At 35.2% G+C, this 57,372-nt stretch carries 66 protein-coding genes and 2 pseudogenes (1 of these 68 only partly in view); 45 read left to right on the plus strand and 23 right to left on the minus strand.

What is annotated here, in order from left to right:
* Positions 1-950 precede the first annotated feature (950 nt).
* Positions 951-1,526 (plus strand): hypothetical protein, encoded by a 576-nt coding sequence (locus V7108_RS10140; protein WP_335512823.1) that lies wholly within the window; start codon positions 951-953, stop codon positions 1,524-1,526.
* 463 nt (positions 1,527-1,989) lie between these two features.
* On the opposite strand, the gene V7108_RS10145 is transcribed toward V7108_RS10140, so the two are convergent.
* Positions 1,990-2,223 (minus strand): hypothetical protein, encoded by a 234-nt coding sequence (locus tag V7108_RS10145; protein WP_335512821.1) that lies wholly within the window; start codon positions 2,221-2,223, stop codon positions 1,990-1,992.
* Between the two features lie 279 nt (positions 2,224-2,502).
* Between V7108_RS10145 and V7108_RS10150 the strand changes: the two genes are divergently transcribed.
* From V7108_RS10150 to V7108_RS10160, 4 genes and pseudogenes are all read left to right on the plus strand, one after another.
* On the plus strand, positions 2,503-2,919 hold the full coding sequence (locus V7108_RS10150) for a hypothetical protein (protein WP_335568144.1): 417 nt from the start codon (positions 2,503-2,505) through the stop codon (positions 2,917-2,919).
* A 12-nt stretch (positions 2,920-2,931) separates the two neighbouring features.
* Positions 2,932-3,261, plus strand: a pseudogene (locus V7108_RS26905) (fused MFS/spermidine synthase); the annotation flags it as partial.
* Positions 3,262-3,564: 303 nt separating this feature from the next.
* A complete protein-coding gene (locus V7108_RS10155) occupies positions 3,565-3,720 on the plus strand; it encodes a hypothetical protein (RefSeq protein WP_335512817.1) in 156 nt (51 codons plus the stop codon).
* Positions 3,721-4,126: 406 nt separating this feature from the next.
* Positions 4,127-4,327: a cold-shock protein gene (locus V7108_RS10160; protein ID WP_251572413.1), complete on the plus strand. Its 201-nt coding sequence runs from the start codon at positions 4,127-4,129 to the stop codon at positions 4,325-4,327.
* 256 nt (positions 4,328-4,583) lie between these two features.
* Here the strand turns inward: V7108_RS10160 and V7108_RS10165 are convergent, their stop codons facing one another.
* Positions 4,584-5,666, minus strand: a complete 1,083-nt coding sequence (locus V7108_RS10165) for a branched-chain amino acid aminotransferase (protein ID WP_335512814.1) — start codon at positions 5,664-5,666, stop codon at positions 4,584-4,586.
* A 282-nt stretch (positions 5,667-5,948) separates the two neighbouring features.
* On the opposite strand from V7108_RS10165, the gene V7108_RS10170 reads away from it, so the two are divergent.
* Positions 5,949-6,491, plus strand: coding sequence for a YhcN/YlaJ family sporulation lipoprotein (locus V7108_RS10170; protein WP_335512812.1), 543 nt, complete (start codon positions 5,949-5,951; stop codon positions 6,489-6,491).
* 191 nt (positions 6,492-6,682) lie between these two features.
* Here V7108_RS10170 and V7108_RS10175 read toward each other — a convergent pair whose 3' ends face one another.
* Positions 6,683-7,189 carry a pyridoxamine 5'-phosphate oxidase family protein gene (locus tag V7108_RS10175; RefSeq protein ID WP_420489184.1) on the minus strand — a complete coding sequence of 169 codons (507 nt, stop codon included), beginning with the start codon at positions 7,187-7,189 and terminating at the stop codon, positions 6,683-6,685.
* A gap of 175 nt (positions 7,190-7,364) precedes the next feature.
* Here V7108_RS10175 and V7108_RS10180 point away from each other — a divergent pair, with 175 nt between their 5' ends.
* From V7108_RS10180 to V7108_RS10190, 3 genes are all read left to right on the plus strand, one after another.
* Positions 7,365-8,225, plus strand: a complete 861-nt coding sequence (locus V7108_RS10180) for an EamA family transporter (RefSeq protein ID WP_335512809.1) — start codon at positions 7,365-7,367, stop codon at positions 8,223-8,225.
* A gap of 154 nt (positions 8,226-8,379) precedes the next feature.
* Positions 8,380-8,604, plus strand: coding sequence for a hypothetical protein (locus V7108_RS10185; RefSeq protein WP_335512807.1), 225 nt, complete (start codon positions 8,380-8,382; stop codon positions 8,602-8,604).
* Between the two features lie 401 nt (positions 8,605-9,005).
* The gene (locus V7108_RS10190; RefSeq protein ID WP_335568146.1) at positions 9,006-10,121 is read left to right on the plus strand and encodes a M20 metallopeptidase family protein; all 1,116 of its coding nucleotides are present in this window, start codon (positions 9,006-9,008) and stop codon (positions 10,119-10,121) included.
* A 163-nt stretch (positions 10,122-10,284) separates the two neighbouring features.
* On the opposite strand, the gene V7108_RS10195 is transcribed toward V7108_RS10190, so the two are convergent.
* Complete coding sequence (locus V7108_RS10195; protein ID WP_335568147.1) at positions 10,285-10,752, minus strand: phage tail protein; 468 nt, start codon at positions 10,750-10,752, stop codon at positions 10,285-10,287.
* A 23-nt stretch (positions 10,753-10,775) separates the two neighbouring features.
* On the minus strand, positions 10,776-11,255 hold the full coding sequence (locus V7108_RS10200) for a GyrI-like domain-containing protein (RefSeq protein ID WP_335568148.1): 480 nt from the start codon (positions 11,253-11,255) through the stop codon (positions 10,776-10,778).
* A gap of 116 nt (positions 11,256-11,371) precedes the next feature.
* On the opposite strand from V7108_RS10200, the gene V7108_RS10205 reads away from it, so the two are divergent.
* Positions 11,372-12,334: a helix-turn-helix transcriptional regulator gene (locus V7108_RS10205; RefSeq protein ID WP_335568149.1), complete on the plus strand. Its 963-nt coding sequence runs from the start codon at positions 11,372-11,374 to the stop codon at positions 12,332-12,334.
* Between the two features lie 317 nt (positions 12,335-12,651).
* On the opposite strand, the gene V7108_RS10210 is transcribed toward V7108_RS10205, so the two are convergent.
* The 3 genes from V7108_RS10210 to V7108_RS10220 form a co-directional block, all read right to left on the minus strand.
* On the minus strand, positions 12,652-12,849 hold the full coding sequence (locus V7108_RS10210; protein ID WP_335568150.1) for a hypothetical protein: 198 nt from the start codon (positions 12,847-12,849) through the stop codon (positions 12,652-12,654).
* Position 12,850: 1 nt separating this feature from the next.
* On the minus strand, positions 12,851-13,852 hold the full coding sequence (locus V7108_RS10215; RefSeq protein WP_335568151.1) for a DUF4085 family protein: 1,002 nt from the start codon (positions 13,850-13,852) through the stop codon (positions 12,851-12,853).
* A gap of 145 nt (positions 13,853-13,997) precedes the next feature.
* Positions 13,998-15,188, minus strand: a complete 1,191-nt coding sequence (locus V7108_RS10220) for a coenzyme F420-0:L-glutamate ligase (protein WP_335568152.1) — start codon at positions 15,186-15,188, stop codon at positions 13,998-14,000.
* Positions 15,189-15,306: 118 nt separating this feature from the next.
* Between V7108_RS10220 and V7108_RS10225 the strand changes: the two genes are divergently transcribed.
* The 3 genes from V7108_RS10225 to V7108_RS10235 all read left to right on the plus strand — a co-directional run bounded on the left by V7108_RS10225 (position 15,307) and on the right by V7108_RS10235 (position 18,282).
* On the plus strand, positions 15,307-16,197 hold the full coding sequence (locus V7108_RS10225) for a LysR family transcriptional regulator (RefSeq protein WP_335568153.1): 891 nt from the start codon (positions 15,307-15,309) through the stop codon (positions 16,195-16,197).
* Between the two features lie 266 nt (positions 16,198-16,463).
* Positions 16,464-17,003 carry a sigma-70 family RNA polymerase sigma factor gene (locus tag V7108_RS10230; RefSeq protein ID WP_335517036.1) on the plus strand — a complete coding sequence of 180 codons (540 nt, stop codon included), beginning with the start codon at positions 16,464-16,466 and terminating at the stop codon, positions 17,001-17,003.
* Entirely contained in the window at positions 16,996-18,282 is a 1,287-nt protein-coding gene (locus V7108_RS10235; protein ID WP_335517039.1) for a DUF4179 domain-containing protein, read from the plus strand. The genes V7108_RS10230 and V7108_RS10235 overlap by 8 nt, the downstream gene beginning before the upstream one ends.
* Positions 18,283-18,387: 105 nt before the next feature.
* Here the strand turns inward: V7108_RS10235 and V7108_RS10240 are convergent, their stop codons facing one another.
* Both V7108_RS10240 and V7108_RS26910 read right to left on the minus strand, forming a co-directional pair.
* Entirely contained in the window at positions 18,388-18,726 is a 339-nt protein-coding gene (locus tag V7108_RS10240) for a DsrE family protein (RefSeq protein ID WP_335517041.1), read from the minus strand.
* 5 nt (positions 18,727-18,731) lie between these two features.
* On the minus strand, positions 18,732-19,049 hold the full coding sequence (locus tag V7108_RS26910) for a TIGR04104 family putative zinc finger protein (RefSeq protein WP_420489091.1): 318 nt from the start codon (positions 19,047-19,049) through the stop codon (positions 18,732-18,734).
* 279 nt (positions 19,050-19,328) lie between these two features.
* Between V7108_RS26910 and V7108_RS10245 the strand changes: the two genes are divergently transcribed.
* From V7108_RS10245 to V7108_RS10255, 3 genes are all read left to right on the plus strand, one after another.
* On the plus strand, positions 19,329-19,922 hold the full coding sequence (locus tag V7108_RS10245; RefSeq protein ID WP_335517044.1) for a lysozyme inhibitor LprI family protein: 594 nt from the start codon (positions 19,329-19,331) through the stop codon (positions 19,920-19,922).
* A 538-nt stretch (positions 19,923-20,460) separates the two neighbouring features.
* Complete coding sequence (locus V7108_RS10250; RefSeq protein WP_335568154.1) at positions 20,461-21,345, plus strand: DMT family transporter; 885 nt, start codon at positions 20,461-20,463, stop codon at positions 21,343-21,345.
* Positions 21,346-21,717: 372 nt separating this feature from the next.
* Positions 21,718-22,905 (plus strand): M20 family metallopeptidase, encoded by a 1,188-nt coding sequence (locus V7108_RS10255; RefSeq protein WP_335568155.1) that lies wholly within the window; start codon positions 21,718-21,720, stop codon positions 22,903-22,905.
* 330 nt (positions 22,906-23,235) lie between these two features.
* On the opposite strand, the gene V7108_RS10260 is transcribed toward V7108_RS10255, so the two are convergent.
* Both V7108_RS10260 and V7108_RS10265 read right to left on the minus strand, forming a co-directional pair.
* On the minus strand, positions 23,236-24,813 hold the full coding sequence (locus tag V7108_RS10260) for an ATP-binding protein (protein ID WP_335568156.1): 1,578 nt from the start codon (positions 24,811-24,813) through the stop codon (positions 23,236-23,238).
* Positions 24,814-25,630: 817 nt separating this feature from the next.
* A complete protein-coding gene (locus tag V7108_RS10265) occupies positions 25,631-26,128 on the minus strand; it encodes an AAA family ATPase (RefSeq protein WP_027323047.1) in 498 nt (165 codons plus the stop codon).
* 588 nt (positions 26,129-26,716) lie between these two features.
* Here V7108_RS10265 and V7108_RS10270 point away from each other — a divergent pair.
* The 5 genes from V7108_RS10270 to V7108_RS10290 are packed head-to-tail and all read left to right on the plus strand — an operon-like array spanning position 26,717 to position 29,032.
* A complete protein-coding gene (locus V7108_RS10270; RefSeq protein WP_066255762.1) occupies positions 26,717-26,962 on the plus strand; it encodes a spore gernimation protein GerQ in 246 nt (81 codons plus the stop codon).
* A gap of 16 nt (positions 26,963-26,978) precedes the next feature.
* The gene (locus V7108_RS10275) at positions 26,979-27,347 is read left to right on the plus strand and encodes a spore coat protein (protein WP_101648872.1); all 369 of its coding nucleotides are present in this window, start codon (positions 26,979-26,981) and stop codon (positions 27,345-27,347) included.
* An 18-nt stretch (positions 27,348-27,365) separates the two neighbouring features.
* Positions 27,366-28,502, plus strand: a complete 1,137-nt coding sequence (locus V7108_RS10280) for a zinc-dependent alcohol dehydrogenase (protein WP_335568157.1) — start codon at positions 27,366-27,368, stop codon at positions 28,500-28,502.
* A 17-nt stretch (positions 28,503-28,519) separates the two neighbouring features.
* The gene (locus tag V7108_RS10285; protein WP_328028978.1) at positions 28,520-28,714 is read left to right on the plus strand and encodes a hypothetical protein; all 195 of its coding nucleotides are present in this window, start codon (positions 28,520-28,522) and stop codon (positions 28,712-28,714) included.
* Between the two features lie 18 nt (positions 28,715-28,732).
* Positions 28,733-29,032, plus strand: coding sequence for a spore coat protein (locus tag V7108_RS10290; protein WP_335517065.1), 300 nt, complete (start codon positions 28,733-28,735; stop codon positions 29,030-29,032).
* A 148-nt stretch (positions 29,033-29,180) separates the two neighbouring features.
* Here V7108_RS10290 and V7108_RS10295 read toward each other — a convergent pair whose 3' ends face one another.
* From V7108_RS10295 to V7108_RS10305, 3 genes are all read right to left on the minus strand, one after another.
* Positions 29,181-30,278, minus strand: a complete 1,098-nt coding sequence (locus V7108_RS10295) for an L-dopachrome tautomerase-related protein (protein ID WP_335517068.1) — start codon at positions 30,276-30,278, stop codon at positions 29,181-29,183.
* 370 nt (positions 30,279-30,648) lie between these two features.
* A complete protein-coding gene (locus V7108_RS10300) occupies positions 30,649-30,987 on the minus strand; it encodes a DUF5655 domain-containing protein (protein WP_335517071.1) in 339 nt (112 codons plus the stop codon).
* 143 nt (positions 30,988-31,130) lie between these two features.
* Positions 31,131-31,532: a CDI toxin immunity protein gene (locus V7108_RS10305; RefSeq protein ID WP_335517073.1), complete on the minus strand. Its 402-nt coding sequence runs from the start codon at positions 31,530-31,532 to the stop codon at positions 31,131-31,133.
* Positions 31,533-31,901: 369 nt separating this feature from the next.
* Between V7108_RS10305 and V7108_RS10310 the strand changes: the two genes are divergently transcribed.
* Positions 31,902-32,051 carry an aspartyl-phosphate phosphatase Spo0E family protein gene (locus tag V7108_RS10310; RefSeq protein ID WP_335517074.1) on the plus strand — a complete coding sequence of 50 codons (150 nt, stop codon included), beginning with the start codon at positions 31,902-31,904 and terminating at the stop codon, positions 32,049-32,051.
* 227 nt (positions 32,052-32,278) lie between these two features.
* Here V7108_RS10310 and V7108_RS10315 read toward each other — a convergent pair whose 3' ends face one another.
* On the minus strand, positions 32,279-32,788 hold the full coding sequence (locus V7108_RS10315; protein WP_335517076.1) for a MepB family protein: 510 nt from the start codon (positions 32,786-32,788) through the stop codon (positions 32,279-32,281).
* A 236-nt stretch (positions 32,789-33,024) separates the two neighbouring features.
* Between V7108_RS10315 and V7108_RS10320 the strand changes: the two genes are divergently transcribed.
* The 3 genes from V7108_RS10320 (at position 33,025) to V7108_RS10330 (ending at position 36,707) form a co-directional block, all read left to right on the plus strand.
* A complete protein-coding gene (locus V7108_RS10320) occupies positions 33,025-33,489 on the plus strand; it encodes a hypothetical protein (protein WP_335517082.1) in 465 nt (154 codons plus the stop codon).
* A 1,002-nt stretch (positions 33,490-34,491) separates the two neighbouring features.
* A complete protein-coding gene (locus V7108_RS10325) occupies positions 34,492-35,361 on the plus strand; it encodes an AraC family transcriptional regulator (protein WP_335568158.1) in 870 nt (289 codons plus the stop codon).
* A 386-nt stretch (positions 35,362-35,747) separates the two neighbouring features.
* Positions 35,748-36,707 carry a LacI family DNA-binding transcriptional regulator gene (locus V7108_RS10330; protein WP_335568159.1) on the plus strand — a complete coding sequence of 320 codons (960 nt, stop codon included), beginning with the start codon at positions 35,748-35,750 and terminating at the stop codon, positions 36,705-36,707.
* Between the two features lie 68 nt (positions 36,708-36,775).
* On the opposite strand, the gene V7108_RS10335 is transcribed toward V7108_RS10330, so the two are convergent.
* Positions 36,776-37,153 carry a recombinase family protein gene (locus V7108_RS10335; RefSeq protein WP_335517094.1) on the minus strand — a complete coding sequence of 126 codons (378 nt, stop codon included), beginning with the start codon at positions 37,151-37,153 and terminating at the stop codon, positions 36,776-36,778.
* A 99-nt stretch (positions 37,154-37,252) separates the two neighbouring features.
* Between V7108_RS10335 and V7108_RS10340 the strand changes: the two genes are divergently transcribed.
* From V7108_RS10340 to V7108_RS10365, 6 genes are all read left to right on the plus strand, one after another.
* Entirely contained in the window at positions 37,253-38,746 is a 1,494-nt protein-coding gene (locus V7108_RS10340; RefSeq protein ID WP_335568160.1) for a spore germination protein, read from the plus strand.
* Complete coding sequence (locus tag V7108_RS10345) at positions 38,700-39,827, plus strand: GerAB/ArcD/ProY family transporter (RefSeq protein ID WP_335568161.1); 1,128 nt, start codon at positions 38,700-38,702, stop codon at positions 39,825-39,827. The genes V7108_RS10340 and V7108_RS10345 overlap by 47 nt, the downstream gene beginning before the upstream one ends.
* On the plus strand, positions 39,824-40,948 hold the full coding sequence (locus tag V7108_RS10350) for a Ger(x)C family spore germination protein (protein ID WP_335519026.1): 1,125 nt from the start codon (positions 39,824-39,826) through the stop codon (positions 40,946-40,948). The genes V7108_RS10345 and V7108_RS10350 overlap by 4 nt, the downstream gene beginning before the upstream one ends.
* Before the next feature lie 60 nt (positions 40,949-41,008).
* Entirely contained in the window at positions 41,009-41,275 is a 267-nt protein-coding gene (locus V7108_RS10355; RefSeq protein ID WP_335519030.1) for a hypothetical protein, read from the plus strand.
* A 299-nt stretch (positions 41,276-41,574) separates the two neighbouring features.
* Positions 41,575-42,249 (plus strand): uracil-DNA glycosylase, encoded by a 675-nt coding sequence (locus V7108_RS10360; protein WP_335568162.1) that lies wholly within the window; start codon positions 41,575-41,577, stop codon positions 42,247-42,249.
* 160 nt (positions 42,250-42,409) lie between these two features.
* Positions 42,410-45,223 carry a DEAD/DEAH box helicase gene (locus tag V7108_RS10365; RefSeq protein WP_335568163.1) on the plus strand — a complete coding sequence of 938 codons (2,814 nt, stop codon included), beginning with the start codon at positions 42,410-42,412 and terminating at the stop codon, positions 45,221-45,223.
* Positions 45,224-45,241: 18 nt separating this feature from the next.
* Here the strand turns inward: V7108_RS10365 and V7108_RS10370 are convergent, their stop codons facing one another.
* Positions 45,242-45,640, minus strand: a complete 399-nt coding sequence (locus V7108_RS10370) for a (deoxy)nucleoside triphosphate pyrophosphohydrolase (protein WP_335568164.1) — start codon at positions 45,638-45,640, stop codon at positions 45,242-45,244.
* Positions 45,641-45,880: 240 nt separating this feature from the next.
* Between V7108_RS10370 and V7108_RS10375 the strand changes: the two genes are divergently transcribed.
* From V7108_RS10375 to fabZ, 11 genes and pseudogenes are all read left to right on the plus strand, one after another.
* Complete coding sequence (locus V7108_RS10375) at positions 45,881-46,003, plus strand: hypothetical protein (protein WP_335568165.1); 123 nt, start codon at positions 45,881-45,883, stop codon at positions 46,001-46,003.
* Between the two features lie 52 nt (positions 46,004-46,055).
* Entirely contained in the window at positions 46,056-46,217 is a 162-nt protein-coding gene (locus V7108_RS10380; RefSeq protein WP_335568166.1) for a hypothetical protein, read from the plus strand.
* A gap of 36 nt (positions 46,218-46,253) precedes the next feature.
* Positions 46,254-46,910 carry a hypothetical protein gene (locus tag V7108_RS10385; RefSeq protein ID WP_335568167.1) on the plus strand — a complete coding sequence of 219 codons (657 nt, stop codon included), beginning with the start codon at positions 46,254-46,256 and terminating at the stop codon, positions 46,908-46,910.
* An 11-nt stretch (positions 46,911-46,921) separates the two neighbouring features.
* Complete coding sequence (locus V7108_RS10390) at positions 46,922-47,299, plus strand: hypothetical protein (RefSeq protein WP_335568168.1); 378 nt, start codon at positions 46,922-46,924, stop codon at positions 47,297-47,299.
* A gap of 13 nt (positions 47,300-47,312) precedes the next feature.
* Complete coding sequence (locus tag V7108_RS10395; protein WP_335568169.1) at positions 47,313-47,519, plus strand: hypothetical protein; 207 nt, start codon at positions 47,313-47,315, stop codon at positions 47,517-47,519.
* A 142-nt stretch (positions 47,520-47,661) separates the two neighbouring features.
* On the plus strand, positions 47,662-48,183 hold the full coding sequence (locus V7108_RS10400) for a YcxB family protein (protein ID WP_335568170.1): 522 nt from the start codon (positions 47,662-47,664) through the stop codon (positions 48,181-48,183).
* A gap of 121 nt (positions 48,184-48,304) precedes the next feature.
* Positions 48,305-48,607 carry a hypothetical protein gene (locus tag V7108_RS10405; protein WP_335568171.1) on the plus strand — a complete coding sequence of 101 codons (303 nt, stop codon included), beginning with the start codon at positions 48,305-48,307 and terminating at the stop codon, positions 48,605-48,607.
* Positions 48,608-48,721: 114 nt separating this feature from the next.
* Complete coding sequence (locus V7108_RS10410; RefSeq protein WP_335520629.1) at positions 48,722-49,105, plus strand: MazG nucleotide pyrophosphohydrolase domain-containing protein; 384 nt, start codon at positions 48,722-48,724, stop codon at positions 49,103-49,105.
* 226 nt (positions 49,106-49,331) lie between these two features.
* A complete protein-coding gene (locus V7108_RS10415) occupies positions 49,332-49,943 on the plus strand; it encodes a LysE/ArgO family amino acid transporter (RefSeq protein WP_335520626.1) in 612 nt (203 codons plus the stop codon).
* A gap of 153 nt (positions 49,944-50,096) precedes the next feature.
* Positions 50,097-50,297 carry a hypothetical protein gene (locus tag V7108_RS10420; protein ID WP_335520623.1) on the plus strand — a complete coding sequence of 67 codons (201 nt, stop codon included), beginning with the start codon at positions 50,097-50,099 and terminating at the stop codon, positions 50,295-50,297.
* Between the two features lie 262 nt (positions 50,298-50,559).
* Positions 50,560-50,985 (plus strand): annotated as a pseudogene (gene fabZ / locus V7108_RS10425) (3-hydroxyacyl-ACP dehydratase FabZ).
* Between the two features lie 702 nt (positions 50,986-51,687).
* Here fabZ and V7108_RS10430 read toward each other — a convergent pair.
* The 3 genes from V7108_RS10430 to V7108_RS10440 all read right to left on the minus strand — a co-directional run bounded on the left by V7108_RS10430 (position 51,688) and on the right by V7108_RS10440 (position 53,702).
* Positions 51,688-52,266: a DUF6241 domain-containing protein gene (locus V7108_RS10430; protein WP_335568172.1), complete on the minus strand. Its 579-nt coding sequence runs from the start codon at positions 52,264-52,266 to the stop codon at positions 51,688-51,690.
* A 200-nt stretch (positions 52,267-52,466) separates the two neighbouring features.
* Positions 52,467-52,763: a hypothetical protein gene (locus V7108_RS10435; protein WP_335568173.1), complete on the minus strand. Its 297-nt coding sequence runs from the start codon at positions 52,761-52,763 to the stop codon at positions 52,467-52,469.
* Positions 52,764-53,072: 309 nt separating this feature from the next.
* Positions 53,073-53,702, minus strand: coding sequence for an isochorismatase family cysteine hydrolase (locus V7108_RS10440; RefSeq protein ID WP_179602073.1), 630 nt, complete (start codon positions 53,700-53,702; stop codon positions 53,073-53,075).
* A 270-nt stretch (positions 53,703-53,972) separates the two neighbouring features.
* Here V7108_RS10440 and V7108_RS10445 point away from each other — a divergent pair, with 270 nt between their 5' ends.
* A complete protein-coding gene (locus tag V7108_RS10445; protein WP_335568174.1) occupies positions 53,973-54,311 on the plus strand; it encodes a hypothetical protein in 339 nt (112 codons plus the stop codon).
* A gap of 305 nt (positions 54,312-54,616) precedes the next feature.
* Positions 54,617-55,636 carry a DUF3231 family protein gene (locus V7108_RS10450; RefSeq protein ID WP_335568175.1) on the plus strand — a complete coding sequence of 340 codons (1,020 nt, stop codon included), beginning with the start codon at positions 54,617-54,619 and terminating at the stop codon, positions 55,634-55,636.
* Between the two features lie 232 nt (positions 55,637-55,868).
* Here V7108_RS10450 and V7108_RS10455 read toward each other — a convergent pair whose 3' ends face one another.
* Both V7108_RS10455 and V7108_RS10460 read right to left on the minus strand, forming a co-directional pair.
* Positions 55,869-56,093, minus strand: a complete 225-nt coding sequence (locus V7108_RS10455; protein WP_420489185.1) for a hypothetical protein — start codon at positions 56,091-56,093, stop codon at positions 55,869-55,871.
* A gap of 16 nt (positions 56,094-56,109) precedes the next feature.
* Positions 56,110-56,826: a conserved phage C-terminal domain-containing protein gene (locus tag V7108_RS10460; protein WP_335568176.1), complete on the minus strand. Its 717-nt coding sequence runs from the start codon at positions 56,824-56,826 to the stop codon at positions 56,110-56,112.
* Between the two features lie 479 nt (positions 56,827-57,305).
* On the opposite strand from V7108_RS10460, the gene V7108_RS10465 reads away from it, so the two are divergent.
* Positions 57,306-57,372, plus strand: the beginning of a protein-coding gene (locus tag V7108_RS10465; protein WP_335519462.1) for a hypothetical protein. It continues 128 nt past the right edge of the window; 67 of the gene's 195 nt are visible here — the first part of the coding sequence; its start codon is at positions 57,306-57,308; its stop codon lies beyond the right edge, outside the window.

Raw genomic sequence — 57,372 nt, forward strand, 5'->3', positions numbered from 1 at the left:
CTAATCTTAGTATGTTTTTTTTGTTAAATCTGCTCGATAGTCCAAGAAGGTTTATCGCTCTTTTCATTGAAGTTATTGTACTAAAGGGCAGGTTAGCATTCCTGTAGATTGTTAAATATCAGGTTTTAAAAAAATAGAGCCCCTTAGTAAGATACGAGTATAGAGTCCAATCTAACTCAAATTCTTAAGGAGGAAGCCCTACCATGAATTTATAAATGCAAAATAAACAAAATCAACTAATAGAAAGAATTTCCGACACACATCTAATTGTAGGTGTGGATATGGCCCAGCAATTACACGTTGCTTGTCTGTTAGCTTTCGTGGAATTGTAGTCGGAGGTAGCAACCGCAGAGGAAAATACTCACGCCCCTATTATTTATCCATTAGGTGTGATTAAGAAAAGTGCCTATCCTAAAGCAAACGCCATATCCCAAACAATAAGTAAATATGTTGCTATTTTTAGTCCAATAATAGGTAGTTAATTAGGATGCCTACGTATGCTTTTATGGGCATTATTGTTTGAGTTTGCTTTGTGAAAACAAACGCCTTTCCACTACGGGAATCAACAGTAGAACCTATTCTTATAAGAAAATGTTATCTATAATTGGGTGGTTTCACTGGACAGCCGTCCAATTCCGAGCGATCACATCTACATATTTATATAATAAGGTCCTATATCTTAATAATATTTATAATTCTCAAACTTACGGAATGTGGGGTGAACCACGAATTTGTATTAAAAATGAATAATGAATAAAAAAAGATAGAGTACAGGAAGTCATCTTGAAAAGAATAAAGAAAAAATTCATCCATCCTATTTCTGTACTTAGATTGCCTGATATGATTGCCGTTCGACACTCGGGGGAAGTTTATAATTTCTCATAAGTTATTCTGCAAAAAAATTGGACAAGAAAAGATAGGAAAGAATCGAGGGAGGATTACAAATTACAATGAAAGAAAAAAAGAAGCGGCATAAGGAAAAACCCGTAAGTGAAAAAATTAGAGAACCTAAAAAACATAAACACCGAAGACCGACCATTCCTCCCAAAACAAGAGAGAACGGTCCGAAAATCATAAAAATGCCAAAACACCATGTGGGAAAACAAGAGGAAGGGGAAATGGAATTGTCGAATGTGCCTTTACAGATACAGATGACTACCAGTATAAGTCATCAGATGCTCGTCCACGCAAAGTCGCCAATTCTAGTTTACAACCCATCTCAGGCTGAGAAAGACTCGGTTGTAGAGAGAACATTTGAATGTGAAGAAATACCCAAAACTGATCCTAATTTACCCACTGATACTCCTTCAGACTTCTTGGATCAGGATGCGCCCGTCACTGAGAATTTAATCATAAATGAAACTAAGGAGATCTTTTCCCTCTCTACTTACTCACCCATTACCATAGTTTTTAACGGAATCACGATTGAAGTAGACTTTCGTCGTCTTAAAATATCCACCAATGAACTGCCTGCTGATGAAGTACTCCATTTATTGAAAAGATGTTTAAACAATTTGTTGAATTAGTTATGCTTCATGGAAAGTTCTAAGACGGAGGAATTCCCTTCTCATAATTAGATAGTAAGGGGTGATTAAACCCCCGTTTTCCTATACCAACGTCCGTGCGATTATGTATTCGGTGATTCTCTAAACCTAAAAGTAGACTTCGAAGTCCTAGGGATAATCGGTATTTCCTAGGACTTTATATAGTGAGGTGATGACAGTGAAGGCTCTGTTCTAGTATTGGCTAGGCAGGGTACATCCTTAAGGATATTTCGATTGGATTAGCCTCAAATTAGTTTTGCATTTCTGCTCAAGCATTGCCTCAGGCTTCCTTAAAGATTCCATATTAGATAGCTACCCTTGCTTTTGCTACGGTTGGCTACACTGCCCCTGTTCGAATCTTTAGCCTATTGACAGTGTTTAACTGAGTGTACATAAAAAAGAAGGAAGGGAGACCCCCTTCCTTCTTCCTTCTCTACTTAATTAATTAGGCACGTGGTAAAAGGTTTCCTAACAAGTTACCAACTGCACCTGCAACTTGCTCGACATTAGCTTGTTGTGCGGCTGTTAGAGTGCCAGTACCAGGATTGGAAATTCGAAGGCAAACAGCTTCAAGGTCGATGTGAATTCCTAACAAGACAATATGAATTCCTCCAGGAATACTCACACAAAGAATGTCCGTATTTTCACAGCAACTTTCACATTGTTGAGGTTGTCCCATATAATCAACTCCTCTCTTTATGAAGTTAATATATTTGTATGTAAAAGCTTGTCCACTTGTTATAGATGTTTTCATTATTTTATTAAAATAATTCTTTAAACCTTTTTTATGGGACCACAATTCAAAAATTACCGATATCCGTTAGAATCTAAAAGACAGTAGGCAACACCTTAGGTTTTTTTTGAACAACACGTTCTCTCATGTTACTTGTTTATACAAATAATAAACCCTATGAATACTCTATATAGTACATATTCAATCAATCAAGGAGTGTCATCGATGAATCAAATAGTTTATAAGGGATCAAGCCCTTTCCAAAACATTACGGTTCTAGATAGAAGCAGGTTTGGCGGGATGCACGGCAGATTTCGCTTACTTAAATTTACTGACGATATTGTTCAGGGAGTGATGGATTTGGAGAATCCATCCCGTTTGGTACTGTCGTACTCTCGTACTGTAGTGGATCTTATTGATCACTACGTACCTGATTTCAAAGAAGGTTTCATAATCGGACATGGAATTGGTGTAATAAGCTCATATTATTCAAGTAGAAATTTGGTAACTGCAGAGATCGATCCCTTAGTTGTCGAAATATCCAAAAAGTATTTTGGTTATTTGGGCAATAAAATCGATATTGGAGACGGACGTGAGCTTTTGAAAAAACAGGTGGACAAATCTCAGGATATCATTTTCTAAGATGCCTACAATGGAAATAGTATCCCATTTCACCTAACCACCCAAGAATTTTTCTTTCTAACGAGTCAAAAATTGACCAATGATGGAATCCTATTTGTCAATTATATTGGAAGGGTCAGGGATGATGAGATAATGCAAAAAATGTTTGCTACCATTTCCAGCGTTTATCCTTATGTGAAGGTGTTTGCCCCCGAGCCACAGAGTAGAATTTTACAAAATATTTTTTTGTTGCAAGCCAACAAATTCTGGAAAACTATTCACCGCATGAGGCGAGTCCTATACAAGTTATTGGCGGAGAAGTACTTAGTGACTAGGAGAGGTTTTAAGGGAATTAAAAAATAATTGGATTGCTATATAATTTGTCCCAATCAAGAAATCGTCCTTTTGCATTTAATATAATGTGAAGAGAATCTCACTTTTGTCTGGTGTATTTTTTCCAACAATTGTACAACCCTTTTTGTATCCTCTATCGGTCAGACAAAAAATATTCGAATACCTCTAATCTTATACCCGACCAACACAAGTGGCTATGTTCAGTCTGTTTTAATGGGAATTGGTTCTCCTTTCTACTATTCAATAAAACGAAGATGGGAAGGATTTTGGAACCTCTAGTAGTTTTAAATTAATATGAAGGAGGTGAACTTTATGGGATGTGGTTGTGGTGGCAAGAAAAATAATACCAATGCAAGCAAAAATCAAACCTATAAAAAATACCTACAAAATGGTAAGAAGTATAAAAGTCAAGGAAAAAGCAGTATAACCAATATAAATAGTGATAAAGAGGAAAATGATAAAAATTAAAAATCAATGGAATGCGTTACGAAATGAAATGAGTTGTATAGAAAGTGAAGAAAGAAAGGCAGAATGATCTGCCTTATTTTATTTTTTACGTTCATTAAATAGCTTTAAAGCTATATGGTCGACAAAATAACGATCTCATCTATTTACATAGGCACTCATTATAAAAAAGGGTAACTAACGGGTGCCCTTTACATGCATAAGAATCGAAAATCAGATATGTAAATTCAGGTGGCAAAAATGATTATGTTAAGTCTTCTTGCAAATACCTTTGAAAGATGTTATGCTTTAGAAGAATTATTTTTGTTCGGTGTAAAAGATAGTCTAAGATTAACTTTTCGTCTTGATGATCACTGAGTGCAAGGATAGTAATACATTGTGTGCAAAGCACACAGCAGGAGGAAACAAAATGGAACAAGGTAAAGTAAAATGGTTTAACGCAGAAAAAGGTTTCGGATTTATCGAGCGTGACGGTGGAGAAGACGTATTCGTTCATTTCTCAGCTATCCAAGGCGAAGGTTTCAAATCTTTAGACGAAGGTCAAGCAGTTACTTTTGACGTTGAGCAAGGCCAACGTGGAGCTCAAGCAGCTAACGTGCGTAAAGCTTAATTATAAAGTCAAACTCGAGCAGGCTCTTTATAGAGTCTGTTTTTTATTTATCTTAAAAGCAAGCAAGGAACCCTACTCACGAATGAGTAGGGCAAATGTAAACAGTAAATCAAATGGTAAACAAAGTGTATCACAAAATCACGAATTCTCCTAAATAACATTTTAGAGTGACTTAAATTGATATCTTTTTTGTGGAATTCAATTTATAGACAGCTTGAATTTAAGAGGATTGGCTGCAGCAGCAGCCTAATGGTTATTAAACCTCAACCTGTGCAACCTTCACTGTCCAGTTAAATGGATCTTCTTTTCTACCAAGCTGGATTCCGGTCATCTCATCATAAATATCCTGAGAGAGGTGTCCAATTTGATTATCGTTAATCACGATTGTTTTGTCTTTCCATGTTAATTCGCCAACAGGTGAAATAACAGCAGCGGTTCCCGCTCCGAAGACTTCCTCTAGTTCGCCGCGTTCATGTGCATCAAATACCTCTTCAATCGAGATTCTTTCTTCACGAACAGTGATATTCCAATGCTTTAATAATTGAATAACCGAGTCACGGGTAACACCTGGCAGAATGCTTCCAGTTAATTTTGGTGTAACGACTTCGCCCTTAATCTTGAAGAAGATATTCATACTGCCAACTTCTTCAACGTATTTATTCTCTTTCGCATCCAGCCATAGAATTTGTGCATAACCAAGTCTATCAGCCTTTTCTTGTGCTTTCAGACTAGCAGCATAATTGCCTGCGTTCTTCACATGGCCCACTCCGCCAATGACTGCCCGGACATACTGCTCTTCTACATAGATTTTAACAGGATTTAATTGGCTGCCATAATAAGCTCCTGAAGGGGAGAGGATGATGAGCAATTTATATTCTGCAGCAGGACGTACACCGAGATAGGCTTCCGTTGCAATAATAAACGGGCGAATATAAAGTGATGTACCTTCACCTTGAGGAATCCAATCCTTTTCTGTGAAAATTAATTGTTTGATCGCATGTAATACAAAGTCCTCATCAATTTGAGGAATACACATTCTGTCACAGGTATCATTTAAACGCTGCATGTTTTTCTCTGGACGGAAGAGCTGAGCCGTTCCATCTGCGGTCCTATAAGCCTTCATTCCTTCAAAAATAGCCTGTCCATAATGAAAAACCATCGATGAAGGTTCGAGTGTTAAGGGCTCGTATGGGGTAATTCTTGGATTATTCCAGCCGTTTTCTCTGTTATAATCCATCACAAACATGTAATCCGTAAAATACTTACCAAAGCCTAATGAATCTGCTGCAGGCTTTTCTTTTAAAACCTCTCTTTGAACAAACGAAATTTCCTGATTCATAATAGCACCTCATTCTTATAAATAGGTTCAGTTTTAAAACAATGAATCGTTCCAAACTGACACATATCAAAATATATAAAAATTATATTTTTGAAATAGTAAAAATACTTTCCTATACTATACCACTTTTTTTATTAAAACAGGATATTTTTGTTTTAGTTATGCCCAAGTTGTGACCACGTTTTTCCTAGTCCTAAAATCAATTAAAATTCTTCTCATCTCTACATAAAAAAGTGGGATAAAGGTAATTGTAAGTGTGAACTCATTTTAGGAGGAAAATAGATGAAAGCTATTAAACAAATATTGTTCTGCTTATTGATTGTTATTTTAGTGACCGGGTGCAATATGAAAGACGAGGGCAGAGAAAATGATCAGCATGGAGAGATAAACAACCGAAATTCAGGTGGATTAAATATAGGAAATAGCTTAGGAAATCCCAACCTTACACTTACGAACACTTCTACAAATACCGCCAATAACACTCATGAGGGATTACACGTAGAGAATGGAGCTCAGGAAAAAGTCGAGAACCTGCCTGAGGTAAAAGAAGCCACTATTATTGTTTCGAATCGAAATGCGTATGCAGCGGTGGAGATGGATGATGACTTTCATGGTGAAATGAGCTCATTTGTTGAAGATCAAATCGCCCAGCATATAAGAGAAGCAGACCCAAACGTTCAAAATGTATATATTTCAGGCAATCGTGACTTTATCAAACAGATGAGCCATTATAGGGATGAAATCCAAAATGGCAGATCAACAGCTGTAATAAATGATGGGTTTCAAACAATGGTTCATAAATTCTTTTTAAACCATCAGAGGTAAATAGAATTCGAAAGGTATCGTTACCTATCACAAATACTAAAAATGAGTGCCAAATTGTATGCTGATTTGTCACTCGTTTTTTATGGATGTAAAGCCCCAATTGTCAAGGGACAATATCTGTTGTTTCCGACAGTTCGGGACGCCAAATAGCAAAATGGATTGTCCTATAACCAGACAACCCATTTAGTGTGTTATTTATTCAATTCAACCGTTTCATTAACATCTGAGCTTTTAGAACTTTGCCCTGTCATACGGTTATAAAGAAAGGCAACTTTCTTTGTAAAATTACCGGTTTCCCAATATTCAGCTGCTTCTGCTCTAACCTTTATCAAGACAACATCAGGATCATCATAAGAAGTTTGCATAATCTTCTCATATGCTTTGCTCCACAATTCCTTTTTCTTGTCTAAATCCTCAACGATTTCCGCTCTTCCACGGACGGAAACATAGGATTTACCTGCATAAGCGACATTAATTTCTTGATCATGTAAAATTTCTTCATATTTATTCGTCTCTTTTTTAGTGAAAAACCATAAGTCACCATCAAACTCTACTTCTTGTGTTTTCATAGGACGAGATACAAGCCCTTCTTCCGATACCGTAGTCAGCATGGCCGTGTCTATATCTTTGATTAACTCTCTTAATGTTTCTATGTCTTCTTGATTCACCTTATTAGACAATGCTATCACCTCATTCATGTATACAGAGGTATAATACCCTTTACACCAACTTTTATTCAGATTTGGCGGATTACTGTAATCGAAAAAACGGAACGAATAGATGAAGTAAACAAAGTGAATTTTAAAAGGAGTTTTTGATACAATAAATGGTGCGTATAAAACTCAAATATTTATAGTTCAAAGCAGGTGCAGGATGAGTATTATTTTGGCATTATTGGCAGCTTTATTTGCTTCCTTCACAGCGATTTTGGCAAAAGTCGGGATTGAAAATGTAAATTCCAACCTGGCAACCGCCGTTCGGTCCATTGTAGTATTAATCATGGCTTTTATCATGGTCATGATCACTGGCAAGCTGGAGACGATTTCTCAGATTTCAACTACCGCTTTATGGTTTATTCTGTTATCTGGGTTTGCAACAGGCTTTTCATGGTTATTTTTCTTTAAAGCCCTTGCAATTGGGGATGTCTCCAAAGTGGTACCGATCGATAAATCAAGTGTGGTCCTTACCATTATTATCTCGATCCTTTTTCTAAAAGAGCCAGCAGAACCTCTCGTAATGGCTGGCGGAGCGATTATAGCCATTGGTACGTTTATATTGATTGGAAAAAATGAAGAAAAGAAGCGATTTTTCGGTTCCCAACAATATATTGCCTATGCTATTTTAGCAGCAGTATTTGCTGCCTTCACATCGATATTAGCAAAAGTCGGAATGGAAGATGTCGATTCCAATGTGGCTACTTTTCTCCGAACAATTGTGATTCTTCTATTTTCTTGGGCGATTGTATTTTTCCAAGGCACCCATATGAAATTGAGAGAGATTTCGAGAAAAGGGTATCTCTTTTTAGTCTTATCTGGTGTGGCTACGGGCTTATCGTGGTTATGTTACTTTGCAGCATTGGCAATGGGGAAAGTTTCCGTTGTTGCACCAATTGATAAATTTAGTGTCGTCCTCACGATGGTATTGAGTTTTACTATTTTAAAGGAAAAAGCGGCCAAACATACCATTATCGGCGGAATTGTTATAACGGCAGGAACGATATTGCTAATAATATAATCAAAAAGGCTACCAATACTTCAATAGAATGATACACTCCTAAAAAAACCACCGGCATAGACCAGATAGTTGAATTCAACAGAAAGTAATTTTTTTCAGCGTTAGCTGCCTTAATGGAAAGCTCTGGCATATAAGTAGATAAAAGCATTTTTAGGTGGTGTTCATCATAACCAGTATCCAGGAAGTGAATGATGTTCTCGCTAGTCTACCTCATCACTTAGCACAAAAGTGGCTGGGCAATGACTTCATAAAAAAAACAATTGCAACTAGTTATGACTATTGGGTAGAAGATACAAATTTCCCCATGACTTTAGAAGAATTTGTGCTGCAGTATCTCGACCATTCTGAATATCTGGGAGAAATGTTTGCTGATGATTAGTAAACATTAAATTAATAAATGCTAAAAAATGCGGACAGTGCCTGGCACCGTTCGCATTTTTACTGTCGTTACAAATGTGATTGGTTTTTAATCGTTGTTCAAAATTAGTGGGAAATTAAGAACTCTTATTTACTTTCATTATCTTTAGAGAGAGACTATTTATTTTTTATAAGACCTTGTTCTTTGGGCGATGTATATATTGTTATCCTTATTAATGAGAATGAGTATTTTCAAAATTAATCCTATATTATATAATCAATAAGTTTTTGAATTTGAAAAATAAGAGGTTAAAAAAGTCCATAGTTAGTTTACTATTATTATAGAAACGATAGGGAAATCTAATTTTAAGTTTAGGATTGTAGATACATTTAGATGAACACCAGGAAGGGGTTAAAGATACAGTGGATGTAAAGAATTTAGAGTTAGCTAAACAACTGCGCCATGAATTGCACCAGCATCCTGAACTTTCGAATGAAGAGGTTTGGACAAAACAGCATTTAATAGATTTCCTTAAAAAGCATACACGATTGGAAATCATAGATAGAGGCCGTTGGTTTTATGCGATTTACCGGGCGGGAGGGGATAAAAAGAACATTGCTTTTCGTGCAGATTTTGATGCACTTCCCATGCCGGAGGTGATCGATCTTCCATATGACTCTAAGAATCCAGGGGTATCCCACAAATGTGGACATGATGGTCATGCGGCAAGCTTAGCTGGCTTTGCACTCGAAGTTGACCAGAAGGGTGGAGAAAAAAATATCTTTTTCCTTTTCCAGCACGCGGAGGAAACGGGAGATGGCGCGATCCAATGTACACCATTTATAAAAGAACATAACATTGAAGAAATTTTCGCCTTTCATAATATGAGCGGAATGGCTTTTAATTCTATCAATGTCATCGACGGAACCGCTCATTGTGCATCGAAGGGCATGACTATCCACATGGAAGGTTCTCCTGCTCATGCCAGCCAGCCTGAGAATGGAGTCAATCCTTCCTTTGCGATTGCAAAGATTATTGATGCCATCCCTGAGCTTACCTCCCCTGAAAGCAATGAAGGTTTGGTACTTTGTACGGTTGTTCACGTAAACATAGGTGAAAAAGCGTTTGGTTTAGCAGCGAGCAAAGGTGAGCTGCTCATAACCATCCGTGCTCTCTACGAAGCAGAATTGGATACGCTTCAGAAAAACCTTGAGGAACTTGCATGTGAACAAGCGGAAAAGTACGGACTGAAGGTGAACTTCTCTTTCAATGATGAATTTCCGGAAACAGTCAACCACAAAGAAAGTTCTGACAAGATCCGTAAGGTTAGTAAAGAAAAAGGATTTCAGCTGGTTGAAATGAAGGAAGCCTATCGTGCCTCAGAAGATTTCGGCCACTATACGAAGTTAACAAAGGGTGCGATGTTCTACATCGGAAACGGCGAAAATTATCCTCATATTCATACCTATGAGTATGACTTCCGAGATGAAATCATTGAAACCGCAGTGGAACTATTCAAGGGACTTGCGGAAATATAAGATCTCCGTAGCGAACTGTGCCAGGCACTGTTCGCATTAGGCGTTTAGCCAGACCAAATGTAAATAAGGTTTTACATAAATACAAACCAGCACTTCCTCAATTTGATAGAGAAGTGATGGTTTGTTATTTGAATCCTTAGATGAACATGAGCCTTTGCTTACTTTAATATTCGCCTTTTATGACAAAAAACGAGCCCCGAATGGTACCAGCAAGTTTAGACTTCTGCCTAGCAAACTTAAACTTCCCTTCTAACTCCTTTGGTACCTCCATTCCCTCAGAAAGCTTAAAACCAACAGCCCGCTTCGGCTTAGGGCCATCAACCGTATACAGGACGTTGACCGAAAGACCATCCTCATAAAAAACGTAGGTCCATTTGATATTTTCCACTTGAAAGCGAGCTGTTTCTAAAGGTTTGGCCGCAAACTCAATATTCCGTTCATTCTTCAAAATTCGATTCACATAATCAAGGGTCTCGCTGGACTCGCTAGCTGGCACAACCGTAAATTCATGTTTGTATTTGTTCATAAAATAACGGGCTTCATTGGCACGTAAACCAGCAAGTGCCTCAGCTACAGGTGAAGACTCTAGACCAACCGCAGACACATTTTTAAAATCGACAATATAGGACATTTTCCATCAATCCTTTTTTCTCTTTATTTCCTAACAACTGGAATCCACATTTCACCAAAAACTAAGCCATCTCGCTGCCCCATCTCAACCGACGCATTTGGCCCGCCAACATAGGCAACTTCCTTTACTTCTGGCAAGACTTGACCGAAGGCAATGCCAGTAAGCATATTACTTAACTCTTCAGACGTTTTTGCTTCCCCTTTCACAACGATGTATTCCCCTTTTGGAAATTGGATCACTCTTGTTGCTTCTGGTAACGATTTCTCTGTCATGACGCCAGCATAATGCATCATCTTGTTATTCACTGCTTCGTTCACGACAAAAATATAGTCGTTTTTGGCAACAGATTTCAAAGTGTCAAGCGTTCCATCTTGTTTGACGGCCTGCCAAAAGTCTGCCTTTTCCTTCGTTATGCCAGTATAGTCGGTGTAATCACTCTTAAGCTCGGTTCCAAAACCTAAAACGTTAAAGCTATCTTTTTCTTCTAAAGTATAATCTGCCATATTCAATACCTTCCTTTTTTTAAATTGAATCAAATGATTTGTCTTTTCACTTGATGAGTTTATAATAACCTTAAATCGTGTCAAAAAATGATACTGTTTAGGAGGTGCGCAGCTGAATGAAAAAGGTTGAACGGATTAACATCATCATGCGGTATATCAACAACCGTTCCCACTTTACCATTTCTGAAATCATGCAGGAATTTAACATCTCTCGTTCGACAGCTATTAGAGATATCAGAGAAATTGAAGCTATGGGTATGCCTCTTGTTGCTGAAGTTGGAAGGGATGGGGGGTATTTTGTCATGCACAACTCTGTCCTGCCCAATGTTAGATTTACCGATAATGAGGTCAAAGCTCTTTTTATTGCCTTTATGGCCACAAGAAACCAACAGCTCCCTTATCTAAAGAGCCGCCAGTCTTTAGCTGAAAAGTTACTAGGTCTTATATCAGAAAACCAACAAGATGACCTTGTTCTTTTAAATCAAATCTTGCTGTTTGAAGGGACTAACCCGAATAATCCTGACCTGCTTGATCTGTCAGACCTCCCCCATCCGATGTTAGAAAAACTCATCCAAATCCTTCTTTTGAATCGGTATTTACTGGTTACCGTAAAGGAAGAGAAGCTCATAAAGTCTTATCCAATTTATCTTTTGCATCTTTATCGAGAAAAAAGCCTGTGGCTGATTGAGGGCTTTGACTTTAAGGAAGAAAAGAAAAAGATCTTTCATGTCGACAATCTCACCGACGTCAAAAACTGCCCAACGAACAAAAGATGGAGTAGGAAAAAAATTATAGAAAAACTCAGTAAGCAGGAAGAAGTAATCAATCTTTACCTTGAGCTTGGTCCTAAAGCGATTGCCCAGTTTAAAAAATACCACCCTTTAAAATTATCAATTTCCTATACGAATCCTTACCAAGCCACAGCCATTCTAAAGACTTTTATCAATGTAAATATTCCCGAAGAATTGGCTGAAATAACAAATTGGCTGCTTTTCCTAGGTGAAGATATCAAAGTTAAGGAAATGCCAGTAGAAGTTTACGAAGGTTTACATAAGAGATTAGGCTTATTCTGCCCATAAGCAATCACAGTTACACTATATTTGTTAATGAAAGTAAAGGTGAACAGTGATAGGCACTGTTCACCTTTCGCTTTTTGTTTTTTGTTTAATTTTTCACTCTACGAAGCAAAGAGTGTTTTTAACCAAAAGCCTCGTAAATTTAATTAAACAATCCACGGGTGCAAGTTTTGTAAAAGAAGGAAATAAATTGAAGGAAATACCTCGGTGTATCTAACGATAATAATTCCACCAAATGGAAAGGATCAGAAATATAATCTTTATATAAATCCTCTCGATTTCAACTGAAGTATCACCAAAATCTTCAGACTGAGCATCATTTAATAAAATAAATTACGATACTTTTCTATGACCGCTTCTCCCAAAATCTCACTTTTATTAAAACGGCTGACATAAATGCTCACCATCATTTCATTTTCTTCTGTCATCTTCATTTTTAATAAGACCCTGTTTATAAACGCTGCCAGTTCTTTCGGATTTGCATACATTGTATTCCATGCATGTACTTGTAATTCCAAATCATTCCCTAAGGCAGGCAGCTGCTTCGATTTGTTCGGTTGGAACAGGTTCGTTAAAATGTGCATACGGATCTTCATAGACGTCGGTGTAGATGAGCTGAATTGGATTGTACTCTTTTAAATCATAAATAAAACGTTGATTGTCAACAGAAACCACCATCTCATTTTGTCGCAATTCGAATTTTCCGTTATCTAAAATAAGATTATCTGTAAATGCTTTAATACTGCATTTCAAATGAGGTGTAATCAACCAATAGCGATTATCGGGATTTAACAGGGAAACATATTCTGCAAGTACGGTTTCTTCCAGCTTTTCTTCATCTCTCAACCTTGTATAAACCTTCGGACGATAATAATATTGGGCATCCATCCCATTCATGGTAATTGTCCACTCTGCATCAGGACAATCAAACAACACACGGAATGCAAAACCTTCATCCGTTTTCTGCAGCTCATAGTAAATTAACCATTGCCCAACTTGTAAAGGTTCATCCGATTTTTCCGTTATGACATCATGAAAAATTAGTTGAATATGGGATTTCGTTGAAAATCCGCTGTCTGTATTGATGTAAAGATGAAGCGTATTCCCTTCACGTTCTATTCTCTCAATGATGGCATCATGTAAACTTTCCTCAAAGACATCCTGAACCGCAATTGGTAAATAGGCAGCGGCTTGTTGTGTTTGTCCATAGGCAGCATCTAAAATTTGTTCAAATTCTTTGGCTGATTCCTGGACCCATTGCAAGTAATCTTCTCTCACTTTTTTTGGTAATGTCGATTGATTTAATGTACCATTCTCCAAATACGGAATGAAACGTTCAGGTAAGACGTGTAACAATTCCTCTTTGACTTCCTCAAGTTCTTCCTTCAAACGTGTAATGAGGTCTTCCCCTTCCGCTTTTGCTTCTGCTATAGCCATTTTCCAGTCATCATCAGATTCATGAATGGGAAGAAGATGACATTTTGAAAATTTTACTTTCACTTCTTTTGTTAAATTCCACATAAACTCACCTCAAAGTAATTGGTAAAAATAGTATACTATACTTTTTACCTTTACCCCGAAACGAACTCCATTCTGTATGAAAAGGAAAAAGTTTAACAAAAAAATTAGATGCCCTATATGGAGGCATCTAGTTTTTTTGAATATCCTATTTTGTATAATTATCAAAATAACCTTGGATAAAGATAATAGGTGTACCCTTATCTCCACTTCCTGAAGTTAAATCTGATAGAGAACCGATTAGGTCGGTAAGTTTTCTAGGTGTAGTCCCTTGTGATTCCATCGATCCTACAAGGTCAGATTCTTTATTATTAATAAATTGAGAAATCGCTTGTTTAAGTTCCTCACCCTTTAAATTAGCAAAGTTATTATCAGCGAGATATTTTAATTTTACTTCATTAGGTGTGCCATCAAGACCTGATGTGTAAGCCGGTGATACTACTGGATCCGCTAGTTCCCATATTTTACCTACAGGATCCTTGAACGCTCCATCTCCGTAAATCATCACCTCAACATTTTTTCCAGTCTTTTCTTTAAGCATATGCTGTATGTTATCAACTATAGGCTGGCAATTACGCGGGAAAAGTTTAACACTATCCTCTGTAGCTTTATTTGATCCTAGCAGACCATAAGCTTCATTACATCCGCTGCCATCAACAGACTCTGATAAGATGTTATCAAGGCTGTAAATCTTTTCTCCACCATTTGCTTTTAATATTCTCTTTGTTCTAAATCGTGTATGTATATCGCAAGTTAGAACATTTTTTGTGTAATCCAAAATGGTTTTTGGATTGTTTGAGAAGATAACCTCACATTCAACACCGTATTCTTCAACTAACGATTTATAATAATCAATATAATCAACACCAGTAAAAGTATGTTTATTATATCCAAAATAATCACGGAATTGTTTTTCTGTTAATACATCTGTCCAAGGATTAACTCCCTTTTCATCAAGCATGTCAATATCCACTAAGTGATTACCAACTTCATCAGCTGGATAGCTAAGCATTAAAACAATTTTTTTAGCTCCTTTTGCAATACCACGGAGACAGTTTGCGAAACGATTACGACTTAAAATAGGGAAAATAACTCCAATCGTATCTTCTCCGAATTTTGTATGAATATCTTTCGCAATATGATCGATTGTCGCATAATTACCTTGTGCACGAGCAACGATTGATTCTGTTATCGTAACAATATCTTTATCATTAATCGTGAAGCTTTCAACTTCTGAAGCCTTTAACACACTATCTACAACGATTTCTTCTATTTTGTCCCCTTGATTTATGATTGGGCAACGAAGACCTCTTACAACAGTTCCAACTACTCTTTCCAATATAATCGCTCCTTATAACTACTTACGTTAATCTAAATTATATCTACTTGTAATATACATTTGTTTAATGATATAAGTAAAATTAATATCTCTAATGATGGGTATAAGAGGTGATTATGTGATTAGTAAATTAGATTTATATAAAGTATTTTGTATGGTGGGGAAAAGTGGAAGTTTTTCTAAGACAGCAAAAGATCTTTATATGACACAACCAGCAGTTAGTCAAGCAATTATGCAATTAGAAAGAGAATTAGATACACGTCTTTTTAATAGAACACCTAAAGGGGTATCTTTAACAAATGAGGGTAGTCTTCTATTTGAACATGTAAATTCGGCAATTAATTTAATTGACGCCGGGGAAGAAAAGATATTAGAATTTAAAAATTTAACGGCGGGGGAATTAAAGATAGGTGTCGGTGATACGATTTCTAGATATTTTTTGCTTCCTTATTTAGAAGATTTTCATAATAAATATCCTAATATTAAATTTAAGATTAAAAATGGTACAACATTAGAAATCTGTGCTTTATTAAAATCCGGGGAGGTTGATATTACAATTTGTAATTTTCCGATTGATGATCCTACATTAGAACAAAGACCATGTATTGATATTCATGATACCTTTGTTTGCGGGGAGAAATTTAAGAAGATAGTATCTAAACCCTTAAGTCTTCATGAATTAGTAAAACTGCCACTCATCTTTCTTGAACCAAAATCAAATTCAAGACAGTATGTAGAGGATTATATATTATCTAGAGGTATAAAGATGTCGCCGGAATTTGAATTGGGCTCACATGATTTATTATTAGAATTTGCTAAAATAAATTTGGGGATAGCATGTGTGACGAAAGAATTTTCACAAGAGTATTTAAATAAAGGATTATTGTATGAAGTACAACTAATAGAAGAAATTCCAAAGAGAAATATAGGCGTATGTTATTTAAAGAGTGTTCCTCTGTCACCATCTTCAACAAAATTTGTAGAGATCATAGAAAAAAGGTTGGAATGAAAAACAGCACCTTCTCGTAATAGCTTTCCCCGATATATGATTCGGAAGATTTTGCTTACTATCTTGAAAAAATCCCTGGTTGTTTCTTTTTCATTGGCTGTAAACCATAAAGGGATGTCGTAATGAATTCACAATAACCTTCCCATTTTTTAAAAGTATAAGGTGCTATTCAAAGGAATAGCGCCATTTTTAATAGCTAAAAAAATATATCTAGAAAAATGAACTTTTTATCCCTGCCATGACTCTTATAATGGAGAGGTGAAAGCATGAATGTCGTTCGGTTAGTGAAAAAGGCAAAAAAGGGTAGTAAAGAGGCATTGCTCCAATTAATTATGGCTGAAAAAGATGATTATTATAGACTTGCTCTCACCTATATGGAAAATTCGCATGATGCCATGGATGCAATGGAAGAAATGATTGTAAAGGTATATGAAAATATTAATCAACTTAAGAAAGAAGAAGCTTTCTACAGTTGGAGTAAGACCATTTTAGTGAATGGTTGTAAATCCATGCTTCGGAACCAAAAGAAGCTGGTGTTTATAGATGATGATTGGCATACGTGTAATCCTAGTCATGAGCAGACTAGTAATCCATATTTGAGTACTGATCAACAAATGGATATCAAAGAGTTATTGATTCATTTAAATGCGCAGCAAAAAGAAGCAATTCAATTAAAATATTTTCATGACCTCGATTATCAAACCATAGCGGAAATCACATCTGCTCCGATTGGTACCGTTAAATCAAGGATCTCCCAAGGATTGAAAAAGCTAAGAGATCATTATAGGGGTGATGTTCATGGATAATCTTGAGAAACGACTAGCGGAAGAAAAGAAGCTTATCGATTCTATACAAGCACCGAGTGAATTAGAAGTGAGATTGAAGAGGGCACTTCATAATACTCCGAAAAAAACAAAACGATATGCGTTAAATTGGAAGACAACTACAGTTGCTATATTTTTAATCATTTTAATGGGATCTCAATACAATGCAGTTGCATTTTATGGAAAAAAACTATTAGGTTTTGATGAAGTGATAAATGGTACTTTAAAAGAGCTCAATGAAAAGGGCATGGGACAAATCGTGGAAAAAAAGACAATGCTTGAAGATGGAACTGAGCTTATGATTAATGGATTGATTTCAGATTCTAATCAGATGGTAGTGTACTACACATTATCGAATTCAAAAGGGATAAAGACTAGTACAAGTGACAATTTCAGAATTTCAAGAATTTCTGGTTTTCTCACAAACTCAAATTCAGAGGGAGGTACGTCCTTACTTAATGATGAACATACGGAAATCAAAGGAACCATGTCTTTTGAACCCGTTAGTCCATTTTCAAAAAAGTTAAATTTATACTTTTGGCAAGGTCATCAGAACGGCCAGATGACCGAAGATAGAATTGAAATTCCATATAATCCAAACAAAGCAATGGTTGCCGAATTTAAGCAATCGCTAAAAAAGACATTTAAAGTCGATAAAGGTACCATCACATTTCATTCGATTACAGCCTCTCCAACGATGACAATGATCAAAGGCACGTTAAATGTTGAAAACTTTGATCGAGTGGATTCCTCGTTCGGTGCAATTGAATTAATGGCGAACGGAAAGCCGATTGAATTAATGGGCAGCAGCAATACATCTTCACTAAGAGGCAGAAAGTTTGATATTCGTTACAATGCATTACCGAAGCAGCTGGATTCACTTGAACTAGTCATAAAAGAGTTTGTCGGCTATAAGAAGCTAGAAGAAAAAATCTCCCTTTCATCCAGTAGTAATGGGCCGATTACGATTGATGGGAAAGAACTGTGGATCAAAAATGTGTCAACCACGTCACAAGGAGTGGAAATAACGATTTCTACAGATGATGATGTAATGCTTGAAGGTGTATCCATTCAATTACAAGAGGAAATCATCCCTTTAAAAACTACCGTAAATCAAACCTATCCAAAACAGGAAGACGGCAGGGTAGTAAAGGAACGCACCTTGCAATTTGATTCAACGACAAAGCCAGAATATCTTCTAATAGAGGGCATGCATTATATGAAGGTATACAATCAGAAAATGAAGATTTCGGTTGATTAGAACAAAAGCCAGTTGAAATACGGACTTATAGTGTAAAAAAAGACTGCAGAAGAGATTCCTCTGCAGTCTTTTTAGTTTGCCGGCAAATGAAAATATCGTAGAAAATCAAGATAATGTAATGACTTCATATTTTGAGGCTAACTCAATGAATTGAGCCATTCCGCTGATTTTTCCAGCTGTAAGCTTATCACTCAGCTCATAATAGTCAACACATGTTTTACAAGCAATGACGTCAACACCATTTTCTTCAAGTTCTTTTAATTGGAGTGAAACAAGCGACCTTTCCGTTAATGTAAACACACCGCGGTTCATGCAAAAAACAGCCGCAGGCAGTTCTTCCCTTTGTTTAAGAATCGTAAAAAAGGTTTCTAAAATTCCTTCTCCTAGTTCTGCTTCACCTTTGCCAAGTTGATCGGAAGCAAGTAAGATTACTTTGTTTTTCATTTTCTTCACCTCTTTGATTTAATCATGCTATGCTGAATTTCGTATTTCACTATGTACGGCAAAATCATACTAAGCAGCAGTACATAATATATAAATATTACTAAAATAACAAATGGAATAGATAATTCTTGTTCTCTTGCAAATGGAACGATTAAAACTATTAGAGTAAATAATATAGCTGATATAGTCCTGGAAGAAAAAGTTATCTTATAATCAGCACCACAATGACTACAGGTAATAGGTTTATAGCTAAATAAAAGGGATTTTGAAATTTGAGCCCACTTAAATCTCTTATTACATTGACCACATTTTTGTAATCTCATACTCCCATTTCTCCTTTAACAAAAAATCAATTTCTGCTAACTTAACTTCCCCTGTTAGAGTGAGTGTGAATTTTCAGAGTTTTTATCTACATTTTAACATAAATATCCAGTTGAAAAGATGTTTGCGATTTTTTTAAAAAGAAGGATTGCCACTTGTTTTTGTGAAAATCGTTATTTTCCTTAGCGCAAAGATAATTCGCTTAATAATTAAGCGAATTATCTTTTTTTGAAGGTAAATGGAAAATTTATGCTAAAGTTGTTTTAAAGGTGGGGATTACTATGAAAAATAAACAAATATTTTTAATGGTGTTGTTCACCATAGTATTTGTTAGTTTGGCTGCTTGTGGAAACCCAACAAATAAAGACATAGCAGCTAATACAACAAAGGAAGATTCAGTAGAAAACAATGCTCGAGAGAGTGATGACAAGAGTCCGGTAAATGGACAAGTGGATACGTCTACAAATTCAAGTGATAAAGAGTCATCCAATTTCGATACTAGTGAAAATGAAATAACAGTAAGTAAGAAGGAAGAGTATCTCCAAAAATTAAATACTACGAAACAAGCAACGGAAGAATTGAAAGCAACAGATTCGTCAACATTCGCATTAAAAAAGGTGGAAAACGATAGATGGGAAATGTGGGATGCATTGTTGAATGAGGTCTATGGAGTCCTTAAGGAGCAGCTTTCTACTGAAGAGATGGACCAATTGAGAACAGAACAACGGAATTGGATAAAACATAGAGATGATACTGCACTAGAGACATCCCTAAAATATAAAGGCGGTACGCAGGAGCATTTAGAATATGTGGCTGTGTTAGCAAATCTTACAGAAGAAAGATGCTATCGGTTAGTCGAAAATCATATGAAATAATTTTAGCGAACAGTGTGCTGGGCATTGTTCGCTTTTTTAATCTTTCAAAATATTTCTTGTGCTCCAAAAACCAGCAAAAGAATAATAAGCGGAGACTTTCCGGTTAAATGCAGAATGGAGCCTATTTCGGGGGGATATAAGAGGAGGTTTTCCGGCTATGCAGAGAAAAACCTCACATTTTTGACATTTTCATGCAAATAGGCGGAATATCTACGTCTATTTTGAGCCTTTTTAATGAAAACTATGAATTAAGCGGAATTACTCCGACTATTTAGATTCTTAAAATTAATAAAATCAACTAAGAAGAAGGCTCATGCTTCAGTCTGCTCTATAATAAGCCGATAGCATTGCGGCTAAACTAGAAGTGAAAACTTGAAAAGGAATTTGAATAAGAGAATAGAAATTATCTTGAATTAATTATTTACGATGGCCCAACCTACATTTTAGTGAGTTAATATCCAATCAAAAATGTATACGAAAAATTTTAGTAAGTTTAAAATAGGACAGTTAGCATTTTGTTGTAGGAAGGGTGATAAATATGTTAAAGGCATATGCTTGGCTAACGTTTTGTGTCATGGTGTGGGGAAGCAATTTTGTATTTGGAAAGATGTTAGTCCAAGATTTTTCCCCAGCTCTGTTGACCATGCTTAGACTTTTGTTTATTGTACTATTTTTAATTGGATTATCCTCTTACAAAAAACAATTTAAACGAGTTAATATATCGGATTTACTCGCGGTCTTTTTTCTAGGGGTTATTGGTGTTTTTATTAACCAATGGTCTTTTTTTGTAGGATTACAAACAGCTGATCCAACAACATCTGCATTAATTTTGGCAACTACCCCTATTTTAACTAGCGTACTAGCTGCCATTTTTTTAAAGGAAAAATTAACCACCCGTATGTTAATGGGGTCTATTGTGGCAATCATTGGTATATTTTTTGTGGTAGCAAAAGGTAACTTATCTTCTTTGCATATCGATAAAGGTCTATTATGGATTGTTATAACGATGATTACATTCGCCATTATGATTATCATGACGAGGATTCTTTCTGATAGAATAGATCCACTTACCATTACGTTATATTCAAATGTTGTAGGCTTGATTGTGTCAATTCCTTTTGCTTTTTTACTAGACAAGCCCTTACAAATAAGCTCTAAGATTTCGGATTGGTATTTTCTGATTGGAACTGCCGTTGTTGTACACGGTATAGCAACGTTGATTTGGAATAACAACATTAGACATGTTGATGCTTCAAAGGCTTCCATATTATCTAATTTAGAACCTTTTGTAGCAATGATCATGGGATTGATATTGCTATACAAACCAATAACTGGAGAAGAAATTTTAGGATCACTATTTATAGTGGGAGGGGTAGTACTATCTACATATCAACGAAAAAGGCTACATAGCCTTTCGAATTAACAAAACCTAAATCATAAAAAAGTTTAGCCAAAATATAAGAAGCAGTATGGAAAATATCTACTCGGGTAGGAAAAGAAAGTGAACCATGTTACGAGCAGACCATAACAGATTTTAACATTAATGTAGATGAGGTTTTATATTAATAAAATCCCCCTCTAGTATTGGCTGCGATATTACTGAGTTTAAAGAATCATCAACATAACCGCATACTAAACAACTATTAATTTTGTTTATCAGCTTATTTTTCTATAATGTGGGGATGATTGAGGAAAGAGAGAGAAAAGTGTTGCAATCCAACATCTATCCTAACAACCAACGTTGCAACACAGCAGTGACTATGGACTTAGAATAAAATTTATGTGAGGGATTTTAATGAAGAAAGAATTAATGGAGATGTTAGAAGCCCGCAAGGATGAAATGATTCAAATTCGCCGTTATTTACATGAGAACCCGGAGCTTTCATTTAAAGAGGAAAAAACCGCTCAATATATTGCTGATTTTTACAATGGAAAAGATGTTGAAATACATAGAAATGCAGGTAACGGAAACGGGATCATCGTATCGATAAAAGGTGGGAAGCCTGGAAAAACGATTGCTCTTCGTGCTGATTTCGATGCACTGCCCATTTTGGAAGAAACAGATGTACCATTTAAGTCGAAAAATGAAGGTGTGATGCATGCCTGCGGCCATGATGCCCATACTGCTTATTTACTTGTTCTAGCCGATTGTCTAATCCAGTTGAAGGATTCAATTGCAGGAAGTATTAAAATTATTCATCAGCATGCAGAGGAAGCACCTCCTGGAGGAGCGAAAAGTATTGTTGAATCTGGCGTGCTAGAGGATGTAGACAATATATTTGGTATTCATATTTTCCCTACACATCCAGCAGGTTTTGTCGGCTACCGCAGCGGATATTCGTTGGCGGGCAGGTCATTTTTTAAATTAATCGTCCAAGGTACTGGAGGACATGGTTCTTCTCCGCATTTGGCAAATGATGCAATAGTTGCTGCTGCCCACTTTGTAACAGCGGTACAAACAGTGATCAGCCGCCGAATTAATCCTTTTGAGATGGGTGTAATTACAATCGGCTCATTCGATGGTAAAGGAACGTTCAATGTGATTAAAGATAGTGTAGAGCTTGAAGGAGACGTCCGCTATATGACAGTTGAAACACAGCAGATCATCGAAAGAGAAGTAGATCGAATCGTGAAGGGGATTGAGTCGGAATTTGGTGTACAATGCACGCTTGAATATAAGGCTGATTATCCGCCGCTCTATAATGATCCGGAAGTAACAGCAAATGTTGTCACAAGTCTAAAAAACATGAGTGATCCAGACATTAAAGAGGTTGGAGAATATCCGATGCTCTCTGGATCGGAAGATTTTGCTTACTATCTTGAAAAAATCCCTGGTTGTTTCTTTTACATTGGCTGTAAACCAAAAGGGATTGAGAACGCCTATTTCAATCATCATCCGAAATTCGATATTGATGAAGAGTGTCTTCTTGTTGCGGCCAAATCAGTTGGACAAGTTGTATGCAGCTATTATGGGTTGGAGTAGGACTGGAATAAGTCCCTTCATCACCCGCATTTTCTTGAATTCACCAACATTACAGCGAACAGTGACTAGGCACTGTTCGCTATTTACTTTAAAGTATCCAGTAAAGGAGTTTCTAGTTTTTTATCAAACAGCCTTGATGAAGGATTTGAAGAAAAAAATAGAAATTGTCTTTTTGAATTAATTATTTATGATAGGGCGAGCTTTATTTTAAGTAGATGAGGTTTTTTCCTAAAATAGTAACAGCACCTTTTCTAAAGAGTAGGAAAGGTGCTGTTTGATGTTTGGATGATTAGATAACATTTTCTGCATGAAAGTTTGTTGCATTTTAAATTAGCTGCTAGTGGGCAAAAAAACTCTCACTTCGGTCCCTTTATTTACTTCACTATTAATCTTTATAGAACCATTATGTTTTTCAATAATACGGTTAGAAGTTAATAATCCCAGCCCTGTTCCCTTTTCCTTTGTTGAGAAAAATGGTTCGCCTATCTTCTTTAACCGTTCTTTCTCAATACCACTTCCGTTGTCAATAAAGATAATTTCCACTCCACTATCTGGGACATTCTTCAAATATATATAAATGTCCCCATTACTTCCGATGGCTTCAATAGCATTTTGAAATATATTTATAAGCACTTGTTTAATTTCATTTGGGTTACACATTATTTGGTAAGAGTGATCTAATTCTGAGTGAATAGTAATATTTCTTAAGTTTGTTTGACTCTCAAAAAGAGTAATCACATTTCTTATAAGAGTATCAATATTTTGAAGAGATTTTGGTGAGTTTTGGTTTGGTTTCGCTAATGATAAGTATTCAGAAACAATAGACTCGATTCTAGATATTTCACTTAACATTATTTGCACGTAATGGCGATCAAATTCTCCGATTTGATCAGCTAACTGTATAAACCCTTTTATTGAAGTTAGAGGGTTTCGTATTTCATGTGCAACACCAGCAGCAAGCTCACCTACCACAGCAAGTTTTTCTGATCTTAAAATTAGGTCATTCGCCTTCTTTTGTTCTGTAATATTACGTCCTATAACCAATAAATGTTTCCTGCTACCGTCTGCAAGAAAAGTAGGTACCTTGATAATATCAAATGTAGCGGAGAATTGATTGCCTATAAGAAGATCCAATTCGAATCTATGAGGTATACCCTTCTCCCAAGAAATTTCATCGTTAGAAAAGCAATTTTGAAAGTTTCTAAACCATTCATTTTGGGAAAAAAGTTCGTCTAGATGTTTATTCCTATATTCATTATTTTTCAGTTTAAATAAATCTTTAGCATACTGATTCATTTCAATAAATCTTCCCGTGCTATCCTGAATATAAATTAAATCTGGCATTGAATTTATTAGCGCTAAAATTTGTTGTTCATTGTCCTTTCTTACTTCTTCCTTTTTAGCATTATCATCTCTTTCTACTGCTCTGCTATAGCGAATTTGCAGGAAGGCTACTAGAAAGGTAACAGAAAGTGTAAATAAAAAGTAAGAAAAGTCACCTTTGTGATAAGTATAATTAAGACGTTCCTCGTAATGATAAAAATGGGCGCCTATAAAAATACTAATTATGCTCATTAATATTACTGGGCGGTAATCCTGATATAAAGATAAAATAAAAATTACTAAAAAAATGAGGTAGAAATTAGATATTACAGGTTCATTATTTATAAGTACGAATGTAACAAATGACATCCCCAGTACACATAAATACATTGTTTGCTTAATAAAAATTTTCCTGAAAACGAAAATTGATATTGTTCCACATACTAAAATCCCACTACCAAAAAGGATACTGATAAAAGCAGGATCTTTATGTTTTAATATTTGTACTAGCATACATATGATAAAACAAACCCATAAAATACGGGTTAACAAAATGTTTTTATTGTGTATTTTTTGAATACTCACTTTTTATTTCACCTCTAAGAAATGAATGAACTGCTTTTTAGTTAACAAGATATTATGACTCCAATAATAAATATTTCACCTGTAGAGGCTATTAAAGATCATGTAGAAACATCAAAAAAACTTTAAAACATGATTATTACGGCAAATTAAGAAAGTAATTACAATGGAAATCATATAAACGAGTCTTTTAAGAAAATATTTCAACTGGGGAATTCTACGATTAAAAGTTATATTAATATTAACATAGTTGAAAATATTAAATAAACTAAGTTTGAAAAAGACAACCTTTTATTTACCAAACCTAAAAAATAAAAAACTGCTCATTAATTTTTGATATAATTTGAAGGTTCTAAACACTTATTGATGTTGTACTGGTTGTCCCTTTTTTTAAGGGTAGCCGATTCAGCATGACCATATACCATTCTCCTTTCTCATTTAGATAAGTTACGGCGAGCCTTACCAAAAGTATATGAGGTTCTTATAGTAAAACCTTTTGATACTGGTTCAGCAGCTTAGAGTTTTTTAAATCGTTCCGTTTTCAGGTGCATATCCTGTAAATGACAATGAAAAAGGCGTGCAATCTGACAACAGATTTGACACGCCTTTTTTCATTTATTATTGATTCTCTGTCACCCATAAATGTAAAACGTCTTCTTCAACTAAAGCACCCGTTAGCTTAAGTGCACCACTTCACAAAGTTACACCGATTTTAACATATATACATTGAAACTTTTCTTACTCACATTTCATTTTATATCATATAGAGCACCTCCCAGAACAAAAGGTACTCTATACATACGATTCATTGAACTTCTTGTTATTCTTTTCCGCTAAACTCTAAAATATTTAAACCCTCGGATTCTTCTGGTGCTTCAAAAAAACTAGTTACATGAATAAACACCGCTTCCGTGTCAAAAGCCGCTCTTTCAGGTTGTTCGTTACGCCTTTGTGCAATTTGACGTAAGCATTGGTCGTTATTTAGATTAAGGAAAATTAGTTGATGGCTTGCATTGACCTCTGATGCCATATCCAAAAACCACTTTCGTAGTTTTTTAGTGTTAGCTGGAAAATCCATTACAACATCTGTACCGACGCTCAATATGTTTTGGACATGCTTTTTCACCAACGGTTTGAGCTGTGCTGAGAATTTTATATAATCATCAAATGATGCGAACTGATTGGGGTAAAGAGATGAAAGCCATTCATCCTCAGACAACAGTACCGCATTTTTATCTATCGCCAATTGTTTTGATTTAGTTGATTTCCCTGCACCCATTTTTCCACAGAAAAAGTATAGCGTTCCCAATTGTTTCATATTTTTTAACCACCTTTTAGTTTAAACTTTTTACTTCTTTAGTTCCCATAGACATTCTCCGCTTATTAATATTTAGATGTTAAGATTTATATCCAATTACTTATTCTACCAATTTAATTTATATTCCTTCTTAAACAAACCTGCCCCGTTAATTCAATAAAAAAAGGACCGCTGCCGTTACGATCCTTCTTAACTCTAGCATCGGTTAATTGAACGAGGTATGCAATAAAAAGTAACTCTTGCACCTGGTTAGTAAAAGATGAACTAAATAACAATACGATTTTTCTTAGATGGAGTGGAGGTTCTTAATCAACAATAAGAGTAAAAAGGATGAGGCATTTCTTCTTCCTTTCGTATTATAAGTTCAACCAGATATTTCTGGTTGAACATTTTTTTAGCTACAAGAAAAACAAGACCGCCGCAGCAATCATCCTCAGCCATCACAATAAATGAATTCCCCCCACTTTATGAATATTCAAACCATTAAAGATAATTTACCAATTATAAAAAAAACCTTAAAGAATGTTTCCCTTCTATTTTTGGAACAATACAATTGATTCCATTAACGAATAAGGAGGTTAATTAGAAATGGATAATCAAAAATTAGCCGATCATGAATCATTGGATTTACATGAAGTTATTAATTTTAAAACCCTATGCTTAGCGAAATCAAAACTAATGCAAGGACTTGTATTTGATCATGATTTAAGAGCATTAATGCAAAAAGATGTTGAACAATCCATGCAAGCACTTGGAGAATTACAAGCAATTTATCAACGTGCACCTTTTGAAGCGCCTGTTCCTCAAAATCGGCCAACACCAATAATAAATTGAAAGGAAGGCAAATTCATTGAACAATGACTATTTAGACCCTATAAACTCGCTACACGTACCAGAGTTAGCAGATACCACATTTGCGATGGATTTACTTCTTCGTGCCAAAGAAGGTGTGCGCAATATTGCGGTTGCATTAACGGAGTCCGCGTCACCTGATGTTAGAACCCTCTTACGAAACCAGTTAATGCAAGGGATTGCCATGCACCAAGAAATTACAGAATTAATGATAAGTAAAAAATGGTTCCATCCATACGAATTAAGTGAACAATATCAATTAGACCAACTCTCTGCGAACAATACTTTGATGATTGGCAAAATGAATCTATTTCCTGTTGAGACCAATAGAAAAGGTATGTTTGACCGGACACCTGATGAACACTAACACTGGAGGATGTAACCAATGAAGGCTGTAACGTATCAAGGTATTAAAAATGTTGTAGTCAAAGAAGTTCCAGATCCAAAGATTGAAAAACCAGATGACATGATTATTAAAGTAACGAGTACAGCTATATGTGGTTCTGATTTACATTTAATTCATGGCATGATTCCTAACCTGCAAGAAAACTATGTTATTGGCCATGAACCAATGGGAATTGTCGAAGAAGTTGGTCCAGGTGTGACTAAACTAAAAAAAGGCGATCGAGTAATTATCCCCTTTAATATAGCATGCGGTGAATGCCATTACTGTAAAAACCATTTGGAAAGCCAATGTGATAATTCAAATGATAATGGTGATATGGGTGCCTATTTCGGATATTCTGGTACGACGGGTGGCTATCCAGGTGGGCAAGCTGAATATTTAAGAGTGCCATTTGCCAACTTTACTCATTTCAAAATTCCAGAGACTTGTGAAGAACCAGATGAAAAGTTAGCAGTTATTGCCGATGCGATGACTACTGGTTTTTGGAGTGTTGACAATGCAGGTGTAAAGGATGGAGATACAGTTATTGTTCTTGGCTGTGGTCCGGTTGGTCTTTTTGCTCAAAAATTCTGTTGGTTAAAAGGGGCAAAGCGAGTCATTGCCGTTGATTATGTCAATTATCGCCTGCAGCACGCCAAGCGCACCAACAAAGTAGAGATTGTTAACTTTGAGGACCATCAGAATGTAGGAAGTTACCTGAAGGAAATCACCAAAGGCGGCGCTGATGTTGTCATTGATGCAGTTGGTATGGATGGTAAAATGACTGATATGGAGTTCCTTGCAAGCGGAATGAAGCTTCAAGGCGGAGCATTAAGTGCGTTTATCATGGCTTCACAAGCAGTGCGTAAAGGCGGGACAATTCAAGTTACTGGCGTTTACGGCGGCAGATATAATGGTTTCCCTCTTGGAGATATTATGCAGCGAAATATCAATATCCGCTCCGGTCAAGCACCTGTCATCCACTATATGCCATATATGTTTGAATTAGTTACGACCGGAAAAATTGATCCAGGAGATGTCGTAAGTCATGTACTTCCACTTAGTGAAGCAAAGCGTGGCTATGAGATTTTTGACACAAAAATGGATGATTGTATAAAAGTCGTGTTGAAACCTTGAGGAAGGAGGTATAAAAAATGAACTACGCCTTACATGAAGTTCTTGAGGTCCATGAGATGGCTGCATTTAAGACCACTTGTTTAACTAAATCCAAAACGATGAGAGCGTTAGTTACAGATCAGCTATTAAAAGATATTATGCAGCAAGATATTGATGTATCTACGAGACAATTACAAGAATATGCTTCTATCCTTTCCAACGCTAAGCAGTAAATTAGGAGATGAATGAACATGAATCCAATCATTGAAACTTTAACGGGCATGGACGGACTATCGGATCAAGTCGTTGCAATGGATCTACTCATTTCAGCTAAAAGTGGAGTTAGAAATTATGCCATGGCAGTAACAGAATCAGGAACACCGGAAATTAAAGAAATGCTCACTCGCCATTTAGTGGAATCTCTTGATATGCATGAACAAATATCCGCATATATGGTAGAAAAAGGATGGTACCATGCTTGGGATACAAACGAACAGATCAGTTTGGATTTAATTAATATCAATACAGCATTGAACTTACCGACATTATAAAAATTTCCAGGAACAGTTTAACACCATATAAACTGTTCCTATTAAGCCATTATGAGTTTATTTCGCAGAAGTAAATAAAGTTAATACTTCTTGCTTACTAGTGATTGATTTACACTATATAATGAAAACAATTAATTGACTATTTTTATTATGAAAAGGTCGGAGCAGGAAATTCATCAATTTTGATACGAAGTAAACTATAAGGTTTCTGTCGTAAGTCTTTTCCATAATGAAATCTAGGCTGTCGATGTAATTGGTTCACAATGACATACAAATATTGATCCGGACCAATTGAAAAAGTATCCGGCCACAAAATTCTCGGATCATGTGCGATAGTTTCCATTATGCCATTTGGCAATATCTTACGGATACTGTTGTTTTCATAATCTCCAGCATAAACAGTTCCCTTTGCATCGGTGATCATTCCATCAGACGCACCTTTTTCTCCCCAATACTCCACATGATAAGGAAAATCCATGTCCGGTATCGTTCTGTCTCTCAGGGCTTCTGTTGAGATTGAGAACAAATGACGACTGGTTAGTGGAGCAAAAAATAATATCTTTCCATCGGGAGAAATCGCAAGACTATCAGATGCCAATCTAAATGGAGAAGTTGAACCGTCTTTGTTTCGATTCATTAAAATTTGACCTTCTACTTTTGGTAAAAAATAGGGATCGGGTGAAGTTGAATTTGCCCCATTTAACCGTCTAAACGCGTTTCCATTTGATAAATCTACTACGATAATAGCTCCTGGTCCTCTTGAAGAAGAATCCGTTATATAGGCATAACCTGCTTTTCCTACACGAAAATCAAAACGGACATCATTCAGATAAGTTGTAGGCAGGACAACATCTTCTGTAAAGGTATATACTTTTCTTATTGTATTGGTTTCTAAATGAACAGCGACTAATTTTGCTCCCCCTTTAATAGGTTCAGAAAAATTGGGTGCCGCTGTATCTAATATCCAGAGCGTTCCCCTTCCATCAGCAACTACACTTTGGACACTGATGAAAGTCATTGTGATATTCTCGGGATTAACCAAATTTGTTTGTAAATTAGGATAAGGCTGCAATTTATCCTCAACAATTTCCCCCACCGTAAATTTAACATCGTCTCCCCATTTCGGAAAGCAAATGAAAGTACGACCGGTTTCTGAAACAGTAACACCTGTAGGCATAGCCCCATAAAATGCATAAACTAGTTCTAAATTACCGAAATATTTTTCACTAGGTAACATAGGTTTCATAATTTCCTCCTCAAGCATTCAAACGGGATATCACCTATATATGATTTATATTTTTTCTAGTGCATGTTTCTTAATAAGTTTTTCTATACGAAAAGATGAATGAATGGATTATTTTTGAAATTTAATAAGTCTGTCAGAAGAAAGGAAACATTTTATTTTATAGGTCTCCTGTCCAACGATACATAGGAAGAACAGTCACTGTTATTAAGAAACCAATCGTAGAACAATTAATAAATGAACCAATAATAGTAATACGTTTATCTTCAAATTTCATCGGGAACATTAGTAGTACAGAGAATAAACCAAATATTATACCAGATATAATTCCAAAGAAAATCCTGTTCATTGGTAATAAATATCCTTTCTCTAACTAACTCATTAATTGATATGATTCTTTTAAAAGAACTAAAAACTCTTGATTTAGTTCGTCTTCACTATAAAATCTAAAGTTATTGTGAAATCGGTTTTTTGAAACTTGTTCAATTTTAGTAATCTTCTCGTGTTCAATCTGTCGGTTTGTTACTAAATTAAAATCTAACCATTTCTTTTTTGGATGAACTCCTCCGAAGGAAGATTTATTCAAAAGATGTATAGAAGTCTTTTTAAACTCAATTTCAAAAGGTCCAATTTCTTTCAATAAATAGAGTATTTTTGAATATATTTCATAAACATTAGATGCCTTATTTGAGAATAATTCATCTTCTGACATATCACCATCTCCTACTTTCACTTTAACATATTAAACTTTATTACCTTTATTTTTCCTCTTTTTACCATTTCCTTATTCACTAACCTCCGTTCAATAAAGTTCAACAAAAAAAACGTTAATCCTTCTTGAATCAACGCACCCAGTTAGTGTAACAATGAGGTTAATAAATAACCGATTGTTTTTTCTCCATCGTGATAAACCTCAATTACATATTTCATTGGTACATATAGATATGTATCTGAAGAAACTGTGATCAAATCGTCAAATGCATTTATGACATTTTGAAAATTGGTTTTTATTACAGGATAATTTCCATAACTCCAGTATACTTCTACAAATTCCTGATTAAGTAGGCTAGCTACCTCTGATAAATCAGAAATCAGATGGTGGTGGTTTATTTTGCTCCAATCTACACGAGTAAATGGTGTAAAAGGTACTTGATTTTGAAACGAATCATAAAGTTCATTACTCTTCTCATTAGAAAAAATAGTTACTTCGTTACCGAGTGCTTCAATACATTCACCAAATAAAAGTCCAAAGTCCATTTTTTCTAAACTGGACTGTTTTTGTTTGTGGCGGTCTAATAAAAATTCTAATCTTTTCTTTTTATTGTTTTTTCTATATTATTAACCATCTCAACTTCCCTTGTTCCACCTAATAATTTCTTTAAAAAGTGAAAATTACCTTCTTGAGCAACCTGCCCGTTAACTTAAGTACATTGCTTCACAATACGTTCGAACTGTGACATTAATCCCACTGTCGAACTTTGTCTTTATTTGATAACTTTTGACGTAAATGGTTATGATCACCTTATTTTTGGTAAAATCCTAAAGTGACTGGTTATGACCACTTTATTTTTGGTAAAATCACAGTTTATTTTTACTATCTATATTTAGTATTGGAGTAGTAATGTAATGATTATTAAAAATACAAATAGTACTAATGGATTACTATCAAAAATAGATATTCTTAGAAATGAAATGATTCATATTGGAGAACATAAGGGATTATGTCATCCTGAAACAATAAGATGCAGCGAAAAGTTGGACAAGTTAATTTACTAATTCCAAAAGTCAACAAATGCAACTAATTCTTTCACTCAGTAAGGAGTTCTTATTTTGTCGTCTTTTAGTTCAAAAGTGAAAAAAACGATTATCCACTTGATCAGCTAACCTGCCCCGTGCTCAATTAAGACAGCCGCCAGAAATGGCAGCTGGATCTTAAACTCTTGCACCCGATAATTTAAGTGTAATTTTTCACAAACTATTAGCCAGCTTAGTTCTATCCAATTTTAGTTAGAATATAGCATTAATAGTTCTTGTAATGGTAAATGATTTTGTTCATTCACCTCAACAAAATATTCTAATTGCCATTTTTGAGTTTCAATAGCCTGTTTGCTAGTTGGTTTTTCCCATCTAGGGTAAACTCTAATTGCCATTTTTCCTTTTGTAGTGGCTGTTTTAAGGATATTTTGTTTTACAAGAACTTCTTTTGGAAAAACGAATTGTCCAAAATTATTTTCACTAGTAAAGGTATTGATAACCAATAAATCAGTAGCCTTTTCATATGAAAAGGCTTGGTTTTTATAATTCCCATCTTTTTCCCAAAAAACAACAAACTGTCCTGTCTTAGTAGGTGTTTTCTTTGCTACTCTAAATCTAACCGATTTCGAGTTTAGCTGAAATATACCCGCCCCATAATCTGAATTTTGAGCTTCTTCTCGGATAGCTTTTATAATAAAATGATTTGGCTCATAAAAATTTTTATTTACATATTTTAACGCCTTATAAAATTCATTCACTACTTTTACCCCCTTTTTTATACTACTAGAAATAATGCCTCTCAAATCAAGGTTACCCTAATTTTGATACAATGCCCAAATAAAGTAATTGAACTATCCTGCTTCGTTAGCTCAATATCAAACAAGGATCGCCGCAGCAATCCTTGTTCCTCCACTATTGCACCCTTTAGTTGAAGAAGGAATATTTTAAACATAGAGAGATAAAACTATTTAAAAAAGCAATTTAGGGAGGAGCTATGGCATTTTCAATTTTTTTTGCATTAACAGTGATAATAAATCTTACATATGCCGTATCCAAAAAGAATCTTCATCTATTTGAAATATTCTTCATTTGGATGGTAACTAACATTATTCACCATAACTTTATGACCATCTTCGCATTGAATATGGAGATGATCAATTTTAATAGCCATTCAACTAGTTATTGGACAATGGCACTTATCAGGGTCTTCCTTATTCCTGTACTTATTATTTGGTATATAGATAAAACCCAAGGGGCAAAAAACAGGAAAAATTGGATTATGCTATTTATTTTAATACCCCTTTTGATAGGGATTGAATATCTAGCCAATCTTCTTAATGTATATGATTTTGTAAAATGGAATCTTTTTTATTCCATAATAGAGTGGGTTGTCATTTTACTTCTTATAAGCTACCTCTCTACTAGCTTTAGAAAAATTCTTAGAAAAGGGATGAGCTAATTGTTACCATTGCCAGAACAGTTTAACGAAAATGAATGGTTTACAATTCTTACCATTGTTTGTGGTTTCATATTGATTTTGTTCCTCCCAAAAAGATACCCTCTTGTAATTTCTATCTTATTGATTTTGTTCACTGTAACTATTGCTATTATTATGGATCACCTGATTGCAACGCCACCCTTGGATTTATATGACCTTAATGACCTTGAAAAATACGAGGTAACAGACATAATAACGTATTTGATGTATTCCCCTTATGCATTACTATGTGTGTACTTACTTGACAAGTTTGATCCAAAGGGTATTTATATTACTGCATATGTGATCCTTTGGTCTCTTTTTGCTCTAGGCTTTGAATGGTTAGCTGTGTTTTTTAATGTTTTTAAGTTTAGTGGATGGACTTTTCTTAATTCATTTGCTTTTTACCTTCTTGCTACATCCATATACATACTTTTTTTTAGATTTATTATGGACTCATTAAAAAGTAAAAAAGTTAAAGAGGTATGAAGTAAAATTTTTACAATAGGAAGACTACAGAGTCTTCCAATAATAAGGTAAAATAGAGCAAAAATAATATTGCTCTATTTTTATACAATCGTTTCACTATTGCTTATTCCACATTCCTGCCCCGTTAGTTAAAGAAGCAAATGTATTTTTTTAGCTTTATCCTTGGAAACGTCGTAAGAATTGACATCCCAAGTGACACACCATTTGACGTTTGATTTTGGGTGTACAACAATCTTTGTCCTATAAATTTATTATGTCATTATTGGTTCTACTTTTCTATTAGAGGTGTTCAAAATCCTAATATCAAAGGGAAATGGCATACGTCAATTCGTATGCCATTTCTTATGTCAATTTATCGTTATGCACCTCAAAACGGAACGGTTTAAGAGTTTTTCTAAGCTGTTTTTGTTTCTAATCCGATAAAGTCCGTATATAAAATATCGAGTGAAAAATTAATAATAGCGATATGATTGATTTGAAGAGGAGGGAAATGAAATGTTACAAGAGTTTAACCTTTTAATGGATTACATCGAAGAACATTTAGCGGAAGAGATTTCTGGAGAAGAAATATCAAAAATTGTTGGGCTATCTGATTATCATTTTAAAAGAATGTTTTCGTATATGGCTGGAATGACATTGAATGAGTATATCAAAAACAGAAGATTATCCAAGGCTAATGTTGAATTAATAAACGGTGCAAAAGTGACAGATATTGCCTATAAATATGGCTATCAATCAGTTGAAGGATTTTCTAGAGCCTTTCGTGAATGGTGCGGCTTCTTACCTTCAGAAGTAACGAAAAATAAAATTCAAAAATCATTTCCCAAATTTTCATTCTTTATAGATATTCGGGGAGGAACTTCCATGGAATTCAAAATTGAAAAGAAAGAGAAATTTAATATCATAGGTGTATCAAAAAGGGTGCCGATACAATTTGAAGGTGTCAATAATGCAATTTTAGAACTGGCCCAGTCCATTACCGAACAACAAAGAAGTGAAATGCACCAATTAGCTGATTTATATCCTCATCAAGTCTTGAATGTATCTTATAATTTTGATGATGGATATTTGGAGGAAAAAGGTTACTTAACTCATATGATTGGTTTTGCAACGACAAAAGAAAATCCATTCGATGATTTAGAACAACTTTCTATTGAAGATAGTTTATGGGCAATCTTCCCTAATCAAGGCCCATTCCCTGCTACCCTTCAAGAAACGACTGCAAAAATTTATTCTGAATGGCTGCCATCTTCAGGTTATGAAATAGCCAAATTACCTGGTATTTCTTTTACAAAGCATGATGGTACTTATGAAAATGTATACAGCGAAATATGGCTGCCAATAAAGGAAAAAAGTAAACGATAATCATAAGTCTAAGGTATAGTACCTCATCTAGATATTTAGCAGGAACATTTTTTTACTGAGTTTCAGCTAATTATAGAATTTGACATGGAACGCGTTTCATAATTTACACTCTAAGCTAATAACAGAAAGCGAGGAGACAATGAATGTTTGAAATAATTTTACTTTGCTTCTTAATCTATATCCCAGCTTTTTATTGCATAAAGTCGTCTGAACTTAATATACAAGTGGAGCCAATCCGATCCTTTGATGATTATTTCATCGATTCAACTATAAAAAAACATACAACTCATCGGAATAATTAGGTGAAACTAAGAGGAAATGGAGGTCAACTTGTAAATATATAAATTGATGATGATTACTATCGTATTTTGAAAATAGGTGAGAACATGGCAAATATAAAAGACTTGGCCAAAATGGCTGGAGTATCCAAAACCACTGTTTCCCGTGTATTAAATAATCACCCATATGTTAGTGAAGAAAAAAGGAATGCCGTATTAGAGGCTATTAAATTGACCAATTATCATAAAAACATCAATGCTGTTCATTTAAGTAAGGGAAAAACACAATTGATGGGAGTGGTTCTGCCGTTCTCTGACCATCCATATTTTGCTCAGTTATTAAAGGGAATAGCAAAGGAAGCATTGGACAATAACTATAAATTGGTCTTATTTCAAACCGACTATATGGAAAGCAGGGAAAGGGAAGCTTTACAAATGTTGAAACAAAAACAGATTGATTCTCTAATTATTTGTTCGAGATCCTGCGGTTTGTCTGTTATTGAGGAGCATTTGCAATTTGGACAAATTGTATTATGTGAAAGTATTGAAGGGAAAAAGTTGTCATCCACGTATGTTAACCACTACAAAATCTTCTTTCGGGCATTAGAATATTTGTATCATAAAGGTCATAGGAGAATTGGGTATTGTATAGGTAGAAAAACAGGTCCAAATAGCACTTATCGGGAGAAAGCATATAGGGATTTTGTTGAGAAATATGATTTGCTTTTCCGGCCCAATTATATTATAGATGAGTGTCTCTATTTCGAAGACGGTGAAAAAGTCATAAAACAATTAAAGGAAATGGATACACCACCATCGGCATTGTTAGTGACAAGCGATCAAGTTGCAGCTGGAATCGTTACCTTTTGTCAATCCCAGAAAATATCGATTCCAGATGAACTTGCAATCATTGGATTTGATAATCAACCAATAGCTAGAATGATGAATATTACCACAATAGAAATCCCTCTTGAAGAGATGGGTAAAAGCCTTTTCATTCAAGCAGTAAATAGCGATATCTTAAATAAAGAAATATCAGTAAAGCTAATTGAAAGAGGAACAGCTTAGCGGATTCATCTCTATTTCTGGTTGTGATATATTTGAACTAATTTAATTACTGTTTTTGCGTAGGTTTATTAAAAAAAAGCAGATAATCGCAAAACGATACAATTCAAAGGTGTCAATAATGCAATTTTAGAACTAGCCCAGTCCATTACCGAACAACAAAGAAATGAAATGAACCAATTAGGCGTGAAAGGCGTGAATTCTTCACACCAGTACAGCTTGAAATTTCCCCTTTTCACCGTCCGATATAAGTCTTTGCATGGCAGGACGACCTTTAATATCCCGCCACTTATACCTTCATCAACATATTCTTCTGAAATCTGCCAACCGTAGAGGTATGCATATTGACGTAAGGTATGTAATTGTGCAGAAATACTGTAACCTTCACTTGCCTGCTCCTCGGTGCTTACCCGACAGACAGTCGTGCAACCTAGTGGGATTGCCCCCATATAATTTAAAGCACTAAAGTTTTTGGTGTGTTGGGTATAGGATTGTGTTTTTGTCAAAGGATAAATATGTAGGATTTTCTAATAAAGGGTTGGGCTGCAATGTTTAAGAAGCCATTTTTTAGAAGTGGGCATAAAGAGAAGAGTAGTCAGCAACATTTTGAGGTGGAGGGTCAACGGCTTTCGTCAGACGTGCAGGTGAATATTCAGTCGATTATCCAAAGTTTTGTTAATACGGGTGACCTAGGGCAAAGAAAAATTGACCATGTAGGGACACTGATGTATTTAGAATCCCTAGTCGACCAAGATAAAATTGAAAAAAATGTGATTAAAGGATTGACTCTATCTGATCATTTCCTTTCTGACTCGCAAACGGTTGATAATCTTGATGATGTGATTACGAAATTGCTAAATGGCTTTTCGATTCTTCTAAGGGATGATTATCAAAAGGCTTATTTTTTTAATACGGGCGGATTCAAGAACCGGGCCGTTCAGGAGCCTTCAAGCGAACATATTATTAGGGGTTCACATGAGGGGTTTATTGAGAGTTTATCCACGAATATTCAATTAGTTCGAAGACTAGCAAAAAATGAAAAGCTTGTCGTTAAGTATATGGAATTTGGAGAAAGATCAAACTCCAAAGTGGCTATCATTTATATCGACGATTTGATAAATAATGAAATCCTTGTGGAGTTGGAGTATCGATTGTCCTACTCCAAAGTGGGGTATATCCAATCCCCAGGTTACTTGCTTGAGTTCATTGAAGACGAGTCTTTTTCACCGTTTCCGCAGATGCTGAGCACGGAGAGGCCGGATCGGGTGGTGGCCAATTTAATGGAGGGGAGATTTGCGTTGATCTCGGAAGGAAGTCCGATTGCTTTAGTGGCGCCAATTAACTTCTTCGCTTTTTTTCAATCACCTGATGATTATAACAGCCGCTTTTATATTGGCTCTTTCCTGACGTTGGTTCGTTTGATGAGTTTATACATTGCGATGGTATTGCCAGCCTTGTACATTGCTGTAGTATCCTTCCATTATGAGGTCGTACCGTATGAATTTATGCTGACATTAAAAGGAACGCTGGAATATGTTCCGATTCCTCCGATTGTCGAAGCAATCGGGATGGCGATTATTTTAGAACTGCTGTCTGAAGCGGCCACTCGGCTTCCAAGTCCGATTGCCCAGACGATTGGGGTGGTCGGAGGGTTAGTCATTGGTTCCGCCATCGTTGAAGCCAATCTAGTTTCCAATTCAATGGTTATCGTGATTGCCTTAACAGCGATTGCTTCCTATACGATACCTGTAAGCGAAATGAGCACAACGATTCGATTATTAGGTTTTCCAGCTAGCATGGCTGCTTCCTTATTCGGTTTTATTGGCATTGCCTTTTACATCACGCTCTTACTGATTCATCTATGTAAATTAGAGTCATTTGGGCAACCGTATTTTTCACCCATTGCTCCATTGAAACTAGAAGAAAACAAGGATACGTTTTTTCGATTTCCGATATGGATGATGAAAAATCGGCCAACTACCACTGAAGTGAAGGATGTCAGAAAGATGGGCAACCCACGAGGCTGGAAAAAACATGAATGAAAAATCCATCACACTTAATCAAATGTTTTTTGTCATTCTTCAGGCGCAAGTCGGGATCTCCTTACTAAGCATCCCATTTAAGGCACATAAATACGCGAAGGGTAATGCTTGGATTTCGGTAATCATTGCCGGATTGATTGTTCAAATTTTCGTTTTAATCATTTGGATGTTAATGAAGCGGCATAAAGGAAAAACGATTTTAGAGATATCGCAAACAGTGTTAGGAAAATATATCGGCAATTTAGTTAATTTCTCCTATTTACTATATGGAGTCTTGGTGATGAGTAACGTCGTCATTTTATACGCTGATATTATTGAACGTTGGATTTTAGAAACGACACCAAAAATGGTCATGATCTTTTTAATAATCGCCACTGGAATTTACCTGGGAAAACAAAATTTAAGGGTAATTGCTCGGTTTTTTACGATTGTTAATGTGGTAGTATTTCTATTGTTCGTACTGTCATTCTTTGCCTTTTCAAACAATTTAAGCTTTACTAATCTTTTGCCTATTAGTCAATCAAGTATCACTGATATTTTTAAAGGTTCCACTCAAGTAACTTCTGCGCTTCTCGGCTTTGAAATCTTATTATTTATTTTTCCGTTTGTCTTAGGGCAAGAAAAGCAAATGTTAAAAAAAATGACATCGGCCATTGCGACCGTAGTAATCATCTATCTCTATTTTACCGTCCTCACACTTGCAACTTTCAGTCAGAATGAAATTGCCATTATTCCGGAACCTGTTTTATATATGCTGAAGGGATTGAGTTTTCGTGTTGTGGAACGCATTGATATGATTTTTTTATCTTATTGGATCATTCCAATGACGACCTCGTTTGTGGTCTATTTATACATTGCTAGTTCTGCTGCGGGTAAGATGTTTCATAAAGGAAAAAGAAAATATCCAGTCTGGTATTTATCGATTCTAGTTTTCGTAATAGCTTACTTTTTCTCAGACGAAATACAGATTCAAACGTTTAATCATTATACCGCGGTAATTAGTTTAATTTTTATCTTTGGGATTCCGCTTTTTCTTTTGCTACTGTCGATTATTTTCAAAAATAGGGGCATCCGCGCATGAAAAAAACAACCATATTACTAATAATGTGCCTTCTGATTTTAACAGGATGTTGGGATCAGGATCAGTTGAAGGAGACTCGTTTAGCAGTTGGGGTTGGATATGACGACTATGACAATGGCGAGTTATTTCAAACGACCGATATTCGTGTTCCGAAACTTGATTCTAGCGGAACGGGTAGACCAGCTGTTACATCGGTGATTATGCATTCGACTGGTGCCACGCCGCGACAAGCGAGGATGAATTTAGAAAAAGAAGTGGCGGGGAACTATGCGCCTAATAAGGTTTTGGTGTATATCCTCGGTGAAGAGCTTGCTAAAAAGGACATTTACCCTATATTAGATGTCCTATATCGTTACCCAAGAAACTCTTTATCGGCAAAAATTGTCGTTGCAAACGGACGGGCTGAAGATATCCTATCCTTAAAAGTCGTCGAGGAAAAGCTAGTTAGTGACGCATTATTAAAGATTATTGAAAGCGCAGAGGATGATACTTTTATTCCGCGAATATCCATCCAGTCCGTTTGTCCGATCATTTTTAACGAGGGGCAAGATTTTGGCTTACCAAAGGTTGGAAGGTCAGATAATGACGCACTTAAGATCACTGGATTGGCGTTGTTCAACGGCAAGAAATATACCGGAATTGATCTCGGAGAAGATGAGGCCAGTATCTTATTAATCTTGAACAATGAAGAAATCAAAATGGCACGTTTTAATTTAAAAGTAAATCCAGAGGAAAAGAGAAAAATTCTGCAATACGTTACTGTCCATGTCTTTACCAAAAGGCATGATTTGAAAATCAAGTTGTCCAATAATCAACAAATAAGTGCAGAAGTCAAGATTAAACTTAAAGTACATGTGGCCGCGTACCCGAAAGACAATTTATCAAGCAAAAAAGAGCTTCAAACATTGACGAAAAAAATTACCGAAGAATTTACCAGAAAAGCAGAGCACGTCATCAGTGAAACCCAAAGAGCCAACTGTGACTACCTAGGAATCGGAAAACACGTCCAAGCATACTACCCAAAAACTTGGGCAAAACTCGACTGGAACCAAACCTACCCAACCATAAAAATAACACCCAAAATCCAAACCCAAATCATCGAAACCGGCATCATCAAATAGCTTCGCACTGTAGCGCTTAAATAAGTATTCATGACTGAAGGGGAATAGACAGATTCATTTGTGAAAAAAATAGCGATAACTGGGTATAGATGGGCAAAGGGAGAATCTATGCCCCAAATTTTTTTAAAAAAGGCTCTAGTGGATATACAGTTTATGGCACTTGGTCTCCCAAGAGAGCCTGCTATAAAGTTAGCTGGAAAATTTTCACCAACATCATTAGAAGAAAGTGAATTTAATATTAACTGGTTGAAGAAAATCGATATAAATACTATAGAGATGCCTAGTTATTTAAGGAAACAGATAAAGAATATTCAAAAAGTATTTTAGATATCAAAGTTTCACCTTAGTAGTGGCATGATGTAATTTTATGTTATTTGTTAAAAAATATAGGTGGAAAGAAGATAACCGTTATTGTATGAAAAGGCATTGGATATCCGTGTTCCAATGCCTCGTTTTTGGCATCTTAAATAACTACGGTGAACCGTACCATAAATAGTGGTATTGAAGAGCGTAAGCGAACAGTGCTTGGCATTGTACGTGTTTTTTTATGGGCAAAAATTTATTTAACTATCCTTTTTAAACTATAATTAAATTATTTAACAATCTAGAAAAGTGAGTGAAAAAGAATGGCAATTTTAAAAAATGATTGGGCACCTTTATTGGAGGAGGAATTTGAGAAACCGTATTATCAACAATTAAGGAAAAAACTACAGGCAGAATATCAAACAAAGGTCATTTATCCAGATCAAAATGATATTTTTAATGCGCTCCACTACACATCCTATCAAGATACGAAAGTAGTGATTATCGGTCAGGATCCCTATCATGGCCATGGACAAGCTCATGGTTTAAGTTTTTCCGTCAAACCGGGAATAAAAATTCCACCATCTCTACGCAATATCTATAAGGAACTTCAAGAAGATGTGGGCTGCTCGATTCCTAATCATGGGCATCTAGTAGAGTGGGCAAAACAGGGAGTATTAATGCTAAATGCAGTGCTGACTGTACAGGCTGGAAATGCAAACTCACATAAAGGTCTTGGTTGGGAGATGTTCACAAATAGAGTTATAGAGATATTGAATCAAAGAGAGACACCAGTCGTATTCATCCTTTGGGGTAATTTCGCACAGCAGAAACAACAATTGATTACTTCACCCCATCACTTTATTATTAAATCTCCTCACCCGAGTCCGCTTTCTGCCCATAATGGCTTTTTTGGTAGCCGGCCGTTTTCAAAAGCTAATGGATTTTTGAGGGAAATTGAGAGAATGGAGATTGATTGGCAAATTAATCATTTTTAGGTATATAGATTTATAAAAACTTATAGTTGTTATTATTTAGATCTTTATTCATCATCGAATAGGGGATCTTTTTATTTCTTACTATATATTGTACAATTTTTGTATATCCAAAATATAACATTGGTTAGACAGAAATAACTATATAGTCAGGGGAAATTCGATGGATACGATCGAAAAGAAGTTAATTGTGAATTCCGATAAAGGGAATTTATTAAGAGAATTAGTGAGATCCATGAACGAGTGTGAAAGGTTTTATTTTAGTGTGGCTTTTATTAACTTTAGCGGACTCCAGCTTTTGCTAGACCCTTTGAAGGAAGCAGAGGAAAAGGGGATTCAAGGGAAAATTATTACTTCAACTTATCTAAATTTCACTGATGCAAAGGCATTGGAAAAGATAAGAGAGTTTAAAAATGTGGATTTAAAGGTTTTTGTTACGGATAAAGAGATTGGTTTCCACACCAAGGCATACATATTTGAATACAAAGATAGCTATAAGGTGATTATTGGTTCTTCTAATATTACTCAGAGTGCATTGAAGAGTAATATTGAATGGAATGTTGAAATCATCACGAAAGAGAATGGTCGATTTATACAGGATGTTTTAAAGGAATACGAATATCTTTGGAATATGAGTGAGGTTGCAGATCAAGATTTTATTAATAGATATGAAGAGTTTCTAAAGAGCTTTAAGGATACCAAACAATCAAGGAACTTAATATATGAGAATAAAAAATATATTGTCCCCAATAGAATGCAAAGAAGAGCTACTGAGAATTTAGAGAGACTGAGAAACTTTGGTGAGAAAAAGGCTCTTGTCATTGCGGCGACTGGTACAGGTAAAACCTATATGTCGGCATTTGATGTAAAAAGCTTTAAACCAAAGAAACTTCTTTTTATTGTTCATAGAGAAGAGATTTTGAAAAAAGCAAAGGAAGCATTTGAGTTGCTATTACCAAATGAAGGGCTATCCTTTGGTCTGCTCACTGGTAACCATAAACAGAAAAATGTTGATTATGTATTTGCTACCATTCAAACCATGTCTAAATGTTACTATGAATTTAAAAGGGATGAATTTGAATATCTAATCATTGATGAAGCCCATCATGCGACTAGCCCAACTTATCAAACGGTATTAGATTACTTTAAGCCTGAATTTACATTAGGAATGACTGCAACACCAGAGCGCAGTGATGGTTATAACGTTTTTGACCTTTTTGATAATAATGTAGCAATAGAGGTTCGCTTGCATGAGGCACTTGAGGACGAGCTAGTTATTCCTTTTCACTACTTTGGAATAACGGATATTGAAGGTATAGATTTGAGTGATGTGAACATCGACGATATCGCTGAAATCACAAAAAGGTTAAAAGTTAATGAACGGGTCGATTTTATTATTGAGAAAATGGACTTCTATGGTCATGACGGTGAAAAAAGAAAGGGACTAGGTTTCTGCGCCAGTATTGAGCATGCACAGTATATGGCTAGTGAATTTAATAAAAGAGGTTATCAGAGTGTTTGTTTACATGGTGGAGACTCACCCGAAACAAGGGAACGATTTATTAATCAATTAGAAAGTGACCATGACGAATTAGAATTCATTTTTACAGTTGATATATTTAATGAAGGTGTGGATATTCCATCTGTAAATAGTGTACTAATGTTAAGGCCAACTAATTCTCCCATTGTTTTTATTCAGCAGCTCGGAAGAGGGCTACGGAAACATGCAGAAAAGTCTTTCTTAACAGTACTCGATTTTATTGGGAACCATAACAAAACTTTCCTAATTGCGTTGGCATTAAACGGAAGTCGTTATTATGATAAAGAAAGCTTGAAGGTAGCAGTTGCAACAGGATTTGCTAATATACCTGGGTGTACCCATATTCAAATGGATAAAATAACTCAGGAGAGAATATTGACTCAGATTGATAGAGAAAATTTCAATTCAATGAAGTACCTCAAGGAAGAGTACTTTGAATTTAAGAAACTTAATCAGGGTCGTATACCATTATTGTTATTGGATTATCTGAAATATGATGGAGCACCGGATCCTGTTAAATTCATTGATCGGGAAAAAACATATATACAATTTGTGGCCAAAGTGGAGAAGGATGATTATTTAAAGGAACTTTTACATAATGAGGCATTTGAGGGGACTTTAAAAGAATTATCAAGCAAGCTTCCACTTAAGCGAATTTATGAGTTTGTTATCATTCGATATTTATTAGATCACGATGAAATAGATCTTGAAATTGCAAAAAGACAAATCTTAAAGATGATAACTGAAGTTGATGATGATAGTGTTCTACATGCATTTGAGTGCCTGAATCAAACCTACTATGATAGTGTCCAAATAAAGAACAAGCCGAAATTAGTTCATTTTAGCAATGGCAAAGTTATTAAATCTCCACTCTTTAAAAAGCTATTGGAAACTGAAGATTACAGGAAGTTTATCGAAGATATTATTACCTATGGGATCTTCCGATATGAAAAGGAATTTAAAAATGAATACTACGGAGTTCCACATTTTAAACTTTATGAGCAATATCAAATGGTGGATGCAGCTTTATTGTCTAACTATCGTAAAATCCACAGTTCCTTTAGAGGGTCAGGATTGTTAGCAAATGGGAATGAGTATTTTCTGTTTATTGATCTACACAAAGAAGAGGATGTAAAAGAAAGTATTAACTACAAAGATAAATTTATTAGTCCTCATGAGTTCCAATGGCAATCAGTGAATAGTACCACTCAACAGTCTGAAAGAGGGAAAAATATTATTTTCAATAAACAACGTGGTATTAATCTTCACTTGTTTATTCGTAAGTATAGAGAGATTGATGGGAAGACGGAACCCTATATCTATATTGGAAAAGGGAATTCTGTTTATTTCGAAGGTGACAAACCAATTACGGTAAGAATGGAATTAGGGAATGAAGTACCGGCAAACCTATATACAGAGTTTACAGAAAAAGTTTAGTCTTCTCATTCGAGAAGACTATTTTTCTTGAATTAACTGCTTAACAGCGGGAATATCCGCTGGAGCCCACTTGAGGGAATCAAGGTTTTCTCTTTTTAACCAGATTAACTTTGAATGTTCACTAGGTGTGGGCGTACCATCGACTACTTTACATTTAATCGAAATTAAATTAATGATAAATGTTTCATATTCATGTGTGTTGTCGTTGAAGATTTCTTTGGTTGTTTCAATCTTACAGTCCAATTCTTCATCTATTTCTCTCATTAGTGCTGAGTATATATCCTCATTAGCCTCTACTTTTCCACCTGGAAACTCCCACATATTAGGAATAGACATTTCTGGAGATCTTAACGCACATAATATTTCGTTATTTTCATTTTCAATAACAGCAGCAACTACTTTTACAAGTTTTTTCATGATAGCCTCCTAATGAAATAGTTATAAACATAATAATATCATTTTTTTAAGATGTATTCTTTAAACTGATAAAAGAATGTGTCTTTGCATCTTTGGTATTTGAATTGTTGCCAGAAAATTTATAAGCAAGGAAAAGCTCTGAATTTCTAATAGTAATAAAAACCTTACTAATTAACCCAGTAAGGATTTTGCTATAATAGAGATAATATTTGGAGAAATTTGTTAAAGGGGGAGAGGTATATGAGCGCAGAGACTTTATGGAATCATTTAAGAGCAAAAGCTAGTTTATCAGAGTTTGAAATACATACGGTTCCGCAAAATAAGAGTGTTCCTTTGTGGTTTTTAGTAGGGGAAAAAAGATAAGCACCTCGTCATCAAGAAGGCCAAACTACACTCACCGAGTGTCAAAATATCAATGGATAAAACGATCACTTTTAAAGATTTAGAACATGTGTACCAATATTATGAACGTTGGTTAAATGGCGATACCGGCAGCCGGCAGGAGGCAGCAAAGAAATCACAGAACACTGCTTATATTTTTGCTTTAATTGCTGAGGCAAACAAAGCTTCCGTATAGGGCAAAATGCAAACTACTAACACGAGGGGGAACAAAATGGCTGGGGATCATTCTGCAGCGAGAAATGTTAATAGGGATATCCTTATTAATGAACTAGATTTAAAACAGGTTTCGAACACGACAATCTTTCTCAAAGGAAAGTATTTCGTATTATCACCTTCGGTTCAGAATTCCTATAATTGGTTTGATCTTAGACTAGTAAATCTAAAACAGTTTGATCGAAAGAATCAAAAAGGATATCTACTTATCAGATTTTTTGATAAATTTTTGCTTGCAGATTTAAGAGCGTTTATACGATCAATGGTTTCAAAAGATAACTATGTAAAAACGAAAGTAAGTGGAGTTCATTGGAAATTCAATATTAGACATGTAAATGGTCAATACATAATTATAAATCAAAGAGGTAAAATGCAATTTATTATTGAGGAAGTTACTCAAGATGAATTGAAGCAAAAGCTTGGCAGACTACCAAAGGAGACGATTTCTGCCCAGAAAGATACTGCTATTAAAGCTGTGGATGGGACTCAAAATGAGGAGGTAAAATTAACAGATCTGCGGGAAAAAATAACTTTATTAAATGAACGGGGCACAATGAAACCACATGTATACCAGAACCCTAATGGCAGACAGGAGAGTATGAAACCTGCGAACGGACTAGTTCATTGGTTTTTAAAATTGTTTAGGAGGAAATAAGGTGGATGTAATTGCTGAAAAAGAGTCCGATAGATAAAAATGTACCTCGTGAACTTATAAACCTAGTAATGGATAGATTGGAACAAACTCTTCCATACAAATGTCGCGGTATTAAAATAACACATCAATTAATTCAAGTTACATTAGAATGTTTGAATGAGGAACCATCCAAGACCTTACCTCAAAATTGTAGAAATGACGTTAGAAGTAGGACACCAGATGGACTGGATTATAGGATAAAAAACAGAATGGGATCTGATTTAAGAACAGCTAATATCATATCTGATATTTTGGCGGAGGCTGGAATTGTGAAGATTACACATATAATCAACCCGAAAACTGGCAGAAGTATAAAAGCTAGTCAATTATTAAAGGATTGGACCTGGTAATAGACGTTAAAAAATGGCAGCTATTTTTGAAAGGAATGGTGTTTATATGAATCATAACCAAGCTATTATTCTAGCGTTGGCTAGTTTAGGCGGAGAGGGAACCATAAAAGAAGTAAGCGATTGGATTCAAATAAGGTATCCTAATAAGTGGAAGGATGCTGGAACAGCCCTAGCGGATATGGTTCCAAAATCGCTGGGTGGCAATTCACATCTACTGTAAGTGAAGAAAATAGGGTTTTATAAAGAGTATCACCAGGACGGTATCGGTTATATCAAAAAACTGTTAGTATAAAAGGATAAAAATTTTAAAATTTATTTGAAAAATTTAATAATTTACAAAAAATATATCTTGGAGAATAAACATGAAAATCATATATAATTTAACCGAAGAAGATTATTTGAATTTTAATTTGTTTCACATAAAAAACTCAGAGTCCGCTAGTAAATCCTTTAATATACAAAGATACTCGATTCCTATTATTTACCTAATAGTTGCTTATGTATTTTCAAATCTTGCGGACATCCCATTTTTATATGCATTCATTCCCTTTTTAATAATGGGAATCTTTTGGGTCCTATTTTATCCGAAGTATTTTCAAAATCGTATTAAAAGTCAAACCAAAAAGATGATTAGAGAAGGGAAAAATGAGGGTTTATTAGGAGAACATACGATGCTTTTGACAGAGGATGGAATCATTGATACGAATTCTAACGGTGAAACGAAGGTGAATTGGTCAGGGGTCGTTAAGATGATGGAGGATAACTCTAATCTTTATTTATATAATAGCTCTGTTAGTGCCTACATCATTCCTAAAAGAGAATTAAAAGAGTTAGAGGAAGTACGTGCATTTTTCGAAGCAAAATTATCACATTTACAACTTTAATGTTAAGCAAACATTTATAGGCACTGTTCGCAATCTTTGCATGCTTTGACTTAAAGTGTTTTTACAGTGCAGTTTTTTATGTTAAATATCTATTAAAACAATTTTAATATAAGGTGATTATATGCTGAAATGTTCATGGTGTATGAAAAAGTTTAAGAGCGGAAAGCCAATTTATGGGCTAAATGTAAAGTTTGTCGAAGAGAAGAAGATTTCAGATCCAGACGGAAGAATTGTACATATACATCTTGAGTCAAGGAACACAAGTGTTCCAATGTTAGTTCCTGGTATAGACTCTGAAGCAGATAAAAAAGGAATTGATGGTATTTTTCCTATTTGTAGTGAGAAATGTGGAGAAAAAATGAGGGACGCATTATCAAAGGAAATTGGCACGATCCAAGCAGTTAATAATACAATTCAATTGTAATTTGCCAAATTGGTACAGATGGATATTACTAAGCTGCTGCTAGCTACTAAAAGACCGTACATTAGAAACATTCAGATTAACGATATTGGTATCTTTAGTGTGAAAGGAGTAATAATGAAAGACATACAAAACTTTGCGAAACAGTATCAAAAAGAAATGGGATGGGAAATTTCTGAAGAGAGCTATGCGGAGAGCAGAGATTCTCTTTTAAATAACTATATGCTGCTTACGACGGAGGTTGCTGAAGTTGCGGAAGAGCTCCGTCAGGCCTTTAATCTTACTGCTTCCTACGTTGAAAATGGCATGGAAGAAAAGAAGGCATTTGAGTTAGCAAAGGATCAAATTAAAGAAAACATGGGCAAAGAGCTGGCGGACTGTCTGGCATACTTGCTGAAATTTTATAATTTTTTTGGAATCGATTTAGAGGAAAGCTTTTATGCCAAAATGGAAGAAGTTAAAAACCGCAAAAATAAAGATTTAGTAAAATCAACGAAATGACCATACATAAGGAGCATGTTTTATCCTAACAGCGGTAAACATGAATTTGAATCAAAAAGGGTTGGTCCAAATGGGGCCAACCTATTACATTCACAGTCACTCATATTTAGTAGGATTGTTGTGACTGCAGCCACTTCGCTTCTTGAAAGTAAAGGCAGTTTAATGGAATAAGAAATCTTTATCAATGCCTATTGGTATATATGGTAGAAAGGGATTGTAGTTTTAGATGATAAGTGCAATCATTCACGGTATTATTTTGGCTTTTGGGCTCATTCTTCCATTAGGAGTTCAGAATGTATTTGTTTTTAATCAGGGGGCAACTCAAACGAAATTCAGAAGGACCTTACCTGTAGTCCTTACTGCATCCATTTGTGACACTCTCCTTATTTCTATAGCAGTATTGGGTATATCCGTCATTGTTTTAGGGGTTTATTGGATAAAGTTTGTTTTATTAACAGCTGGAATTATTTTTTTAGTGTTTATGGGGTTTGTGACTTGGAAAAGTAAGCCTAATTCAAATTCATCAGAAAATAAAGCACTTTCTCCAAAAAAGCAAATTGCTTTTGCTATTTCCGTTTCTTTGTTAAATCCCCACGCAATCATGGATACCATTGGAGTAATAGGTACAAGTTCAATTTCGTATTCAGGTATAGAAAAACTGGGATTTACCTTCGCATGTATCACCATATCTTGGATCTGGTTCTTTTTCCTTGCATTCATTGGAAGACAAGTAGGAAGGTTAAACAAGTCAGAAGGATTTATGTCCATTTTAAACAAAGTATCGGCGTTAATAATGTGGGGCACCGCCATATATCTTTTTTCATCATTAATTTCCTAAAAATACAAACGGTTGCTTTAATGAATGAAGAAATCATTCATATTTATCTTATATTTTATGATTTACAAACATTTAACAAAGATTTTGTAGGGTTTTATTCATTATTGGTTAATTCTTAAATAGCAGAGATGTAAAAGGAAGGAAGTGGAGAGTTTGAAACGTCAAAAGACTTTTTTTATTCTAAAAGATCTGGTTTTTGAAATGAAGAAACCAGAAATAACATTGAAGCAAATTAGAGTAGCACAGATTAAAATTGAAAATGAGGAATATAAAGAACTAAGAAAAAAATTCGATGAAGATGTATTTCATATAGAAAAAAAACCTGAAGGATGGTTTATTACCGAAAAAGAGTAAACTTCAATTTATTTTAAGAAATGTTTTTTTACTGCAAGTAACGTTCCTTCAGAATAACAGGATCGGTTGACGGGGAGAAAACATCCAATAACAGACTAATTGAGGACATCATTCACATACGAATTGCTGTCCTTCTTTTTGTTGTTATATCAATACTTTAATGGAATTAATACACTAATTAGCACATCAATTCACATACAATCGGAGATACCAAGAGATAAATAGATTTTTTCAAAATATTATTGTTATGGGGGATTTAATGATGTTAGATACTCAAAAAATTAAGAAAGTTATTAGACATCGTTATCCATTTCTTTTAGTGGATAGAATTTTGGAATTAGAAGAAGGATAAAGAGCAGTTGGTATTAAAAATGTGACTGTGAATGAGGACTTTTTTAACGGACACTTCCCCAATTATCCAGTTATGCCAGGCGTATTAATTGTAGAGGCATTAGCCCAAGTAAGTGCAGTTGTAATGTTAACTAAAGAAGGAAATCAAGGAAGATTAGGGCTTTTAGCAGGTATAGATAAATGCCGATTTAAACAGCAAGTAAAACCAGGAGGCCAACTCCGTCTTGAGGTTGAAATAACCCGAATAAAAGGTTCTATTGGAAAAGGCAAAGGCATAGCTACAGTTGATGGAGAAGTAGTTTGCGAAACAGAGATAATATATGCATTTGGTGATTAGAAGCTATTAATTTCTAAAAGTCATTCAAATTGTTGGACAGAAGAGTGTCTTATTTTAAAGGGGGACTTTAAGTTAATAAGAAGTTAAAGTAATAGGATCCATCGGTCCTTTTTACTTTTTTTCCTTGTTAAACTACAGAGAAGCTTTAGAAGATTTTTTCTAGCCCCATACAATCCTTTTTTATTTTCTAGGCTCTGTTAAAGAAAAATGTTGATATTTTGAATTTTAAAAAAGGACTTGTCTAAATTAGACAGTCCTTTTACGATCTTATGTAATAACGAATGAGTTAGTTGAGCGACAAATGTTTTATTTCACTTCTTCTACTTTATCCAGCTTAGAATTAGATGTCATTATTTCATCTTTGGAAATAAAGGTAATAGCAACATATGATCGTTGCTTTGCATGTTAAATATCCATTAGAAGCCTATCCTTTATTTCTGATATATTACCAGGCCTAGAAAGAACATCAATATTACTCTTAATTGTTCCTCTTCCTAATTTTTTCAATTGAAAACGGCCATAATTGATATTTATAATAATTATATATTCAAAAAAATAAGCCCTCAATGGAGGACTCTTTTTGGATCAACTACTTTTATTTTTTCCATTAATTCCTCAAGGCACTTAAAGCAAAGAATACCTTCTTCAGGGACGTTTTTCTCATTACAATGAACGCATTTAAGCTCCATATAGCTTCCTTTCTTAGTCAAATTTGCTACCCCAGTTCTCCAAAACGAATTGGGCTTCTTCTTCAGGTGTGAACAATCCAGTAGACCAGCCTTTAGTACCATCTTGCATTTTTAAGATATAGTCATGGTCACCGTTGACAGAAGAGAAGTCTCCTTCTTGCCATTTGTCTAAAATCCTTAGCATTTCATCTTTATGCTCAAATTCGCTGTTTTCAACGAATTCAGTAACTTCTTCAATGTTCGCTTTAGTCATTGGTACAGCACCGGTCTTCTCTTCTGCAGCTATTTTCTGATGTGTCATTTGATTCATAGTCATTAGAACGCTATCCTCATTATCAAAGAGACCAATTGCATTAGCTTTTGTGTCTTCCAATTTGGCAGCTATTGCTATAGCATCATTTGGATGTTCCTGCGCAAACTTCTCAGCTTCGTATTTTTGGACGTTTCCACTTATGTAATACCAAGCAATTCCAACCATCGCTGCAATCCCAAGAATGGTACCACCTAAAGCTACTCTGTTGATTTTTTTATTTTTAGAGTTTGTTTCAACTTCCATTTCATCTTCAAATTCAGGTTCGATCTCTTTTATCATAAATAATTCCCCCAAATATTATTCTATCACACCATTTCAATTTACAATAAAAGGATTAATCAGAATTAAATAAACAATTATAATATTGAGGAAATCAAATAACTGTAAGAAATTGTGTATCACTATGGCATATAAATTTTGACATATAACCATATAATTTAAAGAAACTTAAACAAGATCAAAAAAAAGCCTAACATCAGCTAGACTTCATAGATGTCGGGAGAATGTTTGAAAGTTTTTACAAAATCAACAAGACAAGTCTCGAAAATGTCAAATTTCCATCTTTGTTCATCATACATAGATGGATATCCAAAAGATAAGTTGAAAGCATGAAATTCATTTACTTCAAATCCATATTCAGTTATTTTTTCCTTCTTACCACATTTATTGCAAGTTATTGAAGTGGCAACATTTTTCGTTACTGTTATTTCTTGATATTCTTTCATAACCACAGTCTCCCATCCAATAATTAGAAATGTTCCATCATCAATTTCCATCCTTTTAGAATATCCTCTGAATCATTTCTTGTACAATACCAAATATCGTTTAATATAAATTTGTTTTCTTTTTCAATGCCTTTCGCAATTGATTGTGAAGAAATACACTTAAAGTAACGTTGCAATTTAGTTGAAGAATGGAAATGGCTCTTTTATGTTTGTACCAAGCAAGAATAGCCCCCTCCGAACAGATTGGAGGGGGGTGTGCTATCTAAATTCATCCGTTATTCCAAGCTCTTATTCTGACCAAGTAACCACTTGGGGACAGTTCAGACAAGTTGTATAGGAAATTACCAATTGGGGAATGATTTATAAGTTTGAAATAGCCTCCTGTGTCGTCCAAGTAGCACTGGCAAATGCTTTATAATTGGTAACGGCAGCTTGAAAATCCTCTTCACTAATTGTTGCGGTGGCATCGTATACAACAGCTGTTTCAAAACCAGTTTCGATTAGATGCCTCATATGGGACTCTACACAAACGTTGGAAAGCACCCCTGCAATAATTATCTTCTCTTTTCTATGTTGTCGTAACTGATATTCCAAGTCATTTGTTTGTGGGCTGGCAACCTTGTGAGGAGTTGCAATGACGGTTCTTCTATCAAAAATATAAGGTTTGAAAGAATGAACAAAATCAGCTCCAAATGACGGTGGTGTGTACGCATTTGCCACTTGATACATTCTAAGACCTAATAGCATCTTTTGTTCATTTCCTGTAAATTGCCAGCCATAATCATGAGGGTATAAATAATGGGGCGATATGAAAAGTTGGTATCCCTTATTGATGGCAGTTCTCATTAATAGTTCAAGTTTTTGTATGGTATTGTTTCGTTCAATAGTTCCTTTAGTCAGATGATAGCCTCTTCCCCCAGGACTCATAAAGTCATTTTGTGGGTCTGTGATTACAATGGCAGTATTATTGGGATGTGGTTTAAACGGCAAATTACTTACCTCCCTCGCAGCATAAGCTTGCGGAAATGTTTGTTACCTGTTCAGGAAAGATAGAGAAGTTGTTTTTTTAAAAGTTCAGCATTGACACGACAGCCGCATCGAACAAGTACATAGTCATTAAAAACTCTATAGGCATCTATATGTATTTGTAGTTTGTTTAGTTCACTTTGTTATAGAAAATTAGTGTGCAACTTTGACGAATGTTTCCAGAAGGTACTTGTTAAGCTAACGGGTAGCTTTTCTTAAAAAAGGGTGATAAATGTGACAACTGGTTGGAATTTGAATAAAACAACGATTACTTTACCATATTCATACGAAAGTTTAAGTGAGCTATTAAGTTGCATATCCAAAAATAAAAACCATTTCTCACATTATGATTTTGCACAGTGGTGTGATAATTTTACAATGGTCTTTGAGGATGCTGAATTGTCTCCAATCATTGAAAAAGCAGCTATTGTTGCACGAGATATAGAATGTCAGTGGGATTTATTTTTGGTTAATTCCTATTCATTAAAAGAGTTGCAGAAAATAGACTTATCAAAGGTAAAATTACCTCAAGAGTGGTTTATTCAGTGGTTAGAGCGATTAAAAGAGAGGTAATTGGAAACCACCCTTGTTCCACTAACGGGTAGCTTAGTTCAATTAGGTTGATAAATATTACGACAAAAACGCTCAGGAAAAATCTGAGCGTTTTTACTTGTCATTCATATTGCTCATTTGTTGTTAAAACATATGTTAATTAGTTTGTTATTTACATATGTTTTTAGGATTTTTCTCCTCATCAACCGAACCCGTTACCTTCAGAATTTTGTTTTTCCTTTGTGCTGGAATCATTAAATGTTGAGTCTGTATATAATTTCACATTATGCTAAATACTATCCGAAAAAGCAATGCAAGGGGTTAACATGATAGCACTTAAACCGATTAATCTAAGTTCACCAAAAACAGACACTACTGAAAAATTAACTTCAGCAGAAATGGGAAAACTTTGGGCAACATATATGGGAAACAGTATGGCAAAATGCATTTTAACTTATTTTCGTCAACACGTTGAGGATGAGGATATTAAAACGTTAGTAGAAAATGCATATCATTTATGTGCGGATTTCATGAAGACAACGGAAGAAATTTTTAAGAAAGAAAATTTCCCTATTCCTAAGGGCTTTTCTGAAGAGGAAGATGTAAACCAAGGCGCACCTCGCTTATTTGAAGATGAGTTCTATGTCCATTACTTAAAATATACCGCAAAAGCAGGAATGAGTATCTATAACGTAGGATACCCGCTTGTTTACAGGAAAGATGTAAGAGATCTTTTTAGATATTGTTTAGAGTCCACTATCGATTTAATGGACCAAATCAAAACAATCCTAATGCATAAAGGGCTTATAATAAAACCACCTCTTATTCCAGTTCCAAATAAAGTTGAATTTATCCAAAAGGATTTTTTAAATGGTTTCTTCGGTCATGTACGACCTTTACATGCTTTGGAAATTACCCATTTTTACGATAATATTGAGAACAATGTAACCAGTAAAGCACTCATTATGGCATTTGCCCAGGTAGCAAAAGATGAACAAGTTCGGCAATTGTTTGAAAAAGGGAGAGATCTTACACAAACAAATGTAGAACGTTACATGCAAAAATTACACGATGAAAATTTGCCTTCTCCATCTCTTATAGATCATTTAGTGACAAACTCAACGTTTTCTCCTTATTCTGATAAGATCATGTTGTTTCACAAGGCAGATATGTTTTCAATGAAGTTAAGAGCATTTGGAAATTCAGTTGCTGTAAATGGAAGACACGATGTTGGGCTAGTCTATACAAGATCGTTTGCAAAAATTTCATTATTCTGTGAAGAGGCAGCTAAAATCATGATCGAAAATGGCTGGATGGAACAACCTCCATATGCAGCAGAGAGATAGTGATAGGGGAGTTTGTTTACTATCTAAAGTTATCAAAAAGCCGAAGATATGCTGAATTTTAATTTATTTCTTGCATATTTTCGGCTTTTTTCATTTTAAAAACCTACTGCTTTTTTAATAGTCCAAAACATTTATCTGTGCCTCAATGGGAAATACACTAGTATATAAATCCGAATTTAAATTATCTACTTTTGAGATAAAACGCACGGGCATTTAATTTACCAATCTGTTTCTAATCACTGAGATCTAATATAAATCTACCAGGGATAGGGCGTCCACTCGATGTATTCTGGGACAGGTCACTAATCTTTGGCGGATGAGGCGAATCTGCCACAAATTTCAATAGATTCGATTGCACTCGATCATACGAATATTTTTGCAGGACCAAATGCCAGGCATCCAGCTTTTGTTGATCAAATTGAAACTTTTCATAATAGGCTTGAATCTGTACCATCAACGTATATATCTCTTTCTTAGTCGTCTAAATTAAAATCCTCCTCAGATATTTTATTCTTACCTTCCTGCTGATTAAGATACGATTCAAACTTTGTTCCAAACAATGTCTCTGGCCGCAGGAACTTATTCCAAGCAGGATCAGACAGCCAATCAGCGGACTTTAAATTGATGACTCTAGTAAAATCCTCAAGCGTAAAACCTTCTCTATATCTAGCATGAATCAGTTCCCTCGTTTTAATCGAACTTAGTTTAAAGTTCTTTCCCGCCTTCTCATTCAAATAGCCAATAATTTCTGCATATGGGATCTCCTTTTTCGTGGAAGAAGGGACAGCGGATTCTTTTGTAATCTCCGAATCTTCCTCAGATGCATTTTCCTTAATAGGAGCAGCTTTGCGTTCCTGCAGACTATCTTCAATTTCATGCAATTTTTCATAGTCAATGCTATACCATTTTGTCTTATCCATTTTCATCTGATTGAAATTAGCTGAAATCAATAACCCCAGCATCTCTAACGAGCGAATACTCCGTTTTATGGTACTCACTGACCAAAATGGCAGCTGCTTCTGCCACTCTTCATATGTATTATAAACCCAGGTTCTTCCCTCAATCTTATGCTTGCTGATTCCAAGCCAATAATGGATTTGCTGCAGCACCACTGCCTCATTTAAACCAATCTTAGCTGCTAAACTAGGAATAATCATTACGGGGCTTTCATTGATTAACAACCTGCTCACATTCATCTCTCCTTTATAGAACTTTTTATTAAAGGAACCTTGGTTCGGTCGTAAGACGATAGTAGCCCGCCGATTGGTTTAGTCCCTTCAATGTGTATATATTTATAAAATTTTAAAAAGGACAGGGTAAATAAAAATTATTTTTGATTGGTGGTAAATGAAATGGAAGAGAACATATTATTTTTTCTTTGAAGTAATCTAATGAAGAAATCTATGGTATTGCTTGGGTCAACACGAGGTTCTCTTCGTGTCATTCTGAATTGAGCTGCACATCAGGATGAGAGAATCAGCTTGTCAGTTTGAGCGGGTGCACATTCCATCAAACTAGCCAAGTGATAGCTTACCTAACACTAAAAGTGGAAATCCCCGCGGAAATCCATTTGCATGTTGTACGAACGAGTTTAGTGCATTAAGGAGGCATACTGTAAACTGTAATGGAAGGCGAGTTCATGCAGGGTTAAAATAGGAGGATGGGAACAATGGATAGGACCGTTACATTTTCATTCAGTAGTACAAAATATGAAGGTACAGAGGCGACAGAAACAT

Origin of the sequence: Neobacillus vireti (assembly GCF_036962345.1) — a bacterium.
Classification (GTDB): domain Bacteria; phylum Bacillota; class Bacilli; order Bacillales; family Cytobacillaceae; genus Neobacillus; species Neobacillus vireti_A.

Coding starts and splice junctions, on each gene's coding strand:
- V7108_RS10140 (WP_335512823.1), top strand. CDS start 951: ATGAAAGAAAAAAAGAAGCGGCATAAGGAAAAACCCGTAAGTGAAAAA.
- V7108_RS10145 (WP_335512821.1), bottom strand. CDS start 2,223: ATGGGACAACCTCAACAATGTGAAAGTTGCTGTGAAAATACGGACATT.
- V7108_RS10150 (WP_335568144.1), top strand. CDS start 2,503: ATGAATCAAATAGTTTATAAGGGATCAAGCCCTTTCCAAAACATTACG.
- V7108_RS10155 (WP_335512817.1), top strand. CDS start 3,565: ATGGGATGTGGTTGTGGTGGCAAGAAAAATAATACCAATGCAAGCAAA.
- V7108_RS10160 (WP_251572413.1), top strand. CDS start 4,127: ATGGAACAAGGTAAAGTAAAATGGTTTAACGCAGAAAAAGGTTTCGGA.
- V7108_RS10165 (WP_335512814.1), bottom strand. CDS start 5,666: ATGAATCAGGAAATTTCGTTTGTTCAAAGAGAGGTTTTAAAAGAAAAG.
- V7108_RS10170 (WP_335512812.1), top strand. CDS start 5,949: ATGAAAGCTATTAAACAAATATTGTTCTGCTTATTGATTGTTATTTTA.
- V7108_RS10175 (WP_420489184.1), bottom strand. CDS start 7,189: ATGAATGAGGTGATAGCATTGTCTAATAAGGTGAATCAAGAAGACATA.
- V7108_RS10180 (WP_335512809.1), top strand. CDS start 7,365: ATGAGTATTATTTTGGCATTATTGGCAGCTTTATTTGCTTCCTTCACA.
- V7108_RS10195 (WP_335568147.1), bottom strand. CDS start 10,752: ATGTCCTATATTGTCGATTTTAAAAATGTGTCTGCGGTTGGTCTAGAG.
- V7108_RS10200 (WP_335568148.1), bottom strand. CDS start 11,255: ATGGCAGATTATACTTTAGAAGAAAAAGATAGCTTTAACGTTTTAGGT.
- V7108_RS10205 (WP_335568149.1), top strand. CDS start 11,372: ATGAAAAAGGTTGAACGGATTAACATCATCATGCGGTATATCAACAAC.
- V7108_RS10215 (WP_335568151.1), bottom strand. CDS start 13,852: ATGTGGAATTTAACAAAAGAAGTGAAAGTAAAATTTTCAAAATGTCAT.
- V7108_RS10230 (WP_335517036.1), top strand. CDS start 16,464: ATGAATGTCGTTCGGTTAGTGAAAAAGGCAAAAAAGGGTAGTAAAGAG.
- V7108_RS10235 (WP_335517039.1), top strand. CDS start 16,996: ATGGATAATCTTGAGAAACGACTAGCGGAAGAAAAGAAGCTTATCGAT.
- V7108_RS10240 (WP_335517041.1), bottom strand. CDS start 18,726: ATGAAAAACAAAGTAATCTTACTTGCTTCCGATCAACTTGGCAAAGGT.
- V7108_RS26910 (WP_420489091.1), bottom strand. CDS start 19,049: ATGAGATTACAAAAATGTGGTCAATGTAATAAGAGATTTAAGTGGGCT.
- V7108_RS10245 (WP_335517044.1), top strand. CDS start 19,329: ATGAAAAATAAACAAATATTTTTAATGGTGTTGTTCACCATAGTATTT.
- V7108_RS10250 (WP_335568154.1), top strand. CDS start 20,461: ATGTTAAAGGCATATGCTTGGCTAACGTTTTGTGTCATGGTGTGGGGA.
- V7108_RS10255 (WP_335568155.1), top strand. CDS start 21,718: ATGAAGAAAGAATTAATGGAGATGTTAGAAGCCCGCAAGGATGAAATG.
- V7108_RS10265 (WP_027323047.1), bottom strand. CDS start 26,128: ATGAAACAATTGGGAACGCTATACTTTTTCTGTGGAAAAATGGGTGCA.
- V7108_RS10270 (WP_066255762.1), top strand. CDS start 26,717: ATGGATAATCAAAAATTAGCCGATCATGAATCATTGGATTTACATGAA.
- V7108_RS10280 (WP_335568157.1), top strand. CDS start 27,366: ATGAAGGCTGTAACGTATCAAGGTATTAAAAATGTTGTAGTCAAAGAA.
- V7108_RS10285 (WP_328028978.1), top strand. CDS start 28,520: ATGAACTACGCCTTACATGAAGTTCTTGAGGTCCATGAGATGGCTGCA.
- V7108_RS10290 (WP_335517065.1), top strand. CDS start 28,733: ATGAATCCAATCATTGAAACTTTAACGGGCATGGACGGACTATCGGAT.
- V7108_RS10295 (WP_335517068.1), bottom strand. CDS start 30,278: ATGAAACCTATGTTACCTAGTGAAAAATATTTCGGTAATTTAGAACTA.
- V7108_RS10300 (WP_335517071.1), bottom strand. CDS start 30,987: ATGTCAGAAGATGAATTATTCTCAAATAAGGCATCTAATGTTTATGAA.
- V7108_RS10305 (WP_335517073.1), bottom strand. CDS start 31,532: ATGGACTTTGGACTTTTATTTGGTGAATGTATTGAAGCACTCGGTAAC.
- V7108_RS10310 (WP_335517074.1), top strand. CDS start 31,902: ATGATTATTAAAAATACAAATAGTACTAATGGATTACTATCAAAAATA.
- V7108_RS10320 (WP_335517082.1), top strand. CDS start 33,025: ATGGCATTTTCAATTTTTTTTGCATTAACAGTGATAATAAATCTTACA.
- V7108_RS10325 (WP_335568158.1), top strand. CDS start 34,492: ATGTTACAAGAGTTTAACCTTTTAATGGATTACATCGAAGAACATTTA.
- V7108_RS10330 (WP_335568159.1), top strand. CDS start 35,748: ATGGCAAATATAAAAGACTTGGCCAAAATGGCTGGAGTATCCAAAACC.
- V7108_RS10335 (WP_335517094.1), bottom strand. CDS start 37,153: ATGGGGGCAATCCCACTAGGTTGCACGACTGTCTGTCGGGTAAGCACC.
- V7108_RS10340 (WP_335568160.1), top strand. CDS start 37,253: ATGTTTAAGAAGCCATTTTTTAGAAGTGGGCATAAAGAGAAGAGTAGT.
- V7108_RS10345 (WP_335568161.1), top strand. CDS start 38,700: ATGTCAGAAAGATGGGCAACCCACGAGGCTGGAAAAAACATGAATGAA.
- V7108_RS10350 (WP_335519026.1), top strand. CDS start 39,824: ATGAAAAAAACAACCATATTACTAATAATGTGCCTTCTGATTTTAACA.
- V7108_RS10360 (WP_335568162.1), top strand. CDS start 41,575: ATGGCAATTTTAAAAAATGATTGGGCACCTTTATTGGAGGAGGAATTT.
- V7108_RS10365 (WP_335568163.1), top strand. CDS start 42,410: ATGGATACGATCGAAAAGAAGTTAATTGTGAATTCCGATAAAGGGAAT.
- V7108_RS10370 (WP_335568164.1), bottom strand. CDS start 45,640: ATGAAAAAACTTGTAAAAGTAGTTGCTGCTGTTATTGAAAATGAAAAT.
- V7108_RS10375 (WP_335568165.1), top strand. CDS start 45,881: ATGAGCGCAGAGACTTTATGGAATCATTTAAGAGCAAAAGCTAGTTTA.
- V7108_RS10380 (WP_335568166.1), top strand. CDS start 46,056: ATGGATAAAACGATCACTTTTAAAGATTTAGAACATGTGTACCAATAT.
- V7108_RS10385 (WP_335568167.1), top strand. CDS start 46,254: ATGGCTGGGGATCATTCTGCAGCGAGAAATGTTAATAGGGATATCCTT.
- V7108_RS10395 (WP_335568169.1), top strand. CDS start 47,313: ATGGCAGCTATTTTTGAAAGGAATGGTGTTTATATGAATCATAACCAA.
- V7108_RS10400 (WP_335568170.1), top strand. CDS start 47,662: ATGAAAATCATATATAATTTAACCGAAGAAGATTATTTGAATTTTAAT.
- V7108_RS10405 (WP_335568171.1), top strand. CDS start 48,305: ATGCTGAAATGTTCATGGTGTATGAAAAAGTTTAAGAGCGGAAAGCCA.
- V7108_RS10410 (WP_335520629.1), top strand. CDS start 48,722: ATGAAAGACATACAAAACTTTGCGAAACAGTATCAAAAAGAAATGGGA.
- V7108_RS10415 (WP_335520626.1), top strand. CDS start 49,332: ATGATAAGTGCAATCATTCACGGTATTATTTTGGCTTTTGGGCTCATT.
- V7108_RS10430 (WP_335568172.1), bottom strand. CDS start 52,266: ATGATAAAAGAGATCGAACCTGAATTTGAAGATGAAATGGAAGTTGAA.
- V7108_RS10435 (WP_335568173.1), bottom strand. CDS start 52,763: ATGGAAATTGATGATGGAACATTTCTAATTATTGGATGGGAGACTGTG.
- V7108_RS10450 (WP_335568175.1), top strand. CDS start 54,617: ATGATAGCACTTAAACCGATTAATCTAAGTTCACCAAAAACAGACACT.